The sequence below is a fragment of the Haloarcula sediminis genome (assembly GCF_035656455.1).
GTDB classification, from domain to species: domain Archaea; phylum Halobacteriota; class Halobacteria; order Halobacteriales; family Haloarculaceae; genus Haloarcula; species Haloarcula sediminis.
In genome coordinates this window covers 872,339-928,236 of the sequence record NZ_JAYMGA010000001.1, presented here as the reverse complement: position 1 = coordinate 928,236, position 55,898 = coordinate 872,339, and the positions used below count along the sequence as shown (strand labels likewise).

General features: G+C 65.5%; 55 protein-coding genes, 1 tRNA gene and 1 pseudogene (2 of these 57 running past the window's edge). 25 read left to right on the top strand and 32 right to left on the bottom strand.

Features of this window, described 5'->3' with window-relative positions:
• The 11 genes and pseudogenes from VJ162_RS04995 to hutU all read right to left on the bottom strand — a co-directional run.
• Positions 1-178: the 5' portion of a hypothetical protein gene (locus VJ162_RS04995; protein WP_324662802.1), read on the bottom strand. The gene continues 44 nt to the left of window position 1, outside the view; only the first 178 of its 222 coding nucleotides appear in the window; the start codon lies at positions 176-178; its stop codon lies beyond the left edge, outside the window.
• A gap of 114 nt (positions 179-292) precedes the next feature.
• The gene (locus VJ162_RS04990; protein WP_324662801.1) at positions 293-892 is read right to left on the bottom strand and encodes a chemotaxis protein CheC; all 600 of its coding nucleotides are present in this window, start codon (positions 890-892) and stop codon (positions 293-295) included.
• 91 nt (positions 893-983) lie between these two features.
• Complete coding sequence (locus VJ162_RS04985; protein WP_324662799.1) at positions 984-1,376, bottom strand: hypothetical protein; 393 nt, start codon at positions 1,374-1,376, stop codon at positions 984-986.
• 46 nt (positions 1,377-1,422) lie between these two features.
• The gene (locus tag VJ162_RS04980; protein WP_324662798.1) at positions 1,423-2,091 is read right to left on the bottom strand and encodes an O-methyltransferase; all 669 of its coding nucleotides are present in this window, start codon (positions 2,089-2,091) and stop codon (positions 1,423-1,425) included.
• A 34-nt stretch (positions 2,092-2,125) separates the two neighbouring features.
• A pseudogene (locus VJ162_RS04975) lies at positions 2,126-3,076 on the bottom strand (mechanosensitive ion channel family protein).
• Between the two features lie 194 nt (positions 3,077-3,270).
• Entirely contained in the window at positions 3,271-4,089 is an 819-nt protein-coding gene (locus VJ162_RS04965; RefSeq protein ID WP_324662793.1) for an ABC transporter permease, read from the bottom strand.
• Complete coding sequence (locus VJ162_RS04960) at positions 4,086-5,048, bottom strand: ABC transporter permease (protein WP_324662792.1); 963 nt, start codon at positions 5,046-5,048, stop codon at positions 4,086-4,088. The genes VJ162_RS04965 and VJ162_RS04960 overlap by 4 nt, the downstream gene beginning before the upstream one ends.
• Before the next feature lie 37 nt (positions 5,049-5,085).
• Positions 5,086-6,219: an ABC transporter substrate-binding protein gene (locus tag VJ162_RS04955; RefSeq protein ID WP_324662791.1), complete on the bottom strand. Its 1,134-nt coding sequence runs from the start codon at positions 6,217-6,219 to the stop codon at positions 5,086-5,088.
• A 251-nt stretch (positions 6,220-6,470) separates the two neighbouring features.
• Positions 6,471-8,039, bottom strand: coding sequence for a histidine ammonia-lyase (gene hutH / locus VJ162_RS04950; RefSeq protein WP_324662790.1), 1,569 nt, complete (start codon positions 8,037-8,039; stop codon positions 6,471-6,473).
• Entirely contained in the window at positions 8,032-9,237 is a 1,206-nt protein-coding gene (gene hutI, locus VJ162_RS04945) for an imidazolonepropionase (protein ID WP_324662789.1), read from the bottom strand. Before hutI ends, hutH begins: the two co-directional genes overlap by 8 nt.
• Positions 9,238-9,253: 16 nt before the next feature.
• Positions 9,254-11,011, bottom strand: coding sequence for a urocanate hydratase (hutU, locus tag VJ162_RS04940; RefSeq protein WP_324662788.1), 1,758 nt, complete (start codon positions 11,009-11,011; stop codon positions 9,254-9,256).
• A gap of 197 nt (positions 11,012-11,208) precedes the next feature.
• On the opposite strand from hutU, the gene VJ162_RS04935 reads away from it, so the two are divergent.
• Positions 11,209-12,330 (top strand): ABC transporter ATP-binding protein, encoded by a 1,122-nt coding sequence (locus VJ162_RS04935; RefSeq protein WP_324662787.1) that lies wholly within the window; start codon positions 11,209-11,211, stop codon positions 12,328-12,330.
• On the opposite strand, the gene VJ162_RS04930 is transcribed toward VJ162_RS04935, so the two are convergent.
• The 3 genes from VJ162_RS04930 to VJ162_RS04920 form a co-directional block, all read right to left on the bottom strand.
• Positions 12,318-13,505, bottom strand: coding sequence for a pyridoxal phosphate-dependent aminotransferase (locus VJ162_RS04930; RefSeq protein ID WP_324662786.1), 1,188 nt, complete (start codon positions 13,503-13,505; stop codon positions 12,318-12,320). The genes VJ162_RS04935 and VJ162_RS04930 overlap by 13 nt on opposite strands.
• 51 nt (positions 13,506-13,556) lie before the next feature.
• Entirely contained in the window at positions 13,557-14,537 is a 981-nt protein-coding gene (locus VJ162_RS04925) for a C-terminal binding protein (RefSeq protein WP_324662785.1), read from the bottom strand.
• A gap of 69 nt (positions 14,538-14,606) precedes the next feature.
• Positions 14,607-15,824, bottom strand: a complete 1,218-nt coding sequence (locus VJ162_RS04920) for an MFS transporter (protein ID WP_324662784.1) — start codon at positions 15,822-15,824, stop codon at positions 14,607-14,609.
• A 321-nt stretch (positions 15,825-16,145) separates the two neighbouring features.
• On the opposite strand from VJ162_RS04920, the gene VJ162_RS04915 reads away from it, so the two are divergent.
• Positions 16,146-16,793, top strand: a complete 648-nt coding sequence (locus VJ162_RS04915; protein WP_324662783.1) for a helix-turn-helix domain-containing protein — start codon at positions 16,146-16,148, stop codon at positions 16,791-16,793.
• Positions 16,794-16,881: 88 nt separating this feature from the next.
• On the opposite strand, the gene VJ162_RS04910 is transcribed toward VJ162_RS04915, so the two are convergent.
• Together VJ162_RS04910 and VJ162_RS04905 are read right to left on the bottom strand one after the other, a co-directional pair.
• Positions 16,882-17,325, bottom strand: a complete 444-nt coding sequence (locus VJ162_RS04910; RefSeq protein WP_324662782.1) for a RidA family protein — start codon at positions 17,323-17,325, stop codon at positions 16,882-16,884.
• A gap of 82 nt (positions 17,326-17,407) precedes the next feature.
• Positions 17,408-18,655, bottom strand: a complete 1,248-nt coding sequence (locus VJ162_RS04905) for a Zn-dependent hydrolase (RefSeq protein WP_324662781.1) — start codon at positions 18,653-18,655, stop codon at positions 17,408-17,410.
• Positions 18,656-18,837: 182 nt separating this feature from the next.
• On the opposite strand from VJ162_RS04905, the gene ptsH1 reads away from it, so the two are divergent.
• The gene (gene ptsH1 / locus VJ162_RS04900; protein ID WP_324662780.1) at positions 18,838-19,107 is read left to right on the top strand and encodes a phosphocarrier protein HPr; all 270 of its coding nucleotides are present in this window, start codon (positions 18,838-18,840) and stop codon (positions 19,105-19,107) included.
• Here the strand turns inward: ptsH1 and dhaM are convergent, their stop codons facing one another.
• The 7 genes from dhaM to VJ162_RS04865 form a co-directional block, all read right to left on the bottom strand.
• Positions 19,108-19,488 (bottom strand): dihydroxyacetone kinase phosphoryl donor subunit DhaM, encoded by a 381-nt coding sequence (gene dhaM, locus VJ162_RS04895; protein WP_324662778.1) that lies wholly within the window; start codon positions 19,486-19,488, stop codon positions 19,108-19,110. It abuts the gene before it with no gap.
• On the bottom strand, positions 19,488-20,192 hold the full coding sequence (gene dhaL, locus VJ162_RS04890; protein ID WP_324662777.1) for a dihydroxyacetone kinase subunit DhaL: 705 nt from the start codon (positions 20,190-20,192) through the stop codon (positions 19,488-19,490). Before dhaL ends, dhaM begins: the two co-directional genes overlap by 1 nt.
• Positions 20,189-21,187, bottom strand: coding sequence for a dihydroxyacetone kinase subunit DhaK (dhaK, locus tag VJ162_RS04885; RefSeq protein WP_324662776.1), 999 nt, complete (start codon positions 21,185-21,187; stop codon positions 20,189-20,191). Before dhaK ends, dhaL begins: the two co-directional genes overlap by 4 nt.
• A gap of 109 nt (positions 21,188-21,296) precedes the next feature.
• Entirely contained in the window at positions 21,297-21,887 is a 591-nt protein-coding gene (locus VJ162_RS04880) for a thioredoxin family protein (RefSeq protein WP_324662774.1), read from the bottom strand.
• 128 nt (positions 21,888-22,015) lie between these two features.
• Complete coding sequence (locus VJ162_RS04875; RefSeq protein WP_324662970.1) at positions 22,016-22,519, bottom strand: MFS transporter; 504 nt, start codon at positions 22,517-22,519, stop codon at positions 22,016-22,018.
• Positions 22,417-23,268 carry an MFS transporter gene (locus VJ162_RS04870; RefSeq protein ID WP_324662772.1) on the bottom strand — a complete coding sequence of 284 codons (852 nt, stop codon included), beginning with the start codon at positions 23,266-23,268 and terminating at the stop codon, positions 22,417-22,419. Before VJ162_RS04870 ends, VJ162_RS04875 begins: the two co-directional genes overlap by 103 nt.
• A 65-nt stretch (positions 23,269-23,333) precedes the next feature.
• The gene (locus VJ162_RS04865) at positions 23,334-23,654 is read right to left on the bottom strand and encodes a hypothetical protein (protein ID WP_324662771.1); all 321 of its coding nucleotides are present in this window, start codon (positions 23,652-23,654) and stop codon (positions 23,334-23,336) included.
• Between the two features lie 115 nt (positions 23,655-23,769).
• On the opposite strand from VJ162_RS04865, the gene VJ162_RS04860 reads away from it, so the two are divergent.
• The 9 genes from VJ162_RS04860 to VJ162_RS04820 all read left to right on the top strand — a co-directional run bounded on the left by VJ162_RS04860 (position 23,770) and on the right by VJ162_RS04820 (position 33,280).
• Positions 23,770-24,264: an Lrp/AsnC family transcriptional regulator gene (locus VJ162_RS04860; RefSeq protein WP_324662770.1), complete on the top strand. Its 495-nt coding sequence runs from the start codon at positions 23,770-23,772 to the stop codon at positions 24,262-24,264.
• A complete protein-coding gene (locus tag VJ162_RS04855; RefSeq protein WP_324662769.1) occupies positions 24,261-25,406 on the top strand; it encodes a pyridoxal phosphate-dependent aminotransferase in 1,146 nt (381 codons plus the stop codon). The genes VJ162_RS04860 and VJ162_RS04855 overlap by 4 nt, the downstream gene beginning before the upstream one ends.
• 199 nt (positions 25,407-25,605) lie before the next feature.
• Positions 25,606-28,122: a type II/IV secretion system ATPase subunit gene (locus tag VJ162_RS04850; RefSeq protein ID WP_324662768.1), complete on the top strand. Its 2,517-nt coding sequence runs from the start codon at positions 25,606-25,608 to the stop codon at positions 28,120-28,122.
• Positions 28,119-30,173 carry a type II secretion system F family protein gene (locus tag VJ162_RS04845; RefSeq protein ID WP_324662767.1) on the top strand — a complete coding sequence of 685 codons (2,055 nt, stop codon included), beginning with the start codon at positions 28,119-28,121 and terminating at the stop codon, positions 30,171-30,173. The genes VJ162_RS04850 and VJ162_RS04845 overlap by 4 nt, the downstream gene beginning before the upstream one ends.
• A 6-nt stretch (positions 30,174-30,179) precedes the next feature.
• On the top strand, positions 30,180-30,689 hold the full coding sequence (locus tag VJ162_RS04840) for a DUF7287 family protein (protein ID WP_324662766.1): 510 nt from the start codon (positions 30,180-30,182) through the stop codon (positions 30,687-30,689).
• Positions 30,683-31,267 carry a DUF7288 family protein gene (locus tag VJ162_RS04835; RefSeq protein ID WP_324662765.1) on the top strand — a complete coding sequence of 195 codons (585 nt, stop codon included), beginning with the start codon at positions 30,683-30,685 and terminating at the stop codon, positions 31,265-31,267. The genes VJ162_RS04840 and VJ162_RS04835 overlap by 7 nt, the downstream gene beginning before the upstream one ends.
• Before the next feature lie 20 nt (positions 31,268-31,287).
• The gene (locus VJ162_RS04830; RefSeq protein ID WP_324662764.1) at positions 31,288-32,136 is read left to right on the top strand and encodes a hypothetical protein; all 849 of its coding nucleotides are present in this window, start codon (positions 31,288-31,290) and stop codon (positions 32,134-32,136) included.
• The gene (locus VJ162_RS04825; RefSeq protein WP_324662762.1) at positions 32,136-32,582 is read left to right on the top strand and encodes a DUF7266 family protein; all 447 of its coding nucleotides are present in this window, start codon (positions 32,136-32,138) and stop codon (positions 32,580-32,582) included. The genes VJ162_RS04830 and VJ162_RS04825 overlap by 1 nt, the downstream gene beginning before the upstream one ends.
• Positions 32,579-33,280: a DUF7289 family protein gene (locus tag VJ162_RS04820; RefSeq protein WP_324662761.1), complete on the top strand. Its 702-nt coding sequence runs from the start codon at positions 32,579-32,581 to the stop codon at positions 33,278-33,280. Before VJ162_RS04825 ends, VJ162_RS04820 begins: the two co-directional genes overlap by 4 nt.
• Before the next feature lie 153 nt (positions 33,281-33,433).
• Here the strand turns inward: VJ162_RS04820 and VJ162_RS04815 are convergent, their stop codons facing one another.
• Entirely contained in the window at positions 33,434-37,273 is a 3,840-nt protein-coding gene (locus tag VJ162_RS04815; RefSeq protein WP_324662760.1) for a DUF7289 family protein, read from the bottom strand.
• Positions 37,274-38,117: 844 nt separating this feature from the next.
• Positions 38,118-38,189: transfer RNA gene (locus tag VJ162_RS04810), tRNA-Ala, on the bottom strand.
• Between the two features lie 229 nt (positions 38,190-38,418).
• Here VJ162_RS04810 and VJ162_RS04805 point away from each other — a divergent pair.
• The 5 genes from VJ162_RS04805 to VJ162_RS04785 are packed head-to-tail and all read left to right on the top strand — an operon-like array spanning position 38,419 to position 41,738.
• Entirely contained in the window at positions 38,419-38,982 is a 564-nt protein-coding gene (locus tag VJ162_RS04805; RefSeq protein ID WP_324662759.1) for a DUF7287 family protein, read from the top strand.
• 1 nt (position 38,983) lies between these two features.
• On the top strand, positions 38,984-39,568 hold the full coding sequence (locus VJ162_RS04800) for a DUF7288 family protein (RefSeq protein WP_324662758.1): 585 nt from the start codon (positions 38,984-38,986) through the stop codon (positions 39,566-39,568).
• Positions 39,556-40,551 (top strand): DUF7261 family protein, encoded by a 996-nt coding sequence (locus tag VJ162_RS04795; protein ID WP_324662757.1) that lies wholly within the window; start codon positions 39,556-39,558, stop codon positions 40,549-40,551. The genes VJ162_RS04800 and VJ162_RS04795 overlap by 13 nt, the downstream gene beginning before the upstream one ends.
• Complete coding sequence (locus tag VJ162_RS04790) at positions 40,544-40,987, top strand: DUF7266 family protein (RefSeq protein WP_324662756.1); 444 nt, start codon at positions 40,544-40,546, stop codon at positions 40,985-40,987. Before VJ162_RS04795 ends, VJ162_RS04790 begins: the two co-directional genes overlap by 8 nt.
• A complete protein-coding gene (locus VJ162_RS04785; RefSeq protein WP_324662754.1) occupies positions 40,980-41,738 on the top strand; it encodes a DUF7289 family protein in 759 nt (252 codons plus the stop codon). Before VJ162_RS04790 ends, VJ162_RS04785 begins: the two co-directional genes overlap by 8 nt.
• Positions 41,739-41,852: 114 nt before the next feature.
• Here the strand turns inward: VJ162_RS04785 and VJ162_RS04780 are convergent, their stop codons facing one another.
• Positions 41,853-43,676, bottom strand: coding sequence for a DUF7289 family protein (locus VJ162_RS04780; RefSeq protein ID WP_324662752.1), 1,824 nt, complete (start codon positions 43,674-43,676; stop codon positions 41,853-41,855).
• A gap of 238 nt (positions 43,677-43,914) precedes the next feature.
• Between VJ162_RS04780 and VJ162_RS04775 the strand changes: the two genes are divergently transcribed.
• From VJ162_RS04775 to VJ162_RS04760, 4 genes are read left to right on the top strand one after another with little or no spacing between them, the layout of a single operon-like run.
• Positions 43,915-44,376 (top strand): 30S ribosomal protein S15, encoded by a 462-nt coding sequence (locus VJ162_RS04775; protein WP_324662751.1) that lies wholly within the window; start codon positions 43,915-43,917, stop codon positions 44,374-44,376.
• A complete protein-coding gene (locus VJ162_RS04770) occupies positions 44,376-45,485 on the top strand; it encodes a hypothetical protein (protein ID WP_324662750.1) in 1,110 nt (369 codons plus the stop codon). The genes VJ162_RS04775 and VJ162_RS04770 overlap by 1 nt, the downstream gene beginning before the upstream one ends.
• Positions 45,482-45,757: a KEOPS complex subunit Pcc1 gene (locus VJ162_RS04765; protein WP_324662748.1), complete on the top strand. Its 276-nt coding sequence runs from the start codon at positions 45,482-45,484 to the stop codon at positions 45,755-45,757. The genes VJ162_RS04770 and VJ162_RS04765 overlap by 4 nt, the downstream gene beginning before the upstream one ends.
• Positions 45,750-46,391 (top strand): 30S ribosomal protein S3ae, encoded by a 642-nt coding sequence (locus VJ162_RS04760; RefSeq protein WP_324662747.1) that lies wholly within the window; start codon positions 45,750-45,752, stop codon positions 46,389-46,391. The genes VJ162_RS04765 and VJ162_RS04760 overlap by 8 nt, the downstream gene beginning before the upstream one ends.
• A gap of 69 nt (positions 46,392-46,460) precedes the next feature.
• Here the strand turns inward: VJ162_RS04760 and VJ162_RS04755 are convergent, their stop codons facing one another.
• The 3 genes from VJ162_RS04755 to VJ162_RS04745 all read right to left on the bottom strand — a co-directional run bounded on the left by VJ162_RS04755 (position 46,461) and on the right by VJ162_RS04745 (position 50,405).
• On the bottom strand, positions 46,461-46,916 hold the full coding sequence (locus tag VJ162_RS04755) for a plastocyanin/azurin family copper-binding protein (RefSeq protein WP_324662746.1): 456 nt from the start codon (positions 46,914-46,916) through the stop codon (positions 46,461-46,463).
• Positions 46,917-46,955: 39 nt separating this feature from the next.
• Positions 46,956-48,122 (bottom strand): 5-(carboxyamino)imidazole ribonucleotide synthase, encoded by a 1,167-nt coding sequence (locus VJ162_RS04750; RefSeq protein ID WP_324662745.1) that lies wholly within the window; start codon positions 48,120-48,122, stop codon positions 46,956-46,958.
• A 270-nt stretch (positions 48,123-48,392) separates the two neighbouring features.
• The gene (locus VJ162_RS04745) at positions 48,393-50,405 is read right to left on the bottom strand and encodes a flippase activity-associated protein Agl23 (protein WP_324662744.1); all 2,013 of its coding nucleotides are present in this window, start codon (positions 50,403-50,405) and stop codon (positions 48,393-48,395) included.
• Between the two features lie 91 nt (positions 50,406-50,496).
• On the opposite strand from VJ162_RS04745, the gene ribH reads away from it, so the two are divergent.
• From ribH to VJ162_RS04730, 3 genes are read left to right on the top strand one after another with little or no spacing between them, the layout of a single operon-like run.
• Entirely contained in the window at positions 50,497-50,901 is a 405-nt protein-coding gene (gene ribH, locus VJ162_RS04740) for a 6,7-dimethyl-8-ribityllumazine synthase (protein WP_324662742.1), read from the top strand.
• Positions 50,898-52,106, top strand: a complete 1,209-nt coding sequence (locus VJ162_RS04735) for a pyridoxal phosphate-dependent aminotransferase (protein WP_324662741.1) — start codon at positions 50,898-50,900, stop codon at positions 52,104-52,106. Before ribH ends, VJ162_RS04735 begins: the two co-directional genes overlap by 4 nt.
• Before the next feature lie 41 nt (positions 52,107-52,147).
• Entirely contained in the window at positions 52,148-52,651 is a 504-nt protein-coding gene (locus tag VJ162_RS04730) for a hypothetical protein (RefSeq protein WP_324662739.1), read from the top strand.
• Here VJ162_RS04730 and VJ162_RS04725 read toward each other — a convergent pair.
• Both VJ162_RS04725 and VJ162_RS04720 read right to left on the bottom strand, forming a co-directional pair.
• Positions 52,617-53,048: an adenylyltransferase/cytidyltransferase family protein gene (locus tag VJ162_RS04725; protein WP_324662737.1), complete on the bottom strand. Its 432-nt coding sequence runs from the start codon at positions 53,046-53,048 to the stop codon at positions 52,617-52,619. The two genes, VJ162_RS04730 and VJ162_RS04725, sit on opposite strands and share 35 nt — an antisense overlap.
• Complete coding sequence (locus VJ162_RS04720; protein WP_324662736.1) at positions 53,045-53,542, bottom strand: Mov34/MPN/PAD-1 family protein; 498 nt, start codon at positions 53,540-53,542, stop codon at positions 53,045-53,047. Before VJ162_RS04720 ends, VJ162_RS04725 begins: the two co-directional genes overlap by 4 nt.
• A gap of 306 nt (positions 53,543-53,848) precedes the next feature.
• Between VJ162_RS04720 and VJ162_RS04715 the strand changes: the two genes are divergently transcribed.
• Positions 53,849-55,762, top strand: coding sequence for a DHH family phosphoesterase (locus VJ162_RS04715; protein WP_324662734.1), 1,914 nt, complete (start codon positions 53,849-53,851; stop codon positions 55,760-55,762).
• Between the two features lie 23 nt (positions 55,763-55,785).
• Here the strand turns inward: VJ162_RS04715 and VJ162_RS04710 are convergent, their stop codons facing one another.
• Positions 55,786-55,898, bottom strand: partial view of a phospholipase D-like domain-containing protein gene (locus VJ162_RS04710; protein WP_324662733.1) — the 3' portion only. Its footprint extends 1,522 nt past the window's final position; 113 of the gene's 1,635 nt are visible here — the last part of the coding sequence; its start codon lies off the right edge, out of view; it ends in the stop codon at positions 55,786-55,788.

The following is a 55,898-nucleotide window of genomic DNA, read 5'->3' as shown; positions in this document are numbered from 1 at the left end:
GTCGTCGCTGTAGTACGTACCTGCCCTGTTGACGTTCGCGGCGACTCCGGTACTGGGTGTCGCGCCGGTGGAAAAACGCGACCCCGACGGTGACGGCGACCACGAGTCTCCGGTACAGCAGTGTCTCGACGAACGCCCGCGACATCCGCTGACGGAGCGACCCAGTGATGACCTCCATAGCGCTCCGCTGTGGCCTGTGAGCGAAACCACTGTCGAGACGGTACACAGCGTGCCCGCCTTGAGAACCGACGTTGTGACCGGATGGGGCACCGGCCGGTCCGTTCGTTTGCGGTTAGACTTCGATTTCCTGCATCAGTTCGACTAGTTCCTCCAGTTCGGGGAACGTGTACACCTTCACGTTGATGTCCGAGTCCAACGCGTGGACCCGCGAGTCGAACATCAGCGCCATGTCGTTGTCGCGGCCGCCGACGAGCTGGTCGACCATGCCGCTGCCCGGTCCGAACGTGAAGTTCGGCGTGGAGATGTCGATGGTCGTATCGAGGACGTTCGCCCACCCGTCGATGAAGCCGCTGGTCATGATGTTGCCGATCTCCTGGATGGCCGACCGCTCCATGTCGGTGAAACCGCCCGCGTCGCTGGTCTCGCCCATGTCGCCGATCATGCCGTGAGCGAGGTCCTTCGCGCTCCGTGCGTTGAACAGAAAGAGGATGTACCCGTGGGGCTTCTCGACCATCTCGATGCTGATGCCGATCTGCTTCTCGTCGCCGATGTGGGTCTTGATGTCCGGAATGTCGATGAAGTTTATCTTGGTAATCTCCATCTCGGTCTGCATCCCTGTCATCTGGCTGAGGTGGTTCGCGACGGTGTTGCCCCCCTCCTTGGCCATCTTGTTGAAGAGCCCGAGCTTCCGGATATCTATCATCAAACTCATAGTCGGTTGTGCGGAGGTTGCCAGGCCTGGCACATAAGCTATACACCCCAATTTTCGATGCCGAGAATCGGAGTCTCGGGGTCGGCTGCCCTCAGAACTGTTCGGCGGTGTCGATACCGATGATGACGCCCTCTTCGTCGCTGTCGAAGTTGTCGTCGCCCCTGACCGACGACGCAAACAGGAGTTTGGCCTGCTCAGTGTGAGCGTAGCGGACCGCCGACTCGGTGGGCGCCTCGAAGTCGAACTCGCCGAGGAACTCGTCCCAGACCGCCTCGTTGACCCGGTAGGCCCGCACCCCGTCGACGGTCACGTACTCGCGTTCGCGCTCCAGGTTCGAGTGCCGGCCGATGAGTTCGGCGTGGAGTATCTCCAGGGTGCCAAGCAGTTCCTCGGGGTCCATCTCGGCTTTCTCCACCGTCCGCTCTATGACTGCCCCGCTCAGTCCGAACTTGTCGGCCGTGGCTTCGCCGTCACCAGACGACATACGACAACAAAAGACAAGGTCGCGGTTGGGTCTGCCGCTGGGCCGGTTATGCCACTCGCACGCTGACAGCGACGCCCTCCCCCAGCGGAAGCAGGCCCGTCTCGAAGTCGGGGTCGTCCCGGACGCGCTTCAGATACGCCGCGACGCCGCGGCTCGCGTCGCTCGCTTCGACCGACTCGCCGGCAAGCAGCGCCCGAACGTCCGCGAAGTCAAGCGGCGCTGCCTCGACGGCGTTGTCCGCGGCGACGACGCCGCCGACGGGCACTTTCTCCCGGACCGCCTCGAACGCCTCGGTGTAGCGCTCCTTCTCGTTGTCGACGAGCACGACGTCGAAGGGGCCGTCGTACCGGTCGACGACGTCGACGGCGTCCCCGTGTTCGAAGACCGCGCGGTCGGCGTAGCCGCCCCGCCGGAAGTACTCGCGTGCCGCGTCGAGCTCGTCGGCGTCGACCTCGGTGAGGACGAGTTCGCCGTCCGCGGGCAGCGCGGGGGCCATCCAGTACGCCGAGTAGCCATAGCCCGAACCGAACTCGAAGACACGCTCGGCATCGGTCAGGCGGGCCAGCAGGCGGAGCCACGCGCCGACGGCCGGGCCGACGGTCGGGAACCCCTCGCGGTCGGCCCGCTCGTCCATCTCCGCGACGATGCCGTCGGGCTCCGGTGTGAGCGTGCGTGCGAACTGCTCGGTTACCTCGGGAAGCGGCGTCTCGTCCATGTCGGAGTTCCGCCCGCGCGGGACCTAAAGGCTGTCACCGGTTCCGGCTCACGGGGAACTTCACGCGGTCGGGCTCATCGTTGAACGCTTCGAGAATCCGTTTATACAGCTCGTTTCTGACCCGCTGGCCGCGTCGGGGATGGACGAGATAGCGCAGCCGGAACTCAACCCAGGACTCCTGCTGGACGACGTTGACCGAGGGACGGTCCTTTACTTCGAGCTCCACCGGCGTCTCCGAGAGCCGTTCCCGATAGCGGCCGATGCGGGCGGCCATCTCGTCGCCCATGTAGTCGTCCGCGATGGTCGCCATCAGCTCGGTCGCGTAGTCGAGGTCGGTCTCGTAGGCCACCTGTACCGTCAGCTCGTTCCAGACGAACGGGAACTCCTCGCGGGTGTAGTTTTTCACGTGCGAGGAGAGGACGACGCTGTTGGGCAAGGTGATGATGCGCCCGGAGGGCTGGTTCGAGGAGACCAGGCCGCCGTTTATCTCCCACAGGGTCGTCACGAGAAAGGACACCTCGACGACGTCGCCCTTCGAGTCCTCGATGGCGACCCGGTCGCCGACCTGATAGGGGCGCTTTACCATGATGTAGAGCCAGCCGATGAGCGAGAACAGCGGCTGCTGGAGGGCAAACGTCACCACGAAGCCGACCACGCCCAGCGAGAACAGCACGCCGACTCACTGCTGGGTGACGACGCCGAGGACGGCCATGGTCCCAGCGATACCGACGGCCAGCCGCAGGACGTTCCGCGCGTCGTGGCGGCGGCGCTTGTCCGGGGTCCGGCGGTCAAACGCCACGAGGAGGAACCGATAACAGCCGTACGCGGCGAAGGCGATAGCGAGCACGGAGAGCCCCTCTCCAAGCAGGTAGGCGAGTTCGAAGCCGGCGACGGTCCCGTCGACACCGAACCGGGCGACGAGGCCGACGCCGAGGACACAGCAAAGCGATAACACGACCGACAGATACCCCAGTGGCCGACTCACGGCCGGCCAGAGACGACCCGGCCACTAAACGGTTTGGTGGACGCGGAGCCGCTGTGCCCGATGGTGGCGTTGAGAGGGTATCGACCGGTCCGAATCACGGGACGGAAGCGAGAACGGGGCGCTGCCGTACCGGACAGCGGACCCGTGTGTCCGCGACGGCGGTCCCGTTCGGCCGGGCCGGTGGCCCCGCTGTCTCACGAGTGCAGGAACCGGTCCAGGCCGACAACCCGGTCGGCGACGACGATGGCGACGACGGCGATGAGGACGTAGACGCTCGCGATGGCCGCTATCTGCGGGCTGATGTTCCCGCGGATAGCGCTGTAAATCGCGACAGGCAGCGTCTCGGTTGTCCGGGTCGTGATGATGAGGCTCACGAGGAACTCGTTGAGACCGAGCATGAACATCAACAGTGCACCCGAGATGACGCCGGGCATCAGCGAGGGGAAAGTGACGTGTGCGAACGTCTGTATCTCCTCGGCACCGAGGCTCTTGGCGGCGTTTTCCAGCGTCGGGTCGAACGCGTTGACGCTCGACGCGACGCTCCATATCATAAAGGGGAGATTGATGATAGTCAGCGCCAGTCCGACGGCCCAGAGGTCGCCTATCCACCCGATGCGGCCAAAGAGGATAAGCAGGATGACACCCGAAACGACCAGCGGGACGGTAAACGGGAGCAGGAAGTACGTCTGGAACCCGTCTTTGAACCGGATGTCGTAGCGGTTCAGGCCGACGGCGGTGGCGACGCCGACGGGTATCGAGAGGGCGGTACACAGCGTCGCCGCATAGAGGCTATGCGTAAACGGCTCCGCGTACCCCGCGTCGTTGAGCAGCGAGCCGTACCACTTCAGCGTGACCCCGGACGGCGGGAACGTGACGATCTCGCTTGGTCCGATAGAGACAACCAGCACGATAGCCGAGGGGAGGACGAGAAACACCATCTCCAGAAGCGCGAACCCGAGCAGGAAGGGGTGGTCGGTCCGGAGACCGCGGAGCTGAGCGCGGATGAAGCTCATGCGCCGTCCACCTCCGAGCCGAGCGTCCCGGTGCCATAGAGCTTGAATATCGCCATCACGACGAGCGACGCGATGCCGACGAGGATGAGGCTCAGAACCGCGGCGAACGGGTAGTTGAGCGTGGTAAACAGCTTGTTGTAGATGAAGTTGGCGACGAAGCTGAGCTGTCCGGAGCCGAGCAGTTTCGGGATCGAGTAGTTCGCTACCGACAGCGTAAACACCACGATGATAGACGCCGAGAGCCCCGGTCGCGCCAGCGGGAGGACGACGTGGCGGAACGTCTCGCGCTGGTTCGCGCCGCAGTTCTTGGCCGCCCGTTCGAGGTCCTCGTCGATGCTGGCGATCGCCGGCGTCAGCATCAACACGCCAAAGGGGAGCATATACTGTATCAACCCGACCAGCACGGCAAACGGCGTCCCGATGAACCCGATCGAGCTGACACCTATCTCCCCGAGCAGCCAGTTGACGATGCCGTTCTCGCCGAGGATGATGAGCCAGCCGTACGCGCGGATGATGACGCCCGTAAAGAAGGGGACAAACAGCCCGAACAACAGGAGGTTCCGGAACAGGCCGTTCTCCGTCCGGATGATGAGGTAGGCGTAGGGCACCGAGAGTGAGACACATACGACAGTCACGACGGCCGAGTAAAGCAGCGTCCGGAACAGTATCCGGTGGTGTGCCGCCGTCTCGATGAACCGCTGCCAGTTCTCGAGGGTATACTCGTAGACGAATATCTCGACGGGGTCGTAGGTGAGAAAGCTGTACCACGCCAGCAGTCCCATACCGACGGCGAGAAAGCTGATGAGGAGGAACCCCGGCGCGATGAGGGCGTACCCGAAGCGGTCACTGACGCCCTGCGAGAAGTTCACGGGCGTTCGGTTTTTGGCGGCGATGAGAGCGTCCATCACGCGCCACTGTACGTGGAGCCGACGGCGGTGTATGTTTTCCCGGATGCTCATTCTGATATGGAAGCTGTGGGCGGGTTCGGGGTCGTGGTTAGGACTGCGTGATCTCGTTGAACTGGCTGGACCAGTACGAGCTGTTCTCGACATAGTTGGCCGGGTCAACCGTTATCATACTGTTGAACTGCTCCTCGCTGGTCGGGAACATCTCGGACTCGGCCATCCAGTCGGGGACCTCCGCGTCGCCGTGGAGCGGCGCGACGCCGAGCCCCTCGGACCACGGGCCGTTTATCTCCGCCTTGGCCGAGTAGTCGATGAACTCTTGCCCCCAGTAGATGACGTTATCCTCCTGTCCCCGCGGCGTGTACATGGCGTCGCGCTTCGCGACGGCCCCTTCCTCGGGGACCGTGTAATCGACCGGCTGGTCGTCCTGTCTCGCGTTGTACGTGTTCGCCGCGATGAGCGTACACGCCGCTATCTCGCCGTCGATGAGGTTCGTCGTGAGCTGGTCGTCTTCGCCGATGAGGCCGACGTTCCCGGAGAGGTCCCGGAGGCGGTCCCAGGTCGCGGACATGTCGCCGTCCAGTTCCTCGCCCGCGAGCTCCGCGAGAACCGGGACGAACCCGGTCCCGCCCTGGTAGAAGCCCAGCCCGTCGCTCCACCCGTCGCCCCAGAGTTCCTCCCACGAGGCGGGCGCCGAGTCGACTTCGTCCGTGTTGTACGACAGCGAGTACACGTACGAGTAGAGGCTCGCGAAGGGCCACTCGGCGTCGCCGATATCGGGTTGTGCGGCCGGAAGGAGCCCCGAGAGGTTCGTCATCTCGTCGGTGTCGAGAGGCACCATCAGGTCCGCGTCCGCGGCCTTGTACGACTGGAGCGTTGTCGACCAGTTGACGTTGACCGGCGGCGCGCGGTCCTGGTTCAGCGCCGTCCGTATCTGGCCCTGCATGACCTCCTCGCTCGTGTTGTCGAACTCGATTTCGATGCCCGTCTCCTCGGTGAACGGCTCCGCGACCTCGCTGTTGAGGTTCTCCTGCCACGCGCCACCCCACGCGCGGACGATGAGGCTATCCGGCTTCGCGGGTTCACCGTTCGAGGAGCCGCCCTCGCCGCCGCCATTACATCCGGCGAGAGCCAACGCCGACGCTACGCCAGTCGTTCCGAGGAACGCCCGGCGGGAGACGCGACGCGTTCCGGTTCGGTTCGAATCAGTGGTTCGATCACTCATGACAGTGTGGGATACGAAACGACATCTATATACAGCTAAACGCACCATATGGATGGGTATTTATATGCCCCTGAATCTTGTGTTCGTTATTACTCTCGCCCTAAACCAAGACATACGCACAGGATAAGACGGTTTGCCAGCCAAAATTCGAAATAAATTCGCGCCAGTTCGGGGACGTGTGTATTCCTACCCGATTATTCATTATATATTAAAAGTTGTGGGGAGAGTAACCGGGACGGCGGGGCAAACGGCTAGTGTACGTCCTCGTCTATCGCGGACTCGATACGTTCGGTCAGCGCGTCGCTGACGAGGAGTTCGAGGACGGCGTCCACGTCCTCGCCGATGGGCCGGTCTTCCTCAAGCGGCGGCACCTTCTCCCGGATGGCCGTGTACGTCACGCCCGTTCCCGCGCCGGGTTCGTGGTCCGGGACGAACTCCATCGCCTGTGCCGAGCAGGCGAGTTCGCTCGCGAGTACGTACAGCGTGTTGTCGACCGCCTCCCGCGCGCGGTACGCGCTCGTCGCGCTCATGCTCACGTGGTCCTCCTGATTTCCGCTTACAGTGATGTTGTCCGTGGCGGGCCGTCCGATAGAGCGGTTCGTACTCACCAGGTCCGCGGCCGTGTACTGTGCTATCATGTATCCCGATTCGAGCCCGTCGTTGTCGGTCAGGAAAGGTGGCAGGTGGTCCTCCTGGATGTTGGGGTTGAGAAGCCGGTCGATGCGGCGTTCGGAGATGGCCGCGAGTTCGGTGAGTGCGGCGGTCACGTAATCGAGGGGCAACGCGAGTGGCTCGCCATGGAAGTTCCCGCCGGAGAGTACGGCGGCGCTGTCGGTGCCGCTCGCGCGGTCGTCTACCCGCTCCGCGTCGAACACCAGCGGGTTGTCGGTAGCGCTGTTGAGCTCTGTCTCGACAGCGCCCCGCAGGTGCCCGACGGCGTCCCGGACGGCGCCGTGGACCTGTGGCATGCATCGTATCGCGTAGGCGTCCTGTACGCGGTGGCAGTTCCGGTGGGACTCGATGATGTCGGAGCCGCGAGTGAGCGTCCGGATGTTGCGCGCGGTCTCCGCGTGGCCCGCGTGGGGGCGCACGTCCTGAATACGTGAATGTGCGGATGCGCTGGTACTCATCGTCACCTCCGTGGTGAGCGCGCCGGCGATGTCGGCGGCCCGAACGGCCCGCTCTGCGTCCCGGAGCACCAGCGCGCCGAGCGCGACGGTCAACTGCGTGCCGTTGATGAGCGCCAGCCCCTCCTTGGCGCGCAGCCGGACGGGTTCGAGCCCACGGCGGTCGAGCGCGTCCCCGCCGGACAGCCGCTCGCCGTCGACCCACGCCTCGCCCTCGCCGATGGTGACGAGCGCGAGATGCGAGAGGGGGGCCAGGTCACCGCTCGCGCCGAGGCTCCCCTTCGATTTCACGACGGGGTGGACGCCCTCGTTCAACATGTCGGCGAGGAGGTCCACGACCCGGACCCGGACGCCGGAAAACCCCTTCACGAGCGTGTTCAGCCGGGTGAGCAACATCCCGCGCACCTCGGGCGTGCCGAGTTCGTCGCCGGCGCCTGCGGCATGGCTCCGGAGCAGGTTCCGCTGGAGCGTCCCGATGTCCTCCTCGGGAATCCGCTGCTGGACGAGCTCGCCGAACCCGGTGTTGACGCCGTAGACCGCCTCGTCGGTTTCGAGGATGTCCTCGATGCGCGCCCGGGACTCGCGGACCGCCTCGCGGGCGTCCTCGGCGATGGCGACGGGCGCGTCGTGGCGGGCGACCGCCTCGACGGCCGCGGGCGTGAGGCTCTCGCCGTCGACGACGACCTCATCCATCGACGACCACCTCGCCGCCCGCGATGACGGTGTCGACGGTGCTGACGCCGAAGCTGTACGGGATGTGTTCGTAGCTGGACGCGTCCGCGACGATAGCGTCACCGGGCGCCCCTTCCCGCAGCGTTCCGGTCCCGTCCGTCCTGTTCAGGGCCTCGGCGGCGACGGCGGTGGCGGCCCGTATCCCGTCCCCCGGCGCCATCCGCATCCCGTGACACGCGAGGTCTAGGGCGAACTCCATGCTCAGCGAGTGGCAGTTGGGGTTGAAGTCCGTCGCTATCGCCACCTCGCCGAAGCGGTCGGGGTCGGCGTAGTCCGTATCGAGCGTAAACGCCGTTCCGGGGAGCAGCACGGGCGTGACGCCCGCATCGTCCATCGCCGCGGCGTCGGCGTCGGTCGCCTGGAGCAGGTGGTCCGCGCTCGCCGCCCCGAGGTCGGCGGCCAGCCGGGCACCGCCGGTGTGTTCGAACTCCTCGGCGTGGACCTTCGGCGTCAGTCCGGCCTCGGCGCCGGCTTCGAGCACCCGCCGCGACTGGGCCGCCGAGAAGACGCCGGCCTCACAGAACACGTCACAGAACTCCGCGAGCCCTTCCCCGACGACGGCCGGGAGCTGCTCGTCGACGACGTGGTCGACGTACGCGTCGGTCTCCCACCCCTCGGGGACCGCGTGGGCCCCGAGAAAGGTCGGCACGACCGTCATCGGATGGTCCTCGGCGGCGTCCCGGACCGCCCGCAGGAGCTTTCGCTCGGTGTCGACGTCGAGGCCGTACCCCGACTTCACCTCCGCTGTCGTCGTCCCGTGTGCGAGCATCGCGTCGAGGCGCCCACGCAGCAGGTCGGCGAGTTCTTCGCGGGACGTGTCCCGAACGGCCTCGACGGTACGCAGGATGCCGCCACCCTCGTCCAGTATCTCCTGGTAGCGCTTGCCCTGGAGCTTCGCGGCGAACTCGTCGGAGCGGTCCCCCGCGAAGACGGCGTGGGTGTGTGAGTCGACGAACCCGGGGAGGACCGTCTTTCCGGATGCGTCCACGCTGACGGCCGCCCCGTCGACGGGATACTCCCGGGTGACCTCGTCGCTCGGGCCGCTCGCGACGACGGTCCCGTCCCGGACGGCGAGGGCGGCGTCCGGAACCGTCTTGACGGTCTCGTTGCGGGTGTAGACGAGCTGTGCGGCGTCGTGAACGACTGTGTATCCGGTCATGGCTTGTCACGGCGGCTCACAGCTCGTCCTCCATCGGAATCGGGACGTTCGAGCGCTCGGCCTCCGCGAGCGCGGTCTCGTAGCCCGCGTCGGCGTGGCGGATCACGCCCATCCCCGGGTCGGTCGTGAACACGCGCTTTGCCGACTTCGCGGCCGACTCCGTGCCGTCGAGGACGACGTGGTTGTTGGTGTGGAGCGCGTTGCCGATACCGACGCCGCCCCCGTCGTGGACGCTGACGATGTCCGCCCCGGCGGCGCAGTTCAGCAAGGCGTTCAGGATCGGCCAGTCGGCGACGGCGTCGCTGCCGTCCCGCATGTCCTCGGTTTCGCGGTTCGGGGAGGCGACGCTGCCGGCGTCGAGGTGGTCGCGGGTCACGACGATGGGGGCCGTGATCTCGCCCGACGCGACGAGTTCGTTGATGCGGAGTGCAAACTGCGCCCGTTCGGTCAGTTCCTCGTCGGGGTCTACCGCGTCCAGGTCGGCGACGGCGGTCTCCGGGGCCGGCGTCGTCTCGTAGCCGAGCCAGCACACCCGTGAGGGGAGCCCCTGGAACTCGACTTGCTCCTGTGCGAGCTCTATCCAGCGGACCAGACGCTCCTTCTCGGGGAAGAGGTTCAACACCGCCTCGTCCGTCCGGTGGATGTCCGACTCCTCGCCCGAAAGCGCCAGCCACCGGAACGGGCCCTGGCCGCGACAGAACATCGGGCGCACGTACGCCGGCACGAACCCGGGGAAGTCGAAGGCGTCCTCGCGTCCCCGATGTTCCTCGACCTGTCCGCGGAGGTTGTTCCCGTACGCGAAGGCGACGGCGCCCTCGGACTGCAGTTCGAGGATGGCGTCGACGTGGCGCTCCATCGTGTCGAGGCTCTCCTCCCGGTAGCGCTCCGGGTCCGCCTCCCGGAGCTCGTCGGCCTCGGCGACGGAGTAGCCGCTCGGGTAGTACCCTTCCAGCGGGTCGTGGGCCGACGTCTGGTCTGAGACCACGTCCGGGATGAACCCCCGTTCCAGCAGCCCCTCGCACATATCCGCGGCGTTCATGTGGACGCCGACGCTGTATGGCTCGCCGTTCTCGGCCGCCCTCCGGGCGCGCTCGATGGCGGTGTCGAGGTCCGCGACCATCTCCTGGCAGTAGCCGGTGTCGATGCGCCGCTGGATGCGCTCGGCGCTGATGTCGGCGGCGATACAGACCCCCTTGTTCATCGTGACCGCGAGCGGCTGTGCGCCGCCCATCCCACCGAGGCCCCCGGTGACGACGACCTGTCCTTCGAGGCTGCCGTCGAAGTGGCTGTCCGCACACGCGGCAAACGTCTCGTAGGTCCCCTGGATGATACCCTGCGTGCCGATGTACGCCCACGAGCCCGCGGTCATCTGTCCGTACATCATCAGCCCCTCGGCCTCCAGTTCGTGGAAGTGGTCCCAGTTGTCCCACTGCCCGACGAGATTGGAGTTCGCGATGAGCACACGCGGCGAGGAGGGGTGTGTCCGGAACTTCCCGACCGGCTTCCCGCTCTGAACGAGCAGCGTCTCGTCGTCGCTCAGCGACTTCAGCTCGTCGACGATGGCGTCGTAGGCGTCCCAGCTACGGGCCGCTCGCCCGGACCCCCCGTAGACGACCAGGTTCTCCGGGTCTTCGCCGACCTCCGGGTCGAGGTTGTTGTTCAACAGTCGGTACGCCGCCTCCTGTTGCCACCCTTCGGTGTGGAGCTCCGTTCCCGTCGGCGCGCCGCGGAGTTCCTGCCACGTCTCGCTTGTCTGCTCGCTGTGGTTCGTCATTCTCGTCTGGTGATATGCGAAGACATCGCAAAGGTGTGGAACCGTCATATGGCGGTTCGTTTAAATACGGCATCCGTGAGTACGCCGCAACTGCTCGATGTATGTCGTGGAACGGCGCCGGGATCGCCGCGGACACACTTAGGTGACCCTCCAAACGGTGGGTCATGTTTACTTGTGACGAGATTGACGACACTCCTATGGCCTTACACGAAGCCAACAGCCGGGACCCGCCGGCAGAGCACGACTCGGTCGTCCATATCGATGGCGTGACCAAGGAGTACGGAACCCTCACCGCGGTCGACGACGTATCGATACCGATACGCGACGGGGAGTTTCTCACCATTCTGGGGCCCAGCGGAGCGGGAAAGACCACGCTGTTGCACATGATTGCGGGGTTCGACACCCCCAGCGAGGGGGAGATATACATCAACGACCAGCCGATATCGGACGAGCCGCCCTACGAGCGGGACATCGGCCTCGTCTTCCAGAGCCTGGCGCTGTTCCCACACATGACTGTCGAGGAGAACATCGCGTTCCCGCTGAAGATGCGCCGACAGGACCTCGACGACATCGCCGAACAGGTCGAGGAGGCCTTAGAGCTCGTCCGACTACCCGCCGACTACCGCGACAAGCCCGTCGGCGACCTCTCGGGGGGCCAGCAGCAACGCGTCGCCTTCGCGCGTGCCATCGTCTACGAGCCGACCCTGCTCCTGCTTGATGAGCCGCTCAGCTCTCTCGACAAGAAGCTCCGCGAGGAGATGCGCTCGGAGCTCACCCGTATCCACGCCGAGACGGACCTGACCATCGTCCACGTCACGCACAACCAGACCGAGGCCCTCTCGATGGCGGACCGAATCGCCGTCATCAACGACGGCGCGCTCGAGCAACTCGACACCGCCGAGGGGATATATATGAACCCCGCGACGCCGTTTTCGGCCGAGTTCATCGGCGACACGACGATGCTCGACGGGACCATCACCGAGGGCGAGAGCGAGCGCGGCGTCGCCGCCGTCGGGCGAGGCGAGGTCACGTTCGAGACGGAGGCGGACTTCGAGCCGGAGCAACGCGTTCGGCTCGGCCTCCGCGCGGAGCGAATCGCCATCGTCGCTGACGCAATCCCGGCCGCAAACAGCTACGAGGCGACGGTCGACCAGGTCGGCTTCGAGGGGAGCAGAACGCAGTACAGCGTGACGGTTCCCGCGCTCGATGCGACCATCGACGTGACACAGCAGGACCCGGGGCCCGGGCAGACGTTCGAGCGCCACGACACCGTCGTCGTCGGCTGGGAACCGGCGGACGTACTCGTCTACCCCGAGTAATCGGTATCGGCCATGCGGGACTCGACGACGCGTTCGAGCCCGTCCATCGCCGCCGATATCGTCCCCGCATCCGCCGCATACGAGAACCGGAGGAATCCCTCGCCGCCGGGACCGAACACGGACCCGGGAACGGTTCCGACCTGCTCGTCTTCAAGGAGTGTCTCCGTGAGCGCGCGGCTGTCCGTCGTGACCGCCGACACGTCCGCGAACACGTAGAACGCCCCCCTGGGAGTGCCGGGGTCGACACCCCGAATATCGTTCAGGCGGTCGACGATGAGCGTCCGCCGGTCGGCGAACGCGTCGTGGATGTCCGAGACGACCGAGCGGTGTTCCAGGGCCGCCTTCGCGGCGACCTGTGCGGGCTCTGCGACGCTGGAGACGGTGTGTTCCTGCAGGACTCGCATCGCCGAGACGACGTTCTCGGGACCGACGGCGTAGCCGATTCGCCAGCCGGTCATCGCGTACGACTTCGAGAAGCTCTGGACGGTGACGGTGTGCTCGAACAGCGCCGGGTCGCTGGCCAGCGAGTGGTGGGCCGTGCCGTCGTAGACGAGGTCCTCGTAGGTTTCGTCGAGGACGGCCCACCAGTCCCGCTCCCGGAGCGTGGCACCGATTTCCCGCAACCGGTCGGGCGAGACGACGGCCCCCGTCGGGTTCCCGGGTGTGTTCACCAGCACGCCGACGGTGTCCTCGCTCGCGGCCGCCTCGAGGTCAGCCGCCCGCGGCGTGAACCCCATCGATTTATCGGTGGGAACGGGGACGAGTTCGGCGCCGGCCGCGGCGAGATGGCCCGCGTAGTTCGGCCAGTAGGGGGACGGAACAAGTACCTCGTCTCCGGGGTCACAGAGCACCTGTGTCGCTGCGAACAGCGCGCCCATGGCGCCGGGTGTCACGATGAGTTCGCTGTCGGGGTCGCAGTCGATGCCGTTGCGTTCGTCGAGCTTCTCGGCGAGTGCGTGCCGGAGGTCGCCACGGCCGACCGTCTGGGTGTAGCCGCCGACGCCGGAGCCGAGCGCGTCCGAGACGGCGTTGGCTATCGGCTCCGGCGTCGGGAAGTCCGGCTCACCGATACTCAGGTCGTGCAGCTCGTCGTAGGCCTGCGCCTTGTCGAATATCTCCCGGATGCCCGACTGGGGCATCCGCTCGGCGCGAGCAGCCAGGGGGAGGTCGTCCATACTACGGCGTGACACGGACGGCCGGGAAACAACACCCCCTCCATACGGCGGTCACTCGAACGCGTTGGGGTTGACCACGCCGTCCACGTTCTCGCCGCGGTAGGCCGCCACGGCGATTTCGGTGCCGCGTCGCCGGAGCGTCGCCGCGGACTCGGTTGAGTACCACGCGGCGTGGGGCGTCACGACGACGTCGTCGCGCGTGAGGAGGGGGTTGTCGGGCGCCGGTGGCTCCTCGGCGAGCACGTCGAGGCCCGCGCCGCGGAGTTCGTCGGCTTCGAGGGCCGCGAGCAACGCGTCCTCGTCGAGTACCTTCCCGCGCGACGTGTTGATGACGACGGCCTCGTCGTCCAGCCGCGCGAAGGCGTCGGCGTCGAGTATCCCCTCCGTCTCCGGCGTGAGCGGCGTGTTCACCGACAGCACGTCAGACTCGTCGAGCAGCTCCTCGAAGCCGACGGGCGTCGCGTCGAGCGCCGCTATCTCCTCGTCGTCGAGGAACGGGTCGTGGGCACAGACCTCAAAGCCCAGCGCCGCCGCCCGCTCGGCGGCCGCCCGCGCCTTGTTGCCGAACGCGAGGAAGCCAAACGTCTGGGCCTCCGGCGGGCGCACCGGCGCTGCGTCCTTCCACTGCCACGTTCCGTCTTCGGTCCCGGCGTCGTACATCGGAAGCCCCCGGACGAGCGCCATCCCCAGGCTGACGATGTGCGTGCCGACCTCGTCGTCGCAGTAGGAGGGGACGCGGGTGACGCGGGCGTCCCGTTCGGTCGCGGCCGCCACGTCGATGTCATCGATGCCGGTCGCGTAGCGGCTCACAACCGAACAGCCCGTCGCGTCCATCGCTGCCGCCGAAACCCCCGTGTAGTGGGACAGCAACAGGTCGGCCTCGCCGACTGCTTCGGGAATTTCGGCCTCGGTACAGTCGACCCCCTCGACGGTCACCTCCCGGTCGAGCAGTTCCGCGAAGTGTCGCCGCTCCGCGTCCACGTCGCCGAACCAGTCGGGGTCGAGCATCACCGCTCGCACACTCTCGGTCATACGGGTCGTGAGGCGAGCGCGGGGCCTGATAGCTCACCCTCCGTATGGCGGTCCGTCTCGCCCGGCTGGTCAGGACGCGTTCGGCTCGGTCGGCCGGAGAAAGAACGTCGCGACGCCCGCCAGCGCGACGAGGACGGCCCCGCCGAGAAACGTCGCCGACCACCCGACGGTCCCGATGAGAAAACTGGCCACGAGACCGCCGCCGACCCCGCCCCAGAGCTTGCCGCTATACAGGAGCGCGAAGTTCGTCGAGGAGCTCGCGGGCCCGAAGTAGTCGCCGACGAGCGGGGGGAACACCGAGAAGACGGGACTGCGGAGAAACACCATCGCCGACAGCGCGGCGATGACGGCGATACCGAGACCGGCCTCGGCTGCCACGACGGCGCCCGCGAGCGCGAGCCCGCTGCCCACGAGCGAGACGCCCGATGTCAGTTCCCTCCCAAAGCGGTCCGAGAGGGAGCCACTGGCCAGGATGCCCCCCGCGTCCGCGAGCGCGATGAGCGACGCGCTCCCGGTCGCCGTCGCCGCCGAGAACCCGAACTGCGCCGCAAACGAGACGGCCTTGCCGACGACCATCAGGCTCACGCCGCTGGCCAGCACGAACACCGCGTACATGAGCCAGAACTGCCACGTACAGAGGGTCGCCCGCCAGCCGTAGTCGCGCCGTCCCGCCGGCTGTGGTGTCCCCTCCTCGCGGTCGGCGTCAGCATCGTCGGCCCGAACCGGGTCCCGGAGTACGGGCACGGCGAGGAAGACCCCGACGCCGGCGGCGCCGCCGAGTACGAGCAGGGTCCCCCTCACGTCGGTCTGAACACCCTCCCTGATGAGCGGAATCGCCAGAAAGCTCACCGCGCCGTACATCGAGGAGATGAGTCCGGTCGCGAGCCCGCGGTGCGTATCGAACCACTTGATCGCGGTGTTGATTCCGACGGTGTACGTGGTCCCGGCGCCGATGCCGCCAAAACAGTACGCGAGGTAGACGGCGTAGACCCCGGACGCGACGGCGCTCAGGGCGAACCCGGCGGCGAGGCAGAGCCCCCCGCCGAGGAGGGGCCACCGCGGACCGTACCGGTCCCGGACCCACCCGACGGGCACCTGTGACACCGTCTGAAAGACGATAAAGAGGGTAAACACCGTGCCAAGCGACGTCTCGGACGCGCCGAATCGGGCGCCCAGAGGGCCCCGGAGGGAGGACCACGTGAACTGGTAGAGGCCTGCGGAACCCATCGCGACCGCGGCCGCGAGTACCAGCCACCACGGCGAAAAGGGAAGCGTTCGGCGGGGCACTCTGTGAGTCTGTGGCGAGTCGGCTGTTAAGTGTGGGGCCTCCGTTTGGCATCGTCCCGGCGGCGTCGGGGTTCGAACGGACTCCCCTCGTTTACCACACGGCTTCGTCTCGAACCGCTGCACGCAGCGCTGTCGCGGGTAGCTGATGCGTGTGCCCGACCCGGGCCACCGTTCGGTAGTCGGCTACCACGTCTCTGTCCTCTCACGCCACGCCACATATCACCCCCAACAGAACGTTTTTAATTTGGCGTGAGACATTGCCACACACAGTGGTGTGAGGAGCTCCCGTCAGCCGCAACTGCTCGTCCCGCCAGCCCAACCATGTACACTGCCTCATTCAGCGTCAACGACTCAAGCACGTTCGGTGAAGTCACTGCCCGGACGAACCGGACCATCCGGCTCTGGTGTAACGACGACCGGGACTTGCTCCACATCGCCGGCCCCGTCGACGACAAGGTCATCGAGATGCTCCGCTCTACCGTCGGGGTCGAGGGGCAGGCGAGCCAGGTCGACGAGGGGATCATCGTCACGAAGGGCTGTCTCCGAGAGCGGGCGAGCGGGTTTCTGGAAGACTACGCACAGGACGCCGGCTGCCTTCTCATCTCCCCGCTGCGCTACGAGCGCGGCGAGAAGCGCTTTCAGGTCGTCGCGTTGAAGCCCGCACAGATATCCAGTTTCTATCAGGACCTCGTCGAGGACGGGAAAAGCGTCACCGTCGAGTCGAAACGCGAGATACAGACCGTCGACCGCGGCGACCCGCTCATCGCGCCGGCGAATCTCGTCCCCGAGTTCACGCAACGCCAGCGGCAGGTCCTCGAGACGGCCTACGAGAACGGCTACTACGACATCCCGCGGGAGACGACGACGGCCGAGATAGCCGACAAACTCGGTATCAGCAGACGGACCGTGGAGGAACACCTCCGGCGCGGCGAGAAGAAACTGATGGACGGGTTCATCGGCGAACTCTGAGAAACTCCCATGCCGGACAACGGGGCCGGTGACTCGCTGCTCGAACACGACCGGCAAGCCTGCCGACGCCGCGACGGACGGCGCCGCGTCAGAGTTCGCGTATCGTCTCGCCGTCGGCCTCGATACCCTCGATGTCGGCCGCCGAAAGCGGGACCTCGACCTCTATCTCGACGAGGTAGTCCTCGTTTGCGAGTTGCTCGTGGCCGAGGACGGTGTGACACGGGTACGGCTCCTCGAAGGTCTCCCAGTAGACCTCCTTGTAGCCGTCGTAGTAGTGTCTGACCGGGTCGACGATGTGTGTCGTCACCTTCGCGACGTCGCCGTAGCCCTTGTCCATCGCGGCCAGCAGAATCCCGACGTTCTCGTAGGCCTTTCGCGCCTGCGTCTCGATGTCGTCCCCGACAATCGTCGAGTCGCCGTCCATGGCGACCTGTCCGGCCATGTAGAAGGTGCCGCCGTCGATGCGCGCGTGATTGTACCCGATCTCCCGTGCGTCTTTCAGCTCCGGGGGGTTGATGGCGTAACTGGTCACACCCGCCCATCACCGATATCGGGGAAAAAACGTCCCCCTCCGGATGGTGGGTCGATACCCTCCTCGGCCGGAGGCGACCGTGTCACGTGGACGCGAGCGAGCGAACCGTCTCCGCGAGTACGGCCGTTGCCGCGGCACAGTCGCTCCAGTCGGTCCACTCCCGGGGCGAGTGTGAGTAGCCGCCTTCCGACGGCGCAAAGAGCAGTCCCGCGTCGGTGACGGCGGCGACGTTGGCCGTGTCATGCATCGCCCCCGAGGGCAGCCCCACCGACGTGACGCCGGCCGTCGCCGCTGCGGCCTCGGCCGCCGTGCGAAAGCGGTCGCTACAGGGGGTCGGCTCGCTGTCGCGGTACCGTTCTATCGACGTGTCCACGCCCCGGGTCCGCTCCAAGCGCGCGAGGCTGTCCCGACAGCGGTCGACCATTCGGGTCATGGTGTCGTGGTCGATATCCCGGATGTCGAGGTCCAGCTCCACCCGTTCGGGAACGATGTTCCGGGCGTTCGGCGCGATAGCGCCTTCCCCGGCAGTCGCCACCGCGGCGTCGCTCGTCTTGGCACACTCCCACCCGACACGCTCTAAGTCGAGGATGAACTCCGAGGCGGCCGCCAGCGCGTCGGTTCGCTCGTCCATCGGCGTCGAGCCGGCGTGGTCGGCCTCGCCGGTGATGCGGACCTCGCAGTTCGTGATGCCGGTAATCGAGTCGACGATACCGACGCCGGCACCGGCGTCCGTGAGCGTCGTCCCCTGTTCGACGTGTAGCTCCACCCACGAGTCCCAGCGGCCGGCCTCGACCGTGTCGTCCCCGTCAAAGCCGATCCGTCGCAGCGCCGCTTCGAGCGAGGTGCCGTCGTCGTCTGTGAGCGACAGCGCTTCCGACGCCGTTCGCTGTCCCGCCGCCACGGACGACCCGAGGGTTCCGACACCGAACCGACCGCCCTCCTCCTCGGTGAAGGAGACGACCTCGACGGGCCGGCCGGGCGTGACCTCGGCCGACTGCATGGCACGGACGCTCTCCAGGGCGGCATAGACTCCCAGCGGCCCGTCGAAGATGCCGCCCCGTGGAACCGAATCCAGGTGACTGCCGACCGCGACCGGGGCGGCCTCCGGGTCGCAGCCGGCCGGCGTCCAGCGGCCCACGATGTTTCCCACGGGGTCGACACGGACGGACAGACCCGCCGCAGTCAGCCGCTCGACGAACCGCTCTCTGACCTGTCTGTCCGCTTCGCTGCCGGTCAGGGCGGTCCGGCCGACCCCATTGTCGGCGTCGACCGCTCCGAACCGCGCGTTCGCTTCGATATCCTCACGCAGACGGTCCGCATCGACGTGCATACCGCTACGCTTTGCCGCCCCGTTGATAAATCCGTGACCACCGTACGGGGAGCCCTGTTTAGGGACTGCGCGGCCGAGGCGCTGGTGTCGGCCCCACGCACCGTCCGCCCGTCCCCAGGCCAAACTGAGCGCGGCCTTCCGGAACCCCGAATAGTAATGCGTGTCCGGGGCTTCGGTCCGGTATGGAACGCGAAGTCGAAATCGTCCCCGAGGCCGGTCTGCACGCACGACCCGCGTCGCAGTTCGTCCAGACGGCCAACGAGTACGACGCGACGGTGGAAGTAGGGATGGCGGACGGCGAGGACCTCGTGCCGGCAAACAGCATGCTCTCGGTCACTGGGCTGGGCGCAAAACACGGTGAGGTCGTCCGCCTCGTCGCCGAGGGCGACGACGCCGAGGCCGCACTCGACGCGCTCGAAGCGGTGCTTTCTACCCCCGAAGACGGGGAGTGATTACAGTTTCTCGACGCCGCGGGCCGCCTCGGCCTGCTCGCGGACCGACTCGACGGTGGCCTTCGAGCCGGTCGCCGTGACCGCTGCGTTGACCGTCCCTTCCAGGACCGGCGCGTCCGCGATGACGGCCTCGGCGTCGCTCATCTCGATGGCTATCTCGGCGTTCATCACGGCGCTGCCGAGGTCGACGAGGACGACGACGCCGTCCCCGCTGTCCGCGTCGTCGATAGCCGACTCGATGTCGTCGGCGACGGTGCCAAAGCCGCCCTGTCCGTCCCCGCCGACCGGTTCGATACGCGTCTCTCCGCCCATCTCTCCGGCCACCTCGGCGATGCCCTCGGCGGCCGTCTGGCTGTGTGAGACGACGACGAGTCCGACCATCAGTCCTCGGTCACCTCGTCGTCCGGAATCGTGGGCGACTCGGCGTGGTCGGGCAGCCCGTCGGGGGCGTCGACGTGCTCGGTCGCCACGTCCAGCAGCTCCTCCATGATGTACAGCGTGCTCGTGGCGCCGGGGTCCTGGTGACCGACCGACCGCCAGCCCAGGTACGAGGCCCGGCCTTTCGAGGCCCGGATTGGGACCGTGAAGTCGACGCCGCGCTCGGCGGCGGCGACGGCCTTCGCAAGGGCCTCGACCGGGGTCATGTCGTCGACCTCGACGGACTTCTTGAACGTGTGGACCGCCGGCACCAGCGCGTCGACCATCGTCTTGTCGCCGACGCGGGCGTCGCCCCGGTCCTGGACCTTCTCCAGGTAGGTCTCGGCGAACGCGACGCTGCTCTCGGCGGTGATGCCGTCTTCGAGTTCGGTGCTGGCAAAGACCAGCGACCCGCCAAAGAGCGGGCCCGACGCGCCGCCGACCTCGGATAAGAGCGTCTTGCCCGCGGTCTTGACGGCTTCGGACGGCTCCGGGTCCTCGATGTCGGCGACAGCCTCCGCGGCGGCGGCCCACCCGCGGGCCATGTTCCCGCCGTGGTCCGCGTCGCCGATGGCGGAGTCTAAGTCCGTCAGGTGGGACCGCTCGGCCTCTATCCGTTCCGCGACCGCCGCCACCGCGGCGACGACTGCCTCGCCCTCGTCGCTCATTTCACCGTCAGCGCCGGGGTCTCGGCCGGCGCGTCCAGCAGTTCCTTCAGCTCCTCGTCGACGGCACACACCGTGATGGAACAGCCCTCCATGTCCAGGGAGGTCATGTAGTCGCCGACCCAGGCGTCCCACGTCTCTAAGCCGCGGTCGCCCAGTAGCTCCTGGAGCTTGCGGTTGACGACGAACAGCTCCATCAGCGGCGTGCCGCCCATCCCGTTGACGATTGTCATGACCTCCTGGCCCTCGTCGAGGTCGAGGTCCGCAAGCACCGCTTCGGTGAGCTCCTCGGTTATCTCGTCGGCCTCCATCACGTCGGTTCGCTCGACGCCGGGCTCGCCGTGGATACCGATGCCGAGTTCGATCTCGTCTTCGGGGAGGTCGAAGGTCGGCTCGCCTTTCTCGGGCGTGATACAGGACGTCAGCGCCATCCCCATCGTCCCGACGTTGTCGATGACCTTCTGGCCGACGCGCTGGACCTCCTCCAGGTCCGCGCCCTCGGCGGCCTTCGCGCCGGCGGCCTTGTGGACCAGGATGGTGCCACAGACCCCGCGGCGACCGGAGGTGTACAGCGAGTCTTCGACGGCCACGTCGTCGTCGACGACGACCGTGGCGACGTCGGTCCCCTCCATCTCGACCATCTCGCCGGCGGTCTCGAAGTTCATCACGTCGCCTTCGTAGTTCTTGATGACCGCCAGCACGCCCTCGCCGCTGTCGGCGGCCTCGAGCAGCGCCTCGAACTCGTCGGCTGTCGGCGAGGAGAACACGTCGCCCGCGGCTGCCCCGTCGAGCATCCCCTCGCCGAGGTAGCCCGCGTGGGTCGGCTCGTGGCCGCTCCCGCCGCCGCTGACGACACCGACTTTCCCGTCTACCGGAGCGTCGTCGCGTACCATCACGTTCGTGTCAGGAAGCCGACGGACCTGGTCGGGATAGGCGGCGACCATTCCGTCGAGCATCTCGTCGACCACGTCGTCCGGGTCGTTAATGAGTTTCTTCATAGTCCATAGTTATAGACGATGCGCTGATACATAAACCTGCCCGGCAAATTACAGCGGTGGTCGTTTCCGATTAGAACACTTTTCAGGAAGGCAGCAGCTATCGGCCCACTCAGAGGTCCCAGTAGTCCGGCTCGTTGCCGTCCATCCACTTGATGGAACAGCCCCGTGAGGGCTTTTCGGCCGCAGTTATCTCCTCGCCGGCCAGCAGCGTCTCGACGTGGCCGGCCATCTCCCGCTCGCTGGGCTCGTCGTCGGGGTTGGGGGCGTCGTCGAGCCGCCCGTGGTAGGCGAGCCGGAAGTCGCCGCCGTCGGCCGCAAAGAGGAACGGGTCGGGCGTACAGCGGGCGCCGTAGGCCGCCGCGACCGACTGGTCGGCGTCGTGGAGGTAGGCGTCGTAGGCGACGGTGCCGTCGGCGACGAGCTCCTGCATTCGCTCGAAGGAATCGTCGGGGTACTCCGTCGAGTCGTTCGCGTTGATGCCTACGACGGCGAGGTCGTCGTACTCCTCGGCGAGCCGGTTCAGCTCGGGAATCTTGGCCTTGGCATACGGGCAGTGATTACACGTGAAGACGACCAGCAGCGCCTCGTGGTCGTCGAAATCCGCCAGCCGGTACATCTCACCGTCGGCGCCCGCCAGTTCGAATGTCGGTGCGGTGTCACCGCGCTGGAGCACGTCGGAGTCGGAGTCGATCGAGACCATAGTGCACCGAGCTACGTCGGGGGCCCGTAAAAATTCGCGGCTGTCCGAAAGCGACGCGACGACTCCTACGGGCGGTCGTCTGGTGATTGCCGACAGGCGATACCCGGACACAACCACGAGAAGCTGTCTCAGTCCCCAGGCTGTGCCCGGCCGGACATGGCCGTCCCATCTACCGACAGCACCACGGCGGTCAAGCCGATTGCGACGATACCCAGCACCGCGATAGCCCAGAACGCCGCGGTGACGCCAAAGCGGGCCACGACGGTTGAGAGCACAGGCGGCGCAACGGCGGCGCCCCCGGAGATACCGATAGTCAGCAGTCCGAAGTTCTTGCCCGCCGCGCCGTCCGTCGAGAGGGCGTCGGCGAGGGCGGCTCTCGCCGGCCGGCTCCCGTCGACGGTCGCCGAGAGGACGAGCACCAGCGCCAAAGCGCCAACGACCGGCAAGGCCCCCAGTGCGAGCAGCCCGGCGACGATAGCCAGTGCGGCGTAGCCGCCCACGAGCACTGGCCCCGCCGCGTAGCGGTCGGTCAGGTAGCCCCCGCCGAATATGACGACGGCGCCGACGGTGAGCATGGCCGAGACGGCGAAGTTCGCGGTGGCGTCCGGGAACCCGTAGCCAGCCGAGAGCAGCGTCGCCGTGTACTGCTTGATACCCCAGCCCGCCGCCGACGTGAGAAACCACAGGACGGTGAGCGCGACGATTGGCGGCGAGGCGACCACGCTCCGGAGCTCCCGCCGGGCGCGGGCGAGGAGCGACCCGTCGCTTCCGGTCGGCCGGCGGGGTCCGCGTCGCTCGTCGGATGGGTGATATCGCGGTCGACGTACCGGTCGAACGCAAGCAGGCAGGCCGCCCCATAGACGGCACCGACGGCGGCGATGGCACCGATAGCCAGCCGCCAGTCCAGCCCCACGGTCGCGGCGGCGGCGACGACGGCCGGCGGCGCGGCAAAGCCCAGCGCGCCGGTGAAGCCGTGGACGCTGTAGGCCCGCCCGCGGGTGTCGGCTGTCGTCGCGGCGCCGATGAGCGGGTAGTGTGCCGGGTGGTGGCCGGCGATGCCGACGCCGGTGACGACGCTCGCCCCGAGCAGCCAGGCGTAACTCTGTGCGGTCGCGGTCAGGACGGCCCCCAGCGCGCCGAAGATGAGCGAGATGGCTAGCACCGGCGTCCGCCCCCGCGAGTCCGACAGCGAGCCCAGGGGCAACTGGAGCGCAGTCACGACGACGCCCACCGTGCCCAGTGCGACCCCGAGCTGCGCGTCGGTCAGCCCCAGCTCGGCACGCAGCGGGCCGAAAACCGGCGGGAGCAACATGAAGTAGGCGTGGTTGACGAGGTGCGAGCCGCCGACCAGACCGACGACGAGCCGGGACTGTGAGACCACTGTTGGCGGCCGTTCGCCCGCCCGGACAAAGAACGGTCGGATTCGCTCGTCGGCTCAGCGGTCAGCTACTCCTCCAGTCGCGCGGCGATGGCGTCGTCGAAGGCGGCGGCGGCCTCGAAGACGGCAGTGTCGGTGTCGACGCTGAACAGCGCCTCCTCGCCCTCGTCGTCCTCTTTCTCCAGAAAGCCCATCTCGACGAGGTGGTCAAGCGTCCCGTCCAGATACAGCGACTTCAGGGCCACGCCGGCCTCGTCGCTGAGTTCGGTCTTCGTGTACGCGGCCTCCGGGTCAAGCCGCAGGAGAGTGTCGATGACGGCCGGCGCGTCGTCGTGTGTGGCGACGTGGCCCCAGCCCGTCTCGGGGTCGTCCTTGGCGTCGTCGAACATTACGCTATCGGATGGCCCGCTCCCAATTAAATCTCGCGTGTGTATCGACTGCAGACACTGTCACACCCTCTCACTGTTGAGCAAGGCTTTTGATAGTGAGCGCACGCTCCTCTGTATGAGCAGCCCACGGGAGATTCTGGATCTGCTGGAGGAGAACGCCCGGTACACCACCGAGGACCTGGCTCACATGACCGAGTTCACCGAGGACGAGGTCGAGACCATCGTCGCGGAGTTCGAGGACGCCGGCGTCATCACGGGCTATCAGGCCGTCGTCAACTGGGACGCCCTGGAGAGCGACGGGGAGCGGGTCCGGGCGACCGTCGAACTCAACGTGGCGCTGGACCGCGAGACCAACTACGGCGACATCGCCGACCGCATCGCGAAGTTCCCCGAAGTGACCTCGCTGCGGCTGGTCAGCGGCGACTACGACTTCGACCTGACCGTCGAGGGGGACTCGATGCGGGAAGTCTCCCATTTCATCAGCGACAAGATCGCTCCCATCCCCGAGATCACGCAGACGGTGACCCACTACATCATGGAGTCCTACAAGGAACAGGGGATGAGCTTCGACGACCATGACGACGACGACAGGCTGTCGGTCTCGCCATGACACTGGAGCCAGCCGACCGGGTCGACGCCGTTCCGCCGTCGGGCATCCGACGGTTCTTCGAGCTGGCCGAGGAGATGGACGACATCATCTCCCTGGGCGTCGGGGAGCCGGACTTCTCCGCGCCGTGGGCGGCCCGCGAGGCCGCCATCACCTCGCTGGAGCGGGGCCAGACCTCCTACACGGCCAACAAGGGCAAACGGGAGCTGCGCGAGCGCATCGCCCGCTTCGAGTCGGCCCAGCACGGCCTCGACTACGACCCCGACGAGGAGATGGTCGTCACCGCGGGCGCGAGCGAGGGGCTCGACCTGGCCTTCCGCGCACTGTTGAACCCCGGCGACAAGCTCGCTGTGGCCCAGCCCTGTTACGTCTCTTATGTCCCCGGGGCGACCTTCGCCGGCGTTGACGTCGTCGACGTTCCCACCCGCGTCGAGGACGAGTTCAAGCTCACCCGCGAGGTGCTCGAACAGTCCGGCGCGGCCGAGGCGGACGCCCTCGTCTACTGCTACCCGAACAACCCCACCGGAGCGACGATGACCGGCGACGAGCTCCGGGAGGTCGCGGCCTTCTGTCGGGAGCACGACCTCTCGGTCTTTGCCGACGAGATATACGCCGACCTCACCTACGAGCACGACCACACCTCCATCGCGTCGCTGCCGGGGATGCGCGAGCGGACCGTCGTGTTCAACGGCTTCTCGAAGGCCTTCGCGATGACCGGCTTCCGGCTCGGGTACGCGATGGGGCCAGAGCAAGCCATCACGGCGATGAACCGCGTCCACCAGTACACGATGCTGTCGGCGCCGACGACCGCCCAACACGCGGCCATAGAGGCGCTCGACAGCTGTCTCGACGAGGTCGACGAGATGACCGCCCAGTACGACCGCCGACGGAACTACGTCCTCTCGCGGTTCGAGGACATGGGCCTCTCCTGTTTCCCCGCCGCGGGGGCGTTCTACGCGTTCCCCGAGTGCCCGTGGGACGACGCCGACGAGTTCGCCGAGGCGCTCTTACAGGAGAAGAAAGTCGCTGTCGTCCCGGGCTCTGCCTTCGGAGAGGGCGGCGACGGCCACCTCCGAATCTCCTATGCGACCGGCCTCGACGATCTCAAGACCGCCATGAACCGTCTCGAATCGTTCCTCTCGTAAGACTGGTAACCACGCCGCAGCCGACTGCCGGATACTCGTCCGCGTCTAGCTATCACCTGTGATATATGTGGCGAAAGTTTAACTAAGACTGCTACAGAATTCCCGGTATATTGTGTCTCACGACTCCGTACTGGCCGGTGTGTACAACGACACCGAACAGGCGTTTGGATCTCTCGTGCAGGAACTGACCTAACCAACAATGGCTATAGAGGAAACTAACGAGTCGGGGTCGGACGGGGTCACATCGCCCGGCCCAACCGCGTCGGTGGGGGCGTACACGTGGGAGGACCTCCGCCGCGAGTTACACGACGGCGGGCCGTTCAACCGGGCCGACTATCTCGGGTTCGACCCCGAGACTATCACCGACAAACTCGAGGACGCGGCCGGCGTCGCGAAGGGCGTCAACCGACCGTTCGCCGAGTACCTCGACCCGGAGACGACTCCCGTGGTCAAGGGCGAGTACACCTGGGAACACTTCAAACAGGAGTACTACTACGAGAGCGGTCCCAAAGCCTGGGACAACGGCGACCAGCCCACCGACAGTCAGGGCGACGTCGTCCCGTTCGACGCCGCGTCCCATCTCGGCTTCGAGCCCGACCGGACGGAGAACCGCCTCTCGCGGGCCGAGGACTTCGCCACGGAACTGGAGGAACTGATAGAGGAACGGACCGTCGACGTGAACCCGGAACTGGACGAGGACGAGTTCTTCTCCACGCGGGAGGGCCACACCACGGTCGTCAACCGATACGACCTGGAGAAGGCGGTGCCGCTCTCGAAGAAATCACACTTCAAGGAGCTAGAGCGGTACTGGGTCAACAAGCCCTACGCCTGTGCCATCGTCTTCCAGTCACGGAAGGAAAACGAGAAGAAGTACTACGTCGTCGAACCACATCTCACCCCCATCGAGGAGGACCTCCAGGGCTTTCTCTCCGGCAAACTCAAAACGGCCATCAAGTACTCCGAGGACGACGTCATCGTCAAGGGGTCAAACGCCGACCGGGCACAGGTCATCCAGCGCGAGGCCGAACAGCTCCTCGCACGCTATGACCTCTACGAGGACACGCTCAGTCCCGGCGCCGGCGGCGGTGGCGGATTCCTCGACGGGCTCAAGGAGCTGTTCAGTGACGCCGAGACGACCGCCCCCGAGGCGTCGGGACAGCTCAACGGGCTCTCTGTGCGTCCCGAGCCCGCTATCCTCGAAGACGACCCCTCGACGCTCAACGAGTACCAGGTCGAGAAGCTGCTGTACGTGCTCAAGCGGGACTTCGTCGGCTACGGGCTCATTGACCCGATCAAACACGACATCAACGTCGAGGACATCTCCTGTGACGGCTACAACTCCCGGGTGTTCGTCTACCACACCGACTACGAACAGATCATCTCGAACGTCGAACACGGGGAAAAGAATCTCGACGACTTCGTCGTCAAACTCGCCCAGCGTTCGGGGAAGGGTATCTCCAAGCGCCAGCCCCAGATCGACGCCACCCTCCCGGACGGCTCGCGCGCCCAGCTGACGCTGGGGCGGGAGGTGTCCGACCACGGGACCAACTACACCATCCGTCAGTTCAAGGACGTTCCATTCACCCCTATCGACCTCATCAACTGGAACACCTTCTCGCTTGACGAGATGGCCTTTCTCTGGCTCTGCATCGAGAACAACAAAAGTCTCATCTTCGCCGGCGGGACGGCCTCGGGGAAGACGACGAGCCTGAACGCGGTCTCGCTGTTTATCCCCTCGAACTCCAAGATCGTCTCCATCGAGGACACCCGCGAGGTCGAACTGCCCCAGCGCAACTGGGTCGCAAGCGTCACCCGTCCCTCCTTTGGCGAGGACGACAAGGGCGACGTCGACGAGTTCGACCTGCTTGAGGCCGCGTTGCGCCAGCGGCCCGACTACATCGTCATGGGCGAGATCCGCGGCGAGGAAGGCCGGACGCTGTTTCAGGTCATGTCGACCGGCCACACCACCTACACCACCTTCCACGCGGACTCCGTCGGCGAGGTCATCAAACGCTTCACGACCGAGCCCATCAACGTCTCGAAGACCCTGTTTACGGCCCTGGACCTGGTCTCTATCCAGACCCAGACCCGTGTCGACGGGAGCAAGGTCCGCCGGAACAAATCCCTCACCGAGATAAACGAGTACTCCGCCGAGAACGACGAAATCAACGTCCGCGACGTCTACGAGTGGCGCGCCGAGACCGACGAGTACATCCAGATGGGCAACTCCAACACCCTAGAGGAGATCAAGTTCGACCGCGGGTGGAGCCAGGAGAAACTCGACGAGGAGCTGTTCAAGCGGAAAGTCGTCCTCGCGTATCTCATCGACCAGGGCATCAACTCCTACACGGAGGTCGCCGCGGCCATCCAGGCCTTCATCAACGACCCCGAGACGATACTGACGCTCATCGCGAACGACCAGCTGGAGAAGTCCCTGGAGGACCTCCGGGAGATGGAGTCCGTCAAGATCGATATCGACCCCGAGAAAGAGGAGATGGTCCCCCGGCCGGACGCCCCACCGGAGATGGTCGAGGAGACAAAACAGGTGCTCGACAACGCCGGACCGCTGTTCTCGAAGTTCAAAGGTGGCGACACCCCCGACATCGTCTCGGCGCTGATGGACGGCAACGCGCTCGAAGAGAGCGACACCGACGACGACGTGACGGAGTTCGGCCAGTTCGTCCCGAAAGCCGGCAAGGAGGCCGATAGTGGATGAGTCTGGACACGGAGGGAAAACGCCAGAAGGAACTGGCAAGCGGCGGCGCGCTGGGTGACGCCTTCTACCCGGCCTACCAGCGGCTGTTCGACGAGGACGGCGAGTTCGTCGACAGCGTCGAGGACAAGCTCGCACAGGCCCGGATGGCCGACAACGTCGAGATGTTCCTCGCCCGGGCGCTGGCCGTCGGTATCATCGCCGGCACGGCCCTCTGGCTCGTCGGGAGCCTGCTTGGCTTTCTCGCGGTGAACATCTTCCTCGCGGGCAGCGAGGCCCCGACGTTCATCGGCGTCTCCATACAGAACGAGACGCTGTTGACGCTCATCGACACGCTGAAACTCCCCTTTATGATCCTCGTGACCGGCGTGGTCTTCGGGGCCATCGGCTTCGGCGTGGGCTTTGGCTCGCTCGTCTCGATTCCGTATTTCCGTGCCAGTGCGCGCGAACGCGAGATCAACATCCTCCTTTCGGACGCAATCTCGTTCATGTACGCCCTCTCCGTTGGGGGCTTGAACCAGCTCGAAATCCTCCAGGCGATGGGCGAGGCCGACGACACCTACGGCGAGGTCGCCCAGGAGTTCAAATCGATCGTACTGGAGACGGAGTATTTCGATACCGACTACCGGACCGCGGTACGTAACCAGGCGATTCAGACCCCCTCGGACGAGCTGTCGCAGTTTCTCACCGACATGCTCTCTATCATCAACTCCGGCGGGGACATGACCTCCTTCCTCGAAGACCAGAAGGAAAAGCACATGCGGACGACCAAGCAGGAACAGGAGAAGATGCTGGAGACGCTGGAGCTGTTCGGCGAGATGTACATGACCCTCTCCTTGTTCCCGCTCTTGCTCATCATCATCCTCGTCATCATGACGATGATGGGCAACGCCCAGCAGATGCTCATCTACGGCACCGTCTACGGGCTCATCCCGCTGACCGGTATCGCCTTCCTGGTGCTGGTTTCGACGGTCACCCAGGACGCCGTCGGCGACGGCTACCTCCGGCCCAACTCCGACGAGGAGGATGTCGTCGTCGACGAGGGCATCGCCGTGTTCAACCTCGGGCTCATCGAGTCCTACACCGGGACCTACAGCGTCTTCGACCGCATCAAGGGACGGGAAGGGACCTACGAACTGGTCCAGATACTCAAGAAGCCCCACCTGTTTTTCCGGGACCACCCGATGCTCGTGCTGGGGCTGACGATACCCATCTCCGTGCTCGCCCTGGTCGTGAGTATCGTCCTCGGGGAAGCGCCGCTGTCTATCGGCGGCATGGAGCGAAACCCGGTTTCGGGGACGTTCTTCTGGGTGTACGTCCCGATGTACATCAACTTCGTCCCGCTTGCCGTCTTCTACGAGTGGAACCAGCGCTCGCGGAAGGCCATCATCGGGAACCTCTCGGAGAACCTCCGGAAGCTCGCCTCCGCGAACGACACCGGGATGACACTGCTCGAATCGATCAAGGTCGTCTCCGAAACCTCCGCGGGCAAGCTCTCCGAGGAGTTCGAGACGATACACGCGAAGGTGAACTACGGAACCAGCCTCAAAGACGCCCTGCGGGAGTTCAACAACAAGTACCACATCCCGCGGATGGCCCGGACGGTGAAACTCATCGCGGAGGCACAGGAGGCCTCCAGTCAGATACAGGACGTGCTCTCGACGGCTGCCCAGGCCGCCGAGAACCAGGACGACATCGACCGCTCCCGGAAGTCACGCACCCGGATGCAGACGGTTATCATCATCATGACCTATCTCACCCTGCTCGGGGTCATGGCGCTGCTGAAGACGCAGTTCCTTGATGTGATGTCCGGGCTGACCCAGCAGGCAAGCAGCGCCGGCGGTGCGGGCGGCGCTGCCGCGGGCGGCGGCCAGTTCGGCGGGAACATCGACACCGACGCCCTGTCGATGCTGTTCTTCCACGCCGTTACTCTGCAGGCGCTCCTGTCGTCTTTCATCGCCGGATATATACGTGAAGTTAAGCTACTGGCGGGCGTCAAATTCGCCGTCATCCTTTCGACGATTGCGCTCGTCGTCTGGATGGCGGTCGGGTGAGGTAGTATGACGGGGGACCGGGGCCAGACGACACAGGATTTCGCTATCGGTGTCAGCGTACTCCTAGTGACGGTTATCGGCGCGTTCTTTTTTAGCCAAGGCGGGGCCCTGGCGGTCTATGAGGGGACATCACCGGGCGTGGACCAGCCACAAGCCGACCGAATCGCCTCCTATATCGTCGAGAACTACAGCACCGAAGAGCAGTCAAACGTGTTACGATACGACGAGCCCGGGGGGATAGAGGAGCTGTCCGGAAACATGAAGAGACTCAAGCTCCGGGCCGGTACGAACGTCTCCTCGGACAGGCGGACCGATCCCCTCGTCAACGTGAGTATCGTCAACGCGACGACGCTGGAGCGCGGTGAGCGGACCCCTGCCTCGAAGCTCATCGATTCGGGCAGCTGGGGAGAGTACCGCCGCTCCGAGCCCGTGACGGCCTCGCGCGTCGTCCGGCTGACGAACGACCCGTCAACTGAGTGTGACCCGACCTGTTGGCTGGTGGTCCGCGTATGGTAAACGGCGACCGAGGACAGGCGTACACGCTGGAGGGCGTGCTGGCCGCCATCCTCGTCGTGACGGCCACGGTGTACGGACTGGGCGCTATCGACACCCGCGCCTGGGAAGACGAGACGCGGAGCGAAACACGGCAGCTGAAGTATCAGGCTAGCGATGTCCTTTCGATTGCGGGTGAGTCTGGTGCTCTGCGGGACGCAGTGATGTGTTATCGTGAGGGACGCCCGATAGACGGCAATCAGGACAGAACACTGGCCGAGTTCGAACAGATACTCAATCTTACGTTCGATAGCCAGGCACAACAGTACGCCCTCAATTTCAGCTACTGGAACACAACCAACCAACGTGAGACCCAACTGGTCTCCGACAGGTCCCAGAGTTCGAACGACCAGCCGCCGGCGAGTGCCGTCGCCGCTTCGACTACGGTGACAATAACTGACAACACGAGTCGACGTATCGGGGACGAGTGCAACCCGATTCCACTCACTGTCAAGCAAGATGGTGAGTTCTACATCAGCAAAGACGTCGACCCGAGCGGCCCCCTGTACAACGTCGTGGAGGTGCGACTGGTCGTATGGTGAGCGACGACCGAGCACAGGTGTTGCTGCTCGGCGGGCTGGCCATCGCCATCGTGTTTCTGACGGCCATTCCGCTGTCGAACAGCCTCGTCGTCTCCGAGAGCGCGTCCACTTCGGAGACAGTCGCTGACATCGACAGAGCTGCCGAGCGGGAGGCCAGTGTCAACCGTGGCCTCCGAGCCATCGTCCGGGACGCTGACCCCAACGACCCGGCCGCGCTCAACCGCTCGCTCCGGAACTTCTCACGGTACTACACGAACGTGAGCGGCCAGCAGGACGGGGTCTACGTCAACGCGACAGTGAACGTCACTGCCTCACGAGGTGGGGTGGTGAACGCGACCGGTGGTGACTTCAAAGCGTACAACAGGACCCTCGATAGCCCGCCGCACAACGGTTGGGTTCTAATCGAGGATTCGGAGCGAATATCGATGTTCGTGATGCAGATAAATAAAACGGATAGCAGGGGCAAACCGAATTTCACACTATCAGTCTCGAATGCTTCCGGTACCACTTGGCAAATGCGAATCGACGGTGGAGCCAACACAACCGTCAAAATCAACACTCCTGACGGGAGCAGTTGGACCGACTACTGTTCTAGTAACGGCGACCTGAACTTGGATATCAAAGCCGGCGAGTGCCGGACAGACACTGGCCGGTCTCCGTTTCCGACGTACACCGAGACCGTGAACGAACCATATTCCGTGCGATACGACAACGCGCAGAAAATAACTGATGGGAGCTATCGGCTGGCTGGTATCGGCGAGTTCCCCACTGGCAACAGTAGCGCTGTCGTCGTCCCGGCTGTCGAACTCACATACGTCGGGCCGGACACGACCTACGAGCGAAGGGTTCTGGTGAACGAGACCTCATGATGGGGGACACACGCGCCGTCTCGCCGGCGGTCACGCAGGCGCTGACAATCGGCATCTCGACGATACTGATAACGGGGCTGTTGCTAGGTGGCTCGTCGTACGTCGACAACAAGCGGGAGCAGACGGTCCGACAGGGGTTACAGGACGTCGGCTCGGGGGTCGCTAGCGACCTCGTCCGACTCGACCAGTTTGACACCGCTGACGTCTCCAGCAACGTCTCGTTCACTTCAAACTATCCGGATCGGCTTGCGGGTGAGGGTTATCGCGTTCATGTTGTTGAAGATGGTGAGCTGACCATGATACACATCAACTCGACGTCCAGTGACCGACAGACGCAGGTGCGATTCGCGAACGACCAACCGGTCTGTGAGAGCACTGTCCGGGGTGGTCAGATAACTGTCCTCTACGATGTGACCAGAGGCTGTCTGGAGGTACGTTCCCCGTGACTCGGAGTGGCTCCCGGGCCGTCTCGGATATCGTTTCGTTCACGCTTGTGTTCAGCACGATAATCTTCATGATCGGCGTCGTCACCGTTACCGGCCTCGGGACGTTGGGTGATGTCCAAGAAGGCACAGAATCAAATATCGCAGAGGTGACGATGTTAAACTACGCTACGACGCTTTCTGATCATCGCGAGGGTATCGACCGCCGGTCGACGACAATAAAACTGCAGGGCCACAGTCTCGAACTTACCAACTCGTGGGTAAACTGGAGCGTTCCCGGTGAAACCCGAACGAATATGTCTACCGGTGCCCTCGTCCGGACGACCGATACCGACACCGAACTCGTCTACCAGAGCGGAGCGCTGTTCCGAGCCGAAGATGGTGGTGGTGGTGTCGTCGTCCGGCAGTCGCCTTTCCGATGTGGAGAGCGAACCGCACATCTCGCCGTGACAAATGTCACGGGTGAGTTCAGCATCTCGTCAGACAGGCGGGTCACCCTCGAAAGCGTCCGCCAAGACCAGAGTATTACTACCAGAAACGCGACTTCGGTCAATGTTTCCCTCGACGGAGCGGAACAATCTGACCAGTGGAACGATGCCCTTGCTGGCGACTGGGAAGGGTCGGGGGATGAATACACGTGTGAGAGTATCAAACACGTCGTGGTTCACGAGACGACAGTTCGAATCGATATCGTCCAGTGAGCGCCACCGCCCAACTTGGGGTCGGCAACCAGTCCATCACGTGTTACCGATGGGGCCTGAGGGTTTCGGCCCCAGCCAGCCGTGACACTGAACAGATGCAGTCGCTCGGTGGCGTCAAACACCACGACGGGCGGGACGACTCGCCCCGGCCTATCAGTTGACCGTAATAGTCCCAGAGCCGACAGATATGGGTGAGTCGTCCGCATCAGTCCCGCCCTCCGAGACATCCCGCAGGTACAGGTCGCCGGTGTCCCTGTCCGCGATGCTGTCGGCCGTCGTGTCGTCGTACACTGTGACAGTGTAGGTGTAGTAGCCCGGGTCAAGGTCCGTTTTGAAGTCGACATACGCCGGCACCGTGCCCTGTCCGACCAGACTCCCACCGCCGACCTGTTTCCCGGTCACGGTCTCGCGGAACACCTCGCTGCCGTCACTATCGGTGACAGTCAGGCGGACGTCGCGTTCGTCACCGACCGTTCCGTCGTTCGCCAGTTCGACGCTCATCACTGATGCGCCACCCGTACGCTTGATCACTGTCCCGGTGTCGTAGTCGCCCGTCCCGATGTTGATAGAGTCGTTGTCGGGCACGTAGACGTTGGACGAGCCGAGGAAGAAGTCGAGCGACGAGGTGGAGACGTTGTCGGTCCCGACGGTGTACGTGTAGTTCCCCGGCGTGGTGGGCAGCGAGAGGGTCGTATCTTTCGTCTCACCCGAGTCTATCTGTAGCGTGGTGTCGACCTGCCCCGTGGTCCCGTCGTCGGTGTTCTCGTAGGAGAGCGTGACCTGCTGTGTCCCGTCGAGTTCACCCGTGTTGGTCACGTTGATAGCTGCGACTGGAGTCTCATCGTCATCGGCCACCGGGGGTGAGCTGACACCGCTTATCTGGAAGAACGACGTGGACGGCTCGCCGATCGTCAGGAACCCGGAGCGCTCTGAGCCGTCGGTTTCGGTCACGTTGGTCTGCCACTCGTAGGTGCCTGCCGGCAGCGACTCCGTTTCGAGCGGGATCTCGATCGTGTCAGTCTCACCGGTATCGAGTGGGACAGTGGTGTTCGGGTATGTCTCGCCAGCGAATGTAGTGCTCACGTCCGTAGCCGCCTCCTGCCCGCCGATGTTAGCTACGGTCAGCTCAAGCGTCGCCGGGTCGCCCGTATCGACTCTCGACGGGACATCGTAATCGGTGATGATGAAGTTCGGTTCCGTCTCCGCCGTGCGGTTTATCGATTCGACCTGGAACCTCGCGATGGCATCGTTGTAGTCGGGGTCGCCTTCTTCGTCCGCGTTCTCGGTGCTGGCGTCTTCCATCGAGAGCTCGTAGAGGAACACGCGCTCGTCGTCGGCCAGCTGGAGCCGACCGTCGTCGATGCGCCCCTCCAGCATGTCACTGAGCGTGAGCTGATAGGGTGCTGACTGGAGATATGCCGGTACTTCTTCTCCGTCCCCCCGGATGACGACGTTGTCCGGATTGGTGTCGTTGCTGATTTGGATTATCGGGTCGTCAGTGACTTCGCTGTCTTCACAGACGTAGCCGTACGTCGAACTCCCGTCGTCCCGTCGATCCGGGTGTTCGATGCCCGTGTAGTCGTAGTCCCAGGTGTCGAACGACTCGTCGAAGCTGGAAACGCCGCAGCCGTAACTGCTCGCGTACAGCCCGACCGTGGTGTTGGCCTCCACCGAGAGGGAGATGTTGAAGACGTTCGAATAGCTGTCGTCCTGCATCGCCCGTTCGGCTGCGGGATGGTTGACATCAGGCCCCGTCTCGTGGACAGTCCCGTCGGAATCAGTGATTTCTATGTCTTCCCAGAGAGTCCGTTCGTACACCCCGCTGCTGTTGTTTATGACGAGCGTCATCTCGGTCGGACTGGGGTACTCTCCCGAGAAGTACCGTCCTTCGAGCTCCGCACCTTCCATCGTAATCCGCACGTCGGAGCGGACGTTGACCTCGACCTGTCCGTTGCTGTCGGAGATCGTCGGCACGTCCTCACGCACGTCGAGAACCTGCTGTAACGACGTGTTCTCCGTCGAGACGGAGAGTTCGTTGTTCCCGAGAGTTACGTCCTCACTGCCGGTGTCCAGCGTCCAGTCGATGGACGTACTGGCATCCGGGTCGAGCGTGTGCGTCTCCGACCGTATCACGTCCCCGCTTTCGTTGGTCAGTTCCACCGTCTGTGTGTCCGCCTCGTTCCCGGTGTTGTTGACCGTCACCGAGACTGTGGTCTCGTTGCCACTGATGACCGGGTTCTCGGAGAAACGCAGCCCGCTAAGGACGAAGTTCGGGCCGTCCGGCGTCCCGACGTAAAACAGCCCCCGCCGGGTCTCGTTGGGGGTTTCGAACCGGTAGCTGTAGTTCCCGACCGAGTTCGCGGTGTACTCCGTCGAGACCGTCGTCGATTCGGCCCCCGAGGCCGTCCCGTCGAGCGTTGCCGTCTCCGTTGTCTCTGCCACTGTCGTCCCGTCGTCATTGTCGAGTATCGTGACCGATACATCGCCCCGAAGCGGTTCGGCACCGCTGTTTGTGACTTCGGTGCTCACGTTGACCGTCGTCCCGCGGTCGACGTCGTAGGGCGGCGAGACGCTCGTCAGCCGGAAGTAGCCGCTCTCACCGACGATGAACGGGTCTACCGACGCCGTTTCACCCGGCGTCACTGCACTGCTGAACGTCAGGGTGTGCGTGCCGACGTTCCCGGTGGGGAGTTCCTCCCCGACGGGTATCTCTTTGGTCTCCCCCGGCGGGACCGTCACAGCCCAGCTCGCCACGGGCTGGCCGTCGACGGTCATCGTCACCGTCTCGAAGGCCGTCATCCCGTCGGTGTTCGTGACGGTCAGATTGGCGTCGCCGGGTGACCCGCCGACGGAGAGTGTAGATGGTACGTCCGAGCGATTCAGCTCGGAGGCCGGCTCGGCGGTCGCGCTCTGGAGCGTCAGTGTCTCGTTCGCGCTGTCGGTCGCCGTCGTCCAGACCATCGACTCCCCGGACGGCCCGACGACGGCGTTGTCCGCCGGTATCGTGAACGTCACGTCCTTGCTATCGCCGCCGCCGATACTCGTCGTCGTCTCGTTGTGCTGGTCGCCGTAGTCAAACTGGACCGACTTTTCGGCCCGCAGTCCTCCGGTGTTGGTCACGTTCGCGGTTACCTGAATCGGGTCACTGCCGGATGCCCTGGATGCCGTTACGTCCGAGACTTCGAACTCCGCCTCGGAAGTGTCTCCGAGCGAGTACCGAATCGTGACCGTATCACCCGGCTCCACGTTCTCCGTCGGGGTGACGGTCACCAGGTCGCTGTCGTAGTTATTCTGGGCCCAGGCGGACCAGGCTCGCGAATACTGGCTGTTCTTTATCTGCAGGGTCGCGTTTTCAACGTTTCTAGGGCGACAAATGTAGTCTAGATTGCCGTCGGCCGGCGGGGCGTCGTACGTCCCGTCGGTGTACAGCGCACGAGTCAGGTTGTACTGGTGTTGTCGCTCCCTAGTTGTATTGACCGAGGTCTGTAGTTCGGCGGTCGACCCGATTTGCCCGTTGACTTTGACGAAGGAAACGTCAAGCGAACCCGAGTCATAGGTAACGTCCGGTTGTGAGACCATCGTGGCTCCCGACTCGGTCATTCGCCAGACGCCCCCACCCTCGTAGGCAACTGCCTGACCGTTGTCGTCGTACTTGATGCTGCTCAGCGGACGCTCGCCGGTCGAACATTCCGAGTTGTTGTTCAACGTCAACTCGTACGTCTGGTCGTTGGAGATGGCCACTTTCCCCTCGAGTTCGTTGGGGAGATCTATCGTGGTGTTCCCCCCGCTGCTCTGCTCGAGCGTGCTGTCTATCTGGAGCATCGACTCCTCGGCGATCTCCATATCGGCTTGCTGGTTCGTCTCGTTGATGCTCACCCACCCCGTCGCCAGGATGACTACCACCCCGGTCAGCGTGAGGCCAACCAGCAGCACCACCGCAACGACGTTCGAGACCCCCTTCTTATCGGACGCGAGGCTACTCCAGTGACCCATCTTACTCTAACTCACTTTATGCGGACAAAAAACTACCGATTGATTAGGGCCTAGTTACCAAAAAACACCCCTCTCACACCTACTAGGCCCTATTTTCGAGCCTCATACAGCGAATATTTCCTAGCGAAGATGCCTACTATAGTAGCCATTGAAAATCAATGCACACCCGACCGCACGACAGCAGTGCGGTCGGTGTGTAAATCGTTTCAATTGTTACTATAGCCCCGGTTGCTCACTCCAGGCATTGTTCCCGACTGCCGTCGGCCGATAACTACGGCACCATACTGACGGTCCCGGAGAGACAGCCGCTCAGATGAGGGGGCTCTCTCGATAGCCAGTGGCCCATGAAGATTACTGGGTATCTGGCCGCCGGCGACGAGGGCCCCGACGATCGACCGCTCGCTGGGTGCGACGCCGTCAGCGCCAAAGTGGTAAAACACCACCCTTCCTTGATCTCACACCGCGCGTGCAGGGGTCGGGAAAGCAGTTGATTTCCCCGGGACCCGGGCACGGACCAGTCGTCGTCCTTGACGTAGGTCCCGGTGTCGGCGACGGCGGGTATCCCGGCCCAGTCCAGTCGTAGTTAGCAGGCACTTGCCGGGCTCGCCAACGTCGAACCCGCCCCATTTTCCACGGAATCGAGAGCGAGACAGCGGTCGGCGAAGCCGCTGGTACGGCGACAGATTTCCCTCTCAGAAACCGCCCGACGGCGAGGCCCGCGCTGGCCCGTCTGATTATCTCCGTTCTCTGAGGGAGGCGATGAAAAGCCTATTCGGTCGAGTAAGCGTCTAAATCCCGAGAAAACAGCGTTCGGCCGTCCTTCGTCACGGCCGTTTATTTCACATGGACTCGCCGGGATTTGAACCCGGGGCCTCTCCCATGCCAAGGGAGTGATCTACCCCTGATCTACGAGCCCGCGACGCATTACTCAGTATCCGATGGCCTTTATTAAACCCATCGAAGCAGCACGGGGACGGGAGGCGGTAGCGTGATACGGACTGTTGTAGTCATCTACCGGGGCCCCCTCTGTACGGCTCGGCGATACCGGCGGGAGACGACAGCGGTCCGTATGGGTCGGCCATAATGGCTAATACCGTCGCCGATAGTGAATCAGGGAACAGTTGGGTCACAACGGGTCACAGCAGATGGGAACACAGAGTCGGAGCGAACCCCGGATATCGCCGCGCGCTGGTCCGGTCGACACCCGCGGGCAGACGACGATAGATTTCGCTATCGGTATCAGCGTCTTTCTGGCGGTGTTGCTGTTTATCTTCCTGTTCATCCCGGGCATTCTCTCGCCGTTCACCGCGAGCGCACAGGCCGAGACGGTCTCCTCGAACAGAGCCGCGGACCAGCTCGCGACCGGGATGCTGGGGTCGCCGTCGGACCCCTACGCTCTGGACAGTTACTGTACGGTCACGTTCTTCGAGGGGGACACAACGGGCTGTTCGTTCAGCGATGACTCCCTCGAAGCGCAACTCGGTGTCGCGACGAGCGACCAGAAGGTAAACGTCAGTCTCCGGGGGGACAGCCGGGAGATACTGGGCTGGAACGCCACCGAACCCGACACCGGGGTCGCAAACTCGTCACGTTCGGATATCGTCTTCGCCCGCGGGGACTCGCTCCCGGATACCGAGCCGTCGGTGACGTCGGTCAGGGTCGTCACACTCGACGGGCGAGACGTGACGCTGTACGTGGAGATGTGGTAAGATGCGGGCACAGGCACACACGCTGGAGGCGACGGTTGCCGGGCTGCTCATGCTGTCGAGTCTCATCTTCGCCTTACAGATGACGGCGGTGACGCCGCTGTCAGCGAGTACGTCCAGCCAGCACATCGAGAACCAGCAGCAGGCCACGGGTCAGGGTGTGCTCGCCGCGGCGGCCCGGCGGGGAGTGTTGAAACCGGCCGTGCTCTACTGGAACAACAGCTCGGCGCAGTATCACGACGTGGGCGTCCAGCGGTTCTACACGTCCGGGCCGCCCGACAATCAGTTCGGTGCGATGCTGGAACGGGCGTTCAACGGGAACGGGATCGCCTACAACGTCTACTTCCGGTTCCAGAACGACGACGGGGTCCCGATAACCCGCCGATACGTCTACAGCGGCGTCCCGACCGACAACGCTGTCACGGCGACGCATACGGTGACGCTGCAGGACGACGACCCGCTGTACGACGCTGACGGGACGCCGAGTGAAACCAGAGTCGGCGGCGCTAACGTGACGTACCCGATGCCGGATACCGGCGCCAATCTGTACAACACGGTGCGGGTGGAGGTGGTCGCATGGCGGATCTGAGGGGGAACGAGCGGGGGCAGATAATCCTCGTGGCGGCCTTTGCGCTCGCTATCATCTTCGTCGCGATGGCGCTCGTCGTCAACTCGGCGATTTTCACCGAGAATCTCGCGAGTCGAGGCGAGACCACCGGCAGCAACGACGCGCTGTCGATGCGGGCGATGGTCGAGGCGAACGTCGGCGACGCGGTTGCGTCGGCGAACCGCAACAACAACGCTTCGACCGCAACGCTGACGACCGCCGTGAACGCAAGCGTCAGAAACATCTCCCGACAGACTGGTCGCCAGGCGGCCCGGTCGGGCCGCGTGGTCGATGTCGCGTACGACTCCTCGACGGCCGGCGAGCGGGTCTACCAGTCGGACGGGACGACGTTTGCCAACAATAGCTCGGCCGAGTATCCGGTCGCCGAAGATGTCGCCCGGGTCACCGACGGGAACGGCACGCGGGCCTTCGAGATAGACGCCACCGATATCGCGGCCGCGAACAACGACAGCGCGTTCACGGTTCGGGTCCAGGAGCACGGCCTCGACAGCGGGAACGAGAACAGCTGGCGTGCCCGCATCTGGCGTGTCGACTCCGACACCGTCCACGTCAGGACACTGAAAAACGCCAGCGGAACGACGGCAATAGAGGACTGCGAGGTCACGCACGACCCCTCCCTGTCGTCCGTCCACGTCGACGTGACCGCTGGGACCATCGAGGGAGAGCCGTGTGACGCGCTCACTACCGGTCCGACCGGCGAGAACTTCCACTTCGGCGCCGGAGCGACGGACAACTACGACGTTTCCTTTGCCAACGCGGACGAGATTACCGGGAACTTCTCGATGGTCGTCCATCCGGGGTCCAGCCTGTCACTCCCGTCGCTTGATAGCTCGCTCGAATCGAGTCCCGCCCTCTACGACGTGACAGTCCGGTACACGTACGTGACAACCGACATGCGCTACGAAACCGACGTTCGGGTCGCCCCGGGTGAGCCGGATGTCTGACGCGCGTGCGGTCTCGACGACGCTGAGCTACGTGCTCGCGCTGGCCATCGCGACGGTACTGATAACCGGTATCATCGTCGCCGGCGGGAGCTACGTCGACTCCCAGCGCGAGCAGGTCATCAGGGACGAACTCACCGTCACCGGCCAGCAGCTGGCCGCGGATATCGAGCGGGCCGACCGGCTGGTCAGAGCCGCAGACACCGACGGCGACGTGACCGTCCGGACGAACCAGTCGTCCTCGAACTCGGTCACGGGCGCTCCGTACCGGATCACCCTGGACAGTAGCACAGACACCCTTGTCTTGAACACCACCAATCCTGACGTGACCGTGCGGGTCGGCCTCGCAGTCGAGACGCCGCTCGCGGAGCGCACCATTCTCGGCGGCGATGTGCAGGTCCGGTACACCGGAAGCAAACTGGAGGTGCGCGATGTCTGAGCGTGCCGTCAGCGAGGTCGTCAGCTACGTGTTGGTGTTCGCCCTCGTCGTCTCGGCCGTGGGCATCATCTCGGTCAGCGGCCTCAGCACGCTCCAGGACACGCGCAACGACGAGCAGATGGAGAACGCGGAGCGTGCCTTCGACGTGCTGGCGAACAACCTCGCGGATGTCCACCGGCGTGACGCGCCGAGCCGCGCGACGGAGATAAGCCTCGGCGAGGCCCGGATGGCGACGGCTGACAACGTCACGATGCGTGTCAACGTGACTGAGTCCAGCGGGACCTGGCACAGCGAGAGCTGGCAGATACGCCCACTCGTCTACACCGGCGACGACGACCGGAAACTGGTGTACGAGGCAGGGGCGGTGTTCCGGACTGCCAGCGGGGGCGGCGTCCGGGTAACGGACCCGCCGTTCGTCGTCAGCGAAGACCGCGTCCTCGTCTCGGTGGTCGGGCTCAACCGTCCGGACCGGCAGGCACTCGGCGGCTCGACGGTGCTCGTCCGCGGTCGGAACCGGGGGACGACGCTCGCGTACGACAACACGGCGGGCGATGTCGAACGTCTCAACGTCTCCCTCCGGGGGACTCCCCGGACAGACCTCTGGCGAGCGTACTTCGAAGAAGCCGGGTTCGAAGACTGTCGGAACCTCTCGGACGGTATCAGCTGTGCGTACTACGGAGAATCGCCCTCTCGCACTATCGACCAGGTGTACGTCGTCCACCACGACATCGCGGTCGACATCGAGTCCTGACGCGCCCGCAGGCGCTGTCGAGCGCTACCCGAGTTCGTCTCGCCCCAGGCGAGTCACAGTGATAGGCGCCACCAGCAGCCCCGAACCGTCGTGTAGGCTCTGTCCGGCCACCCCCTAGCCGTTCGCTATCTGGACTTCATTCGTCGAGGCGTGGATGTACGTCACCCGGACGATGGACTCGCTCTGTTCCAGCACCTGCTGTGTTCGGAGCGCTTCGTCGTAGTGGATAGAGCCGCCGTTGCCGGAGCCGATCGTCGTGGTCCCGGTGAGAACCCCGCCGTAGACGACGCCGCTGGCGAGCGTGACGGTTCCAGTACCCGACGCGCCCGGCGGGGCGTATATGACGCCGACGTACTTTGCGAGGTTGCCGCCGGAGCCGTCACCGATGGTCGCGGTGAAGTCGTCCTGGCCGAACAGCCGGAACTGCGGGGCGTCGTCGCCGTCGTTGGTTATGGACGCACCCTTCCCCAGAGACAGCTGGTTCGAGTTGCCGCCGCTGCCCTCGACGTAGACGCTCACTGTCCCGTCACCGACGACTTCCATGCTAGCGTTTTCCCCGAGGTCGACGTTCTCCTCGACTGCGAGGAAAATATCGCCATCGGTGGTGTTGAGCGTCACCCGGCCGCCGCTTGCAACGTCGACGGTCTGGAGGTAGTAGCTCCCGGCCCTGAGTTCGACGGTCCCGGCGGAGTAGTTGAGCCGGTCGCCGCTGATTGGGACCCCGCTGTCGGCGTTGTCGTTGCTCGACCGCGTCTCGTTGACCTGGGTTCGGACGATGCCGTTGATGGCCGGCGCCTGGTCGATACCGCTTATCTGGGAGACCTGTCCCGACGACCTGTTGTCACAGGCGTTGCGCGAGTCATCGCAGCGGTCGCTGTAGCTGATATTCCCGTCGACGAAGGGGGCACCGTTCCCGTTTGCCTTCCCGACATCGACAGTCCCGCCCGAGACGACATCGCCGTGAATGTCCGAACTCCCGGACCCGCTGGTGAGGTCGATATCACCGCCGTACACGATGTCACCATCCTTTCCGGGGGTCTGTTCGCAGTACCCGTCGTCGGTGCCGCTGGAGTTGTAGCTGTTGATGTACACCTTCGTCGGACTGCAGATGTTCCCGGCGTTGCCGTTCAGGTTGAAGGTCCCGCTGGCCGAGAGACTCGACGTCGCGGAGGTGACTTTCGTGTTCTGCAGCGGCGTGACAAGCGCCAGCGTCACCCTGTCGTTCGGGTGGTCGTACTCGACCTCGCCGTCGGTCCGGGTCTCGAAGTACCGCCCCCACGCGCGGTAGTACTCGCTCGTGACGGCCACTTCGACCCGAGCGTTCTCGAGGGGATTGGTGTAGTTGCCGTTCCTGTCCGGATTGGGGAAGTACCGCGTCGTGTTGGCATCCGAGATGACGGCGCGGTCGCCGATGGTCCCGGACGAACCGACCGTCACCAGCGGCAGGGTGAGCGTCGCGTCGCGGTAGTGAAACTCCGGGGGCGACACCATCACCGAGTTCCCGTCGCCGTCCGACCGCCAGACGCCACCGCCCTGGTAGGCGACGGTGGTGCCGTCGTCTGTCTCGTAGACGATGCGGCCCATCTCCGTCGAGAACACCTCCGTTTCGTTCCCGTTCGTCTGGTTTCTGTACGACAGCCGCATCCGGCCGGCCCCCGCCTCGGCCGTGTACGTGTTGTCCTGGCCCGTCGAGAGGTCGACCCGCTGGCGCTGGGAGTTCCCGAGCGCGACCAGCGCCGCTTGGGAGTCGAGTTGCGTCATCGTCTTCTCCGTTCGCTCCGTGTCCAGTGTCTCCTGTGTCCCGTCTATCGCTCCCGCACCCAGCGCTACGATGAGCGTCGTCGCCGCGATGACCAGCGCGAAGACGAGCAAAAACCCGAGCGGCCCGGACTGTGCCCGTAGCTGCCGCTGGTCGTCCTGTCCCGGACAGGCAAGCATACTACATATAAACGGAACCGGACGTAATAAGCTCGCTGGCCGTTCTCGCTCCGGAGCCACCACGACACAGATGGAAACGGTTTAGTTGCGGCACCGGTGACCTACCCACGGGAACAGCACGACCGCAAATCTGACACGCCGCGGGCTTCCGCGGCTCGGGATTGCGGCCGTGTTTGGCATCGTCCGATGCCGATACGCCTCGCTACCGCGAGCGGTTCGTGCGGTTCCAACGACAACTATGGCACGAATGCATACACGCCGTCGCGGCTCGTCCGACTCGGACAAGCCGGCGGCAGACGAACCCCCGGAGTGGAGTGACATCGACGAAGACGCCATCGAAGAACGAGTCGTCGAACTCGCGGAACAGGGCCACTCGCCCAGCGAGATCGGCCTGAAACTGCGCGACGAGGGCGTCCAGGGCACGCCGGTCCCGAACGTCAAGCTCGCGACCGGCAAGAAGGTCACCGAGATCCTCGAGGACAACGACGCCGACCCCGACTTCCCCGAGGACCTCCGGAACCTGATGAAACGCGCCGTCCGCCTGCGCGACCACATGGACGAACACCCTGGTGACCACCAGAACAAGCGCGCGCTCCAGAACACGCAGTCGAAGATCCGGCGACTCGTCGACTACTACCGCGGTGACGAGATCGACGAGGACTTCACCTACAGCTACGAGAAGGCCGTCTCGCTACTGTAATGTCGACGACCGGTCGGGACCAGGCGCCAGCGCCCTCGCCCAGTGACCTCGCCGCCGCGCTCGACGGGGCCGCCTTCGTGCGGCTCGTCAGCGACGCGACCGGCGCGGCGCTTTCGGCCACGGGCCTGTTGGCGCGGGCACTGGCGGCCGACGACACGCCGTTCCAGGCGAGCGTCGTCGCCCCCTTCGCCGACCCCGACCGGACCACAGAGGCCGACGTGACCGTCTCGCTCGGCGCCGGCGGCCACGGCGCCGACCACACGCTGTCGGCGACGCCGGCCGCGACCGCCTTCGCTATCGCCCGCGAACTCGGGGCCGGCGACCCCGTTCTCGCGCTGGCCGGCACCGTCGCCGGCGGCGACGCGGACGGGACGGTCGCCGATGCCGCCGAACGGGCCGGCGTCGAACGGCGCCCGGGGCTCGCCGTCCCGGTCGCGGACATCGCCGACGGACTGGCCCACTCGACGCTGCTGTCGGGGCCGTTCTCCGGCGACGCCGAAGCGGCACGGGCGGCGCTCGCGGAGCTGGACCTGCCAGCCGACCCGACCGACGACGACCGCCGGCGCGTCGCGTCGCTGGTCGCGCTGGCGGTCACCGAGGACGCCCCCGAGCGGGCGACCGAGGCCGTCGCCCGGGGGCTCCACCCCTACGTCGGCGGCCCCTTCGAGACGGTCGGCGGCTACGCCGACGTGCTCGACGCGGTCGCCCGCGAGGCGCCCGGCACGGGCATCGCGCTCGCGCTGGGCCACGAGGGCGTCCGCGAATCGGCGCTGTCGGCCTGGCAGACCCACGCCGCACGCGTTCACAGCGCCGTCGCCGACGCGACGACCGGCCGGTACGACGGCCTGTTCGTCGCCCGCGGCGACGAGATGCCCGTCGGCACCGTCGCCCGGCTCGTGGCCGACTTCCACGCGCCGGAGCCGGTGACACTCGTCGTGACCGACGGCGAGGCGGCCGCCCGCGCCACCGACGGCCGGGACGTGGCCGCGACCATGCGGGCCGCGACCGACGCCGTCGGCGGCGAGACAGTAGGACGGGGCGACCGCGCACGCGCCCGGTTCGACGTACCCACGTCTGAACTCATCGAAGCGTTCCGGGAGGCAGTATGAGACGGGCGCCAATCCGAACGGACGGTGGTTCGACCGCCGCCACAGAGCTCCGAACGACACACGGCTCGCCGGCCCGTGCCGAGCGCGTGGCCGCGGCCGTCCGCCCGGACAACACTGCCGAGATGACCACCCGCGTCGACGGCGACGCCGTGGTCACCACTATCGAGCGCGACAACACCAGCGGCCTCCAGTCGACAGTCGACGACTACGTCGTCAACCTCCGAGTCGCAGCACAGCTTACGACCGACCCAACACAATCCAATCATGAGTGAACGAAGCGTCTCCAAGCGCACACAGCAGAAACGGTGGTACACCGTGCAGGCTCCCGAGCAGTTCGACCGGGAGACTCTCGGCAAGACCACAGCAGACGAACCGGACAAGGTGCTCGGCCGCACCATCGAGACCACGCTGGGCGAACTGAACAACGACGCCAGCGAGAACAACACCAAACTCACGTTCAAGATCAACGAGGTCGCCTCCGATACGGCCTACACGGAGTTCATCAAACACGAGCTGACGCGGGACTACCTGCGCTCGCTCGTCCGCCGTGGCTCCTCGAAGGTCGAGGCCTACATCACCGTGCTGACGACGGACGACTACCGCGTCCAGATTCAGCCGGTGGCCGTGACGACCAAGAAGGCCGACGCCTCCCAGGAAAAGGCCATCCGCCGCACGATGATAGACCTCGTCCGCGAGTCCGCGAAAGACCGGACCTTCGAGGAAGTCATCGACAGCGTCGTCGAGGGCCGCCTCTCCTCGGCCATCTACGGCGAGGCCAAGGACATCTACCCGCTCCGACGCGTCGAGATCCAGAAGACGACGCTCGAAGCGCGTCCCGAAGAGGTCGCCGCCGAAGAGGAGACGGCCGTCGACGTCGACGAGGACGACGTCGACGTCGAAGCCTGACTCCCGGACACGGACTTACTTCACTTTTTGTCGCGGACTGCCGACAGCGGTCGCGCCGTGTGAAACGACTCAGTTCGTCGTGGCCGTATCGGTCCCGGTCGGCGTTCCGGACCCCTCGGTGACGACGACGGTGCCGACCATCCCGCCCCGCTCGTGAGGGATACAGAAGTAGGGGTACTCGCCGGGCACCTCGAAGGTGTGTTCGAAAGTGTCGCCCTCGAACATCGTCCCGCCGGAGCTGTTGCCCCAGGCGTCGCGTGCGGCCTCCTCGCTGTCGAACCCGCCGGACGCGAAGTAGTCGGCACCGTCGGGGAGGCCGCTCTCGTAGGCCGTCACGGAGTGGCCCTGCTTGTTCGTGTTCAGCCAGGTGACCGTGGTGCCGGCCGCGACCTCGATGGTCTCCGGGCGGAACACCTTCGCACCCATCCCCACGTCGTAGTCGCTCGGCGTGCCGCCACCGATACAGCCGGCCAGTCCGACTGCCGCCGTCGGTACCGCCGCCCGGAGGAAGGCCCGTCGCTCCATACTCGCGCTCGGGACCGGAGGGACAAATGCCGCTCGGTTCTACCTGCGGAAGGTGAGCCCGTCGCGGAGTTCGCCGACCTCGGCGAGCAGCCCGTCGCGGTCGTCGCCGGTCATCGTGACGTGGCCCATCTTCCGGAGCGGGTACACCTCGCGTTTGCCGTACCAGTGGAGATGTGCCCGCGCCGTCGAGAGTACGGACTCCTCGCCGTCCATTACGGCGTCCTGGCGTTCGTCCACGTCGCCGAGGATGTTCGCGGAGACGGTCGGGTCCCGAATCTCGGTCGTCCCCAGCGGTTCGCCCAGCACGGCCCGGACGTGCTGTTCGAACTGGGAGGTGTGACACCCCTCGATGGTCCAGTGGCCGGAGTTGTGCGGGCGCGGGGCGATCTCGTTGAGCAGAATCTCGCCTTCCGAGCCACTCCGTGGCTCGCTGGTCTGGAAGAGTTCGATACCGAAGACGCCCCGCCCGTCCATGGCGTCGAGCACGTCGAGTGCCACCTCGCGGGCGCGCTCTCGCACCTCGTCGCTCGCCCGCGCGGGAGCGACGCTCTCGCGGAGAATCTCCTCGCGGTGGACGGTCTCTGTGACCGGGAACGTATCGCGCTCGCCGTCGCCCAGACAGCCCATCACGGCGAGTTCGCGCTCGAAGTCGACCATCTCCTCGACCATGGCCGGGCCGGCGACCTCGTCCATCGCGGCCTCAGCGTCGTCCGGACCCGACACCGGAACGTTTCCCCGGCCGTCGTAGCCGCCGGTCCGTGCTTTCAGCATGGCGGGGTAGCCAAGCTCCTCGCAGGCCTCCCGGAGCTCGTCGGTGGTGTCGACGCCGCGGAACTCGGGGACTGGCACGCCGGCGTCGGCGAGCCGGCGCTTCTGGACGAGCTTGTCCTGGATGGTCCGCAGGGTCTCCGGCGCCGGGTGGACCGGCGTGCCCGTCTCTTCGGCGACCCGTTCTAAGGCGTCCGGGTCGGCCAGTTCGATTTCGAACGTGAGCACGTCGGCCCGCTCGGCCAGCTCCCGGATGGTCGATTCGTCCTCGAAGCCGCCGACCAGCTGGTCCCGCACCACCGGCGCGGCCGGGCAGTCCGGCGTCGGGTCGGCGACGACCAGTTCGACGCCAAGCGGCGCCGCGGCCTCACCGAGCATCCGCCCAAGTTGTCCGCCGCCGACGACGCCGACGGTCGGGCCTGGAGACGTTCGTGTCATAGCCGGGCCTACCGCGGGGGTCCGCTTAAGCCTTTGAGTTCTACCGCTACCGGGCGGTCCCGTCGTCGACGGCGGTTGTCACTACGCCGTCCCGCTGTCGACGGCGGTTGTCACTGCGCCGTCCCGTCGTCGACGGCGGTTGTCACTACGCCGTCCCGCTGTCGACAGCGGTTGTCACTACGCCGTCCCGCTGTCGACGGCGGTTGTCACTACGCCGTCCCGCTGTCGACGGCGGTTGTCACTGCGCCGTCCCGCTGTCGACGGCGGTTGTCACTGCGCCGTCCCGTCGTCGACGGCGTCTTCGTTCGTCCAGACCGTGAACCGGTTCCGGTCGCCGGTAGTCCGCATCCGGTGGGTCTGGCCCTCGTAGCCGGCCTCCGTCAGCGCCGCCTCGGGCACCGTTGGGTCGAAGTTCTGGGTGATGATGACTGGCGGCGGGCGCTCGCGGAGGAGCGATTCGAGGTTCCGGTCGCTGTTCTCACAGCGGACGTCCATGTCGTCCGCGGCGAAGTACCACGGCAGCGGCAGGGAGTTGTACCACATCAGACAGGTCGGTCTGTTGTTCCGGTAGGACTCGTCCCACTCGTCCCGGTTCGGCCCGACGTAGGCGTTGTACTCGTCGAACTGGCTCCCGGACTCCCCGTAGTAGACGAGCACGTCGGTGTCCCCGCTGTGGGCCGTCGCGAGCCGGTCCATCTCCTGAAGGTCGCTTTTGAGGCTCTCGCTGGGCTGGGCGTACTGGACCAGGGGGTTTCCGTCCTCGGTGGTGTCCGTGTAGACCTGCCCGACGGCCGACTGGGCGACAAGCACCGACAGGGCAAACAGGACGAGCGCCGCGCTGCCAAAGCGGGACATGTCCCCGGTCGACAGCGACGCCGAGCCCCAGCGGAACACGGCGGCCAGCGCGACCGCCGCCGGGACCGCAAGCGGGACGATAGCGTGGACGGCGAGCCAGGGCGCGCCGATGTCGGTCCCAAGCGGGTAGCCGAAGATGGAGACAAAGCCCGCATAAAAGCAAAACGGGACCAGGTGACGGGGCGCCGTGGCGCCCAGGCGGTCGAGGACGTAGCCCGCGCCCGCCAGAACGGCCACGACGCGCGAGCCAAGCACCAGCGCCTCGGTCGACACCCAGAAGTGCTTCAGATACGTCTCCCGCGATTTCTCCGTGCCCGGCTCCAGCCAGTTGCCCCACTGGTCGACGACGCGGTCGACCGTGTTTTCGAGCAGTTGACCGAACAGCGTCGGGTTCGTGATCCCCTCCCAGAACCCGACGTACCCGGGCGTCGTCGCCGCGATGGCCGGGTGACTCTCGATACCGTCGATGCCGGCCCCCCGTGGCGCGTAAAAGTACAGCGAGACGAGCGCGAAAACGAGGAGCGCGAAAACGATGTGGCCGAGGTACGCGCCGGCGGTCAACAGCGCGTCGTCGTGGCGCTTGCGGAACGACTGGACGACGCCGACAACCAGCCACACGTCGCCTTTCACCCGACCGACCACGCGGTTCCAGACGGCGCCGGCCGACGGGGGGCCAGTAGCGAACTCCACCCGGCCAAAGCGCTCGGGCAGGACGGCGGTCGCGGCGTCGTTGACCCGCCGGGGGAGGACGAACCCGGCGGCGTCGCGGAAGCCGTTGGGCAAGACGAGAAGCTTCGCCAGCAGGAGGCCCGTCGCGCCGAGCCAGGTGACGACGTAGACGAGCGCGTTCTCCTTCGAGGCAAAGCCAAGCGCGAGGAAGACGGCGGCGGCGTACATGTAGCGTGGCTTCCGGGTATCGTAGAGCCGAACGAGCAGGCCGAAAGCGACGAACATGAACGCCGCGACGAGCACGTCGCTTCGCATGAACCGCGAGTAGTAGACGAGGACGGGGTCGAGCGTAAAGAGGAGCGCGAGCGCGACGGTCTCGCTCCGGGACAGATGCGCCCGCAGGAGCAGCGCCGAAAGGGGCAGGAGCCCGCCGACGACGGCCACCGGGAGCCGCATCGCGAAGTCGCTGGGGCCGACGAGCGCGAACAGCCACCGGTCGGCGTGCTGGATGAACGGACCGTGGATGATGTAGCGGTAGGCGAAGTTGCCCGTCTCGCCGAAGTGCCAGGCCCAGTAGGCCACCCGACCCTCGTCGAAGTGGGCCACGCGGGCGCCGAGAAAGACGGTGCGGAGGACGAGCGAGAGAACGGTGACCGCGACGACCAGTTTCACCGTGGCGTAGTCGTCGCTGTCGAACCACGCCGCGCCACGGTCGCGGAACTGCCGGAGGGCAGAGGCCACACCGCTCGACGTAGACATTACCGGGTCCAAGACGAGCGGGGATTAGAACCTTTCTGGTTTCCCGACACGGAACGGTAGTTCTTTACGCGCGAGCGTCCCCACACCCGATATGGTGCAGCTCGGACTGGTCGTGGCTCAGTACGACAAACACGGGGATGTCATCGATTCGATGCAGGAGTCTGCGCGCGCGGCCGCTGCCGAGGCGGGCGCGACCATCGCCGAGACGCTCTCGGTCCCCGGCGCCTACGACACGCCGCTCGCCGCGGACCGGCTGGCACGGCTGGACGACATCGACGCCGTTGCGGTGCTCGGCGTCGTCATCGAGGGCGATACGGACCACGACAAGGTCATCACCGACGCCGCCGCACAGGGGCTGACTGACGTGTCCCTCGAACGGGACACCCCCGTCACGCTGGGCATCATCGGGCCGGGCATGAGCAAAGACGAAGCCGAGGCGCGCACGGACAAGGGCGGCTCGGCCGTCACGAGCGCCATCGAACTCGCAAAACTATGACTATGGACTTCGCTTCACGGGTCGAACGTGTAGAGCCGAGTGCGACACTCGCGATAAGCAACAAGGCCGCCAAACTGGAGGCCGAGGGCAAGGACGTCGTCGACCTGTCGGTGGGCGAACCCGACTTCGACACGCCCGAGAACATCAAGGACGCCGCCAAAGACGCCCTCGATGCCGGTCACACCGGCTACACCTCCTCGAACGGCATCCCGGAACTCAAGGAGGCTATCGCCGAGAAGCTCCACGACGACGGGCTCACCCAGTACGAGGCCGACAACGTCATCGTCACGCCCGGCGGCAAACAGGCCCTCTACGAGATCTTCCAGACCGTCATCGACGACGGTGACGAGGTCGCCCTGCTTGACCCGGCGTGGGTCTCCTACGAGGCGATGGTGAAACTGGCCGGCGGTTCGCTCACCCGGGTCGACACCGCCGCCCACGACTTCCAGCTTGAGGGCGCGCTGGACGACCTCACGGAGGCCGTTTCGGACGACACCGAACTGCTCGTCGTCAACTCCCCGGGCAATCCCCACGGTGCGGTCTACTCCCGGGACGCCCTCGAAGGGGTCCGGGACCTCGCCGTCGAGCACGACATCACCGTCATCTCCGACGAGATCTACAAGGAGATCACCTACGACGGCGCCGAGGCCATCTCGCTCGGAACGCTGGAGGGGATGGAAGACCGGACCGTGACGCTGAACGGCTTCTCGAAGGCCTACTCGATGACCGGCTGGCGGCTGGGCTACTTCGCCGGCCCCGAAGAGCTGGTCTCCCAGGCCGGGAAGGTCCACTCGCACTCGGTCTCCTGTGCGGTGAACTTCGTCCAGCACGCCGGCGTCGAGGCCATCACCAACACCGACGAGGCCGTCGAGGAGATGCGCCAGGCCTTCGCCGAGCGCCGGGAGTTCCTCATGGGGCTCTTCGAGGACCACGGGGTCCACGTCCCCGAGCCCCAGGGCGCGTTCTACATGATGCCCGAAATCGCGCCCGAGGGGGACAGCGAGTCGCGGAGCGACTCGGACAGTCTCCCGGTGGAACCGGGAGACGACACCGAGTGGTGTAACGAGGCCATCTCGGAGGCCCAGGTCGCGACGGTGCCGGGCAGCGCCTTCGGTACGCCGGGCTACGCTCGGATCTCCTATGCGAACAGCAAAGAGCGGCTCGAAGAAGCGGTCGACCGGCTGGCCGAACACGACCTTATCTAGGAACACTAACTGTTTTTGCCGCTGGGGCCGGAGCGGTCGGTATGCCAAGCAGACGTGCGGTGCTTTCCGTCGTCGCCGGCTCGGCGCTTGCAGTTGCCGGCTGTGCCAGCTCCGGGGAAGCGACCGAGCGCGCTCTGGGACTGACGACCACCGGCGCCGAGGGCGTGCCGGGACAGGCAGTCGCCGTCGAGGTCGACGCTCGCGGGGTCGGTGTCGTCACGTACCGGATCGAGTCGCTCCCGGACAACTGGCAGGTCACGCGGGGGGACTTCAGCCCCCAGCCGACATCTATCCGGGAGCAGTACCCGCCCGAACTCGTCTGGGACCCGTCGGTCGGGTCGGTGGACGGCTCGTTTATCGTCTCGATTCCGGATAACGCCGAGTCCGGCGAATACTCGCTGCCGGTCGAAGCCAGAGCGCGCGCCTCGAACGAGACCACCGTTTCGACGGCGGTACTCACGGTCGGGGGACAGACGCCGACGGATACCCGTTCTACCGACAGACAGACCGCTACTCGCTCCGCTCGGACAGAATCCGGTCGATGATGCGGCCCGTCGAGAGCAGTCGGTCTGGGTCGTCGCGGTCCAGCGGACTCGCTCGCCGGATCTCGCAGTCGATGCCACGCTCTCCCAGCGCCGCCTGCAGTCGCTCCTCGTCGTGGTGCTGGTCGTACCCCAGCGCGATGACGTCCGGGTCGATGCGCTCTATCGGGACGAAGATGTCCTCGGGGTGGCCCAGGTGGGCCTCGTCGACGGGTTTCAGCGCCGCCACCATCTCCCGGCGCTGCTCGTCGGCGATTACGGGCGGCTCCTTGTGCGTGACGTTCTCCGAGCGGGCGATGATGACGTGTAGCTCCTCGCCCATCTCGGCGGCGTCCCGCAGATAGTGGACGTGTCCCGGGTGCAACAGGTCGAAGGTGCCCTGCGCGACGACGCGTGTCACGAGTCGAACTCCTCCTCCCGGAGCTCCCGGTCGATGTCGTGCTGGTCGAAGTCGAAGAACGCCTCCTCGGGCGGGTCGATGTCGAGGACGGGCAACTCGACCGGCTCGCCGTCGTTGTCGAAGGCCTGCCAGTCGCCGGGCCCGTACGGGTAGCCCACGATGATGTGGATGTCCCCGCGGCCAAACGTGGCCAGGTCGGCGTCGCTTGGCTGTAAGACCCCGTTTGGATGTGAGTGAATCGACCCCGCCGCGCGCATGTCGTTCGGTACCATGCTCGTCTTGACCGTCGCGCTCACGGGGTTGGATTCGGTTCCCGGAATGACCAGCACGTCCGTCAGGACGGTGCCGTCCCGGTCCAACCCGACCTTGCGGGCCTTATCGCCCCGCAGCAGTCCCATGTACTCGTTCGGATGCGTGTCCTCGGACGCGGCCCGCGCGAAGTCCAGTGCCGACTCGGCGATGCCAAGAATCTCGCCCGAGCGAAACAGCCCCATGGCGTATGCTGGGTCCGGACCGGTTCTAAGGGTTCCGCTCTAGGACTGGTTGGTTAACATGGTGAGAAGAGTCTCTCTCTGCACTCTGACCGCCAAAAAGGGGCGAACCGTTCGGCGACGGTGGGCGACCTAAGCACCGCAGCCGACTGGCGGGAGGCGAGGCGCGCAGCGAGCCCCCCGAGCCGAACGGTTCGGGGCTTTCTGGCGGTTGGAATCGGTAGCGTTCATCGATGCGGTGCTGTATACATATTCATCTAGCCAGCGATTTCGAAGAGTACAAACCGACGAGTGTCGAAGTGACGCCAAATGTCTTCGCCAACTGGCACCGACGACGGTGCCGAGGCTCCCGAGGGGGGAGCCATCGTCTACGATCTCGCCGCCGGCTGTACCGCTGACGACGTCGACGTGGGTTCGCGCTACCGAGCCACGGTCAACGGCGTCGTCGACTACGGGGTCTTCGTCGACCTCTCCGATGCTGTCTCCGGGCTGGTCCACGACTCGAACCTGCTGGGGAACTACGAGGAAGGCGACACGCTCGTCGTCGAACTGGGCGAGGTCCGCTCGGACGGCGACATGAGCTTCGAGGAGATTCAGGTGAGCGGTTACGACACCGAACACGTCCCCCACGGGACCGCCGCCACCGTCGACGAACTCGCCGACGCCACCGGCGACACCGTCGTCGTCGAGGGCCAGGTCGTCCAGATAAAACAGACCGGCGGACCCACGATATTCCAGGTCCGCGACGGCACCGGCGTCGTCCCCTGTGCGGCCTTCGAGGAGGCCGGCGTCCGGGCCCATTCGGACGTCGAAATCGACGATATCGTCCGCGTCTCGGGTCGCGCGGAGGAGCGCGACGGCGGCGTGCAGGTGGAAGTCGACGCGCTGGCGCGTCTCGACGGCGACGAGGCAGCCGACGTCGAAGCGTCCCTCGACGCGGCCCTCGAAGCGGCCGCCGAACCCGCCGATATCGACCCGCTCGTCGAGTGGCCCGCCTTCGAGAAGCTGTGGGATGACCTCCGACAGGTTGCCACCGAGCTCCGGAAGACGGTCCTGGAGGGACGCCCCATCCGGATGCGCCACCACGCCGACGGCGACGGGCTCTGTGCGAGTGTCCCCCTGCAGGTGGCGCTCGAACGGTTCATCGCGGACCACTACGAGGACGGCGACGCACCCCAGCACCTCCTCAAGCGGCTGCCGAGCAAGGCGCCGTACTACGAGATGGAGGACGTGACCCGGGACCTCAACTTCGCGCTGGAAGACCGGACCCGGCACGGCCAGAAGCTCCCTTTGGTCCTGATGCTTGACAACGGCTCCACCGAGGAAGACACCCCTGCGTATCGGAACCTCCGGCACTACGACATCCCCGTAGTCGTCGTCGACCACCACCACCCTGACCCGGAGGCCGTCGAGCCGCTCATCGCCGAACACGTCAACCCGTACCTCCACGACGAGGACTACCGCATCACCACCGGGATGATGTGTGTCGAGCTGGCGCGGATGATCGCCCCCGACCTCACCGAGGAGCTCCAGCACGTGCCTGCCGTCGCCGGCCTCTCGGACCGCTCGGAGGGCGAGGCGATGCCCGACTACCTCGCGCTGGCCAAACAGCAGGGCTACGACGAGCGTGACCTGCGCGATATCGGCGAAGCGCTCGACTACGCGACCCACTGGCTGCGCTACAGCGCCGGCGAGCAGCTCATCACCGACGTGCTCAACGTCGACTGCGACGACCGCGCCCGTCACGGCGAGCTCGTCGACCAGCTGGCCGAGAAAGCCCAGCGCGACGTAGACCAGCAACTCGACGCCGCGATGGAACACGTTGACCACGAGCGCCTGAACAACGGCGCACACCTCTACACCATCGACGTCGAGAACCACGCCTACCGCTTTACCTACCCCGCGCCGGGGAAGACGACCGGCGAGATTCACGACGCGAAGGTCGCCGAGACCGGCGACCCCGTCATCACTATCGGCTACGGCCCCGACTTCGCCGTCCTCCGGTCGGACGGCGTCCGGCTTGACATCCCCCGCTATGTCACCGAACTGACCGAGGAGGTCGACGGTGGCGGCATCTCGGGCGGTGGCCACCTCGTCGTCGGCTCTATCAAGTTCGTCAAGGGGATGCGCAGCGAGGTCGTCGACGCCCTGGTCGAGAAGATGGCCGAGGCGGAACTCGACGAGGAACTGGCGAGTTCGTCGGCCCTGCCCGACGACGTCTGATAGCCCGGACTTTTTCTCGGTCGCTACGACGCAAAGCGGACGCGCCGAGCGGCAAGCGCAGCGACCGCCAGCGCGCCGAGGACGGCGACGGCGATGCCAAGCGGCACCGACGGCCGCCCGCCGTTCCAGTCGCGTT

What these genes read in the sequence shown, in the direction of transcription:
- VJ162_RS04990 (WP_324662801.1), bottom strand. Translation starts at nt 892, where the DNA reads ATGAGTTTGATGATAGATATCCGGAAGCTCGGGCTCTTCAACAAGATG.
- VJ162_RS04985 (WP_324662799.1), bottom strand. Translation starts at nt 1,376, where the DNA reads ATGTCGTCTGGTGACGGCGAAGCCACGGCCGACAAGTTCGGACTGAGC.
- VJ162_RS04980 (WP_324662798.1), bottom strand. Translation starts at nt 2,091, where the DNA reads ATGGACGAGACGCCGCTTCCCGAGGTAACCGAGCAGTTCGCACGCACG.
- VJ162_RS04965 (WP_324662793.1), bottom strand. Translation starts at nt 4,089, where the DNA reads ATGAGCTTCATCCGCGCTCAGCTCCGCGGTCTCCGGACCGACCACCCC.
- VJ162_RS04960 (WP_324662792.1), bottom strand. Translation starts at nt 5,048, where the DNA reads ATGAGCATCCGGGAAAACATACACCGCCGTCGGCTCCACGTACAGTGG.
- VJ162_RS04955 (WP_324662791.1), bottom strand. Translation starts at nt 6,219, where the DNA reads ATGAGTGATCGAACCACTGATTCGAACCGAACCGGAACGCGTCGCGTC.
- hutH (WP_324662790.1), bottom strand. Translation starts at nt 8,039, where the DNA reads ATGGATGAGGTCGTCGTCGACGGCGAGAGCCTCACGCCCGCGGCCGTC.
- hutI (WP_324662789.1), bottom strand. Translation starts at nt 9,237, where the DNA reads ATGACCGGATACACAGTCGTTCACGACGCCGCACAGCTCGTCTACACC.
- hutU (WP_324662788.1), bottom strand. Translation starts at nt 11,011, where the DNA reads ATGACGAACCACAGCGAGCAGACAAGCGAGACGTGGCAGGAACTCCGC.
- VJ162_RS04935 (WP_324662787.1), top strand. Translation starts at nt 11,209, where the DNA reads ATGGCCTTACACGAAGCCAACAGCCGGGACCCGCCGGCAGAGCACGAC.
- VJ162_RS04930 (WP_324662786.1), bottom strand. Translation starts at nt 13,505, where the DNA reads ATGGACGACCTCCCCCTGGCTGCTCGCGCCGAGCGGATGCCCCAGTCG.
- VJ162_RS04925 (WP_324662785.1), bottom strand. Translation starts at nt 14,537, where the DNA reads ATGACCGAGAGTGTGCGAGCGGTGATGCTCGACCCCGACTGGTTCGGC.
- VJ162_RS04915 (WP_324662783.1), top strand. Translation starts at nt 16,146, where the DNA reads ATGTACACTGCCTCATTCAGCGTCAACGACTCAAGCACGTTCGGTGAA.
- VJ162_RS04905 (WP_324662781.1), bottom strand. Translation starts at nt 18,655, where the DNA reads ATGCACGTCGATGCGGACCGTCTGCGTGAGGATATCGAAGCGAACGCG.
- ptsH1 (WP_324662780.1), top strand. Translation starts at nt 18,838, where the DNA reads ATGGAACGCGAAGTCGAAATCGTCCCCGAGGCCGGTCTGCACGCACGA.
- dhaM (WP_324662778.1), bottom strand. Translation starts at nt 19,488, where the DNA reads ATGGTCGGACTCGTCGTCGTCTCACACAGCCAGACGGCCGCCGAGGGC.
- dhaL (WP_324662777.1), bottom strand. Translation starts at nt 20,192, where the DNA reads ATGAGCGACGAGGGCGAGGCAGTCGTCGCCGCGGTGGCGGCGGTCGCG.
- dhaK (WP_324662776.1), bottom strand. Translation starts at nt 21,187, where the DNA reads ATGAAGAAACTCATTAACGACCCGGACGACGTGGTCGACGAGATGCTC.
- VJ162_RS04880 (WP_324662774.1), bottom strand. Translation starts at nt 21,887, where the DNA reads ATGGTCTCGATCGACTCCGACTCCGACGTGCTCCAGCGCGGTGACACC.
- VJ162_RS04865 (WP_324662771.1), bottom strand. Translation starts at nt 23,654, where the DNA reads ATGTTCGACGACGCCAAGGACGACCCCGAGACGGGCTGGGGCCACGTC.
- VJ162_RS04860 (WP_324662770.1), top strand. Translation starts at nt 23,770, where the DNA reads ATGAGCAGCCCACGGGAGATTCTGGATCTGCTGGAGGAGAACGCCCGG.
- VJ162_RS04855 (WP_324662769.1), top strand. Translation starts at nt 24,261, where the DNA reads ATGACACTGGAGCCAGCCGACCGGGTCGACGCCGTTCCGCCGTCGGGC.
- VJ162_RS04850 (WP_324662768.1), top strand. Translation starts at nt 25,606, where the DNA reads ATGGCTATAGAGGAAACTAACGAGTCGGGGTCGGACGGGGTCACATCG.
- VJ162_RS04845 (WP_324662767.1), top strand. Translation starts at nt 28,119, where the DNA reads ATGAGTCTGGACACGGAGGGAAAACGCCAGAAGGAACTGGCAAGCGGC.
- VJ162_RS04840 (WP_324662766.1), top strand. Translation starts at nt 30,180, where the DNA reads ATGACGGGGGACCGGGGCCAGACGACACAGGATTTCGCTATCGGTGTC.
- VJ162_RS04835 (WP_324662765.1), top strand. Translation starts at nt 30,683, where the DNA reads ATGGTAAACGGCGACCGAGGACAGGCGTACACGCTGGAGGGCGTGCTG.
- VJ162_RS04825 (WP_324662762.1), top strand. Translation starts at nt 32,136, where the DNA reads ATGGGGGACACACGCGCCGTCTCGCCGGCGGTCACGCAGGCGCTGACA.
- VJ162_RS04815 (WP_324662760.1), bottom strand. Translation starts at nt 37,273, where the DNA reads ATGGGTCACTGGAGTAGCCTCGCGTCCGATAAGAAGGGGGTCTCGAAC.
- VJ162_RS04805 (WP_324662759.1), top strand. Translation starts at nt 38,419, where the DNA reads ATGGGAACACAGAGTCGGAGCGAACCCCGGATATCGCCGCGCGCTGGT.
- VJ162_RS04800 (WP_324662758.1), top strand. Translation starts at nt 38,984, where the DNA reads ATGCGGGCACAGGCACACACGCTGGAGGCGACGGTTGCCGGGCTGCTC.
- VJ162_RS04795 (WP_324662757.1), top strand. Translation starts at nt 39,556, where the DNA reads ATGGCGGATCTGAGGGGGAACGAGCGGGGGCAGATAATCCTCGTGGCG.
- VJ162_RS04790 (WP_324662756.1), top strand. Translation starts at nt 40,544, where the DNA reads ATGTCTGACGCGCGTGCGGTCTCGACGACGCTGAGCTACGTGCTCGCG.
- VJ162_RS04785 (WP_324662754.1), top strand. Translation starts at nt 40,980, where the DNA reads ATGTCTGAGCGTGCCGTCAGCGAGGTCGTCAGCTACGTGTTGGTGTTC.
- VJ162_RS04780 (WP_324662752.1), bottom strand. Translation starts at nt 43,676, where the DNA reads ATGCTTGCCTGTCCGGGACAGGACGACCAGCGGCAGCTACGGGCACAG.
- VJ162_RS04775 (WP_324662751.1), top strand. Translation starts at nt 43,915, where the DNA reads ATGGCACGAATGCATACACGCCGTCGCGGCTCGTCCGACTCGGACAAG.
- VJ162_RS04770 (WP_324662750.1), top strand. Translation starts at nt 44,376, where the DNA reads ATGTCGACGACCGGTCGGGACCAGGCGCCAGCGCCCTCGCCCAGTGAC.
- VJ162_RS04765 (WP_324662748.1), top strand. Translation starts at nt 45,482, where the DNA reads ATGAGACGGGCGCCAATCCGAACGGACGGTGGTTCGACCGCCGCCACA.
- VJ162_RS04760 (WP_324662747.1), top strand. Translation starts at nt 45,750, where the DNA reads ATGAGTGAACGAAGCGTCTCCAAGCGCACACAGCAGAAACGGTGGTAC.
- VJ162_RS04755 (WP_324662746.1), bottom strand. Translation starts at nt 46,916, where the DNA reads ATGGAGCGACGGGCCTTCCTCCGGGCGGCGGTACCGACGGCGGCAGTC.
- VJ162_RS04750 (WP_324662745.1), bottom strand. Translation starts at nt 48,122, where the DNA reads ATGACACGAACGTCTCCAGGCCCGACCGTCGGCGTCGTCGGCGGCGGA.
- VJ162_RS04745 (WP_324662744.1), bottom strand. Translation starts at nt 50,405, where the DNA reads ATGTCTACGTCGAGCGGTGTGGCCTCTGCCCTCCGGCAGTTCCGCGAC.
- ribH (WP_324662742.1), top strand. Translation starts at nt 50,497, where the DNA reads ATGGTGCAGCTCGGACTGGTCGTGGCTCAGTACGACAAACACGGGGAT.
- VJ162_RS04735 (WP_324662741.1), top strand. Translation starts at nt 50,898, where the DNA reads ATGACTATGGACTTCGCTTCACGGGTCGAACGTGTAGAGCCGAGTGCG.
- VJ162_RS04730 (WP_324662739.1), top strand. Translation starts at nt 52,148, where the DNA reads ATGCCAAGCAGACGTGCGGTGCTTTCCGTCGTCGCCGGCTCGGCGCTT.
- VJ162_RS04720 (WP_324662736.1), bottom strand. Translation starts at nt 53,542, where the DNA reads ATGGGGCTGTTTCGCTCGGGCGAGATTCTTGGCATCGCCGAGTCGGCA.
- VJ162_RS04715 (WP_324662734.1), top strand. Translation starts at nt 53,849, where the DNA reads ATGTCTTCGCCAACTGGCACCGACGACGGTGCCGAGGCTCCCGAGGGG.